At 68.8% G+C, this 44,778-nt stretch carries 43 protein-coding genes and 8 pseudogenes; 26 read left to right on the top strand and 25 right to left on the bottom strand.

Translation table 11 applies throughout. The features are described from left to right. Positions 1–318: 318 nt before the first annotated feature. From FCI23_RS39115 to FCI23_RS39090, 7 genes are all read left to right on the top strand, one after another. The gene (locus FCI23_RS39115) at positions 319–1,011 is read left to right on the top strand and encodes an alpha/beta fold hydrolase (protein ID WP_246144497.1); all 693 of its coding nucleotides are present in this window, start codon (positions 319–321) and stop codon (positions 1,009–1,011) included. Between the two features lie 1,262 nt (positions 1,012–2,273). Further along, the gene (locus FCI23_RS57095) at positions 2,274–3,491 is read left to right on the top strand and encodes a TraB/GumN family protein (protein ID WP_169317131.1); all 1,218 of its coding nucleotides are present in this window, start codon (positions 2,274–2,276) and stop codon (positions 3,489–3,491) included. A gap of 789 nt (positions 3,492–4,280) precedes the next feature. After that, positions 4,281–5,195, top strand: a complete 915-nt coding sequence (locus FCI23_RS60755; protein WP_246144496.1) for a hypothetical protein — start codon at positions 4,281–4,283, stop codon at positions 5,193–5,195. After that, a complete protein-coding gene (locus FCI23_RS60750) occupies positions 5,096–5,842 on the top strand; it encodes a hypothetical protein (RefSeq protein WP_246144500.1) in 747 nt (248 codons plus the stop codon). Before FCI23_RS60755 ends, FCI23_RS60750 begins: the two co-directional genes overlap by 100 nt. Positions 5,843–6,168: 326 nt before the next feature. Then, complete coding sequence (locus FCI23_RS39100) at positions 6,169–7,131, top strand: NADP-dependent oxidoreductase (RefSeq protein ID WP_136728908.1); 963 nt, start codon at positions 6,169–6,171, stop codon at positions 7,129–7,131. A gap of 27 nt (positions 7,132–7,158) precedes the next feature. Further along, complete coding sequence (locus FCI23_RS39095) at positions 7,159–7,479, top strand: NIPSNAP family protein (protein WP_136728907.1); 321 nt, start codon at positions 7,159–7,161, stop codon at positions 7,477–7,479. A 62-nt stretch (positions 7,480–7,541) separates the two neighbouring features. Next, entirely contained in the window at positions 7,542–7,988 is a 447-nt protein-coding gene (locus FCI23_RS39090; RefSeq protein ID WP_136728906.1) for a GlcG/HbpS family heme-binding protein, read from the top strand. A gap of 163 nt (positions 7,989–8,151) precedes the next feature. On the opposite strand, the pseudogene FCI23_RS39085 reads toward FCI23_RS39090, so the two are convergent. Together FCI23_RS39085 and FCI23_RS39080 are read right to left on the bottom strand one after the other, a co-directional pair. Next, a pseudogene (locus FCI23_RS39085) lies at positions 8,152–8,430 on the bottom strand (DSD1 family PLP-dependent enzyme); the annotation flags it as partial. A 200-nt stretch (positions 8,431–8,630) separates the two neighbouring features. Continuing rightward, complete coding sequence (locus tag FCI23_RS39080; protein ID WP_136728905.1) at positions 8,631–9,455, bottom strand: alpha/beta fold hydrolase; 825 nt, start codon at positions 9,453–9,455, stop codon at positions 8,631–8,633. 38 nt (positions 9,456–9,493) lie between these two features. Here FCI23_RS39080 and FCI23_RS39075 point away from each other — a divergent pair, with 38 nt between their 5' ends. Both FCI23_RS39075 and FCI23_RS39070 read left to right on the top strand, forming a co-directional pair. Further along, a complete protein-coding gene (locus FCI23_RS39075; protein WP_136728904.1) occupies positions 9,494–10,435 on the top strand; it encodes a helix-turn-helix domain-containing protein in 942 nt (313 codons plus the stop codon). Positions 10,436–10,737: 302 nt separating this feature from the next. Continuing rightward, positions 10,738–10,941 (top strand): zinc finger domain-containing protein, encoded by a 204-nt coding sequence (locus FCI23_RS39070; RefSeq protein WP_136728903.1) that lies wholly within the window; start codon positions 10,738–10,740, stop codon positions 10,939–10,941. Positions 10,942–11,240: 299 nt separating this feature from the next. Here FCI23_RS39070 and FCI23_RS39060 read toward each other — a convergent pair. The 3 genes and pseudogenes from FCI23_RS39060 to FCI23_RS39050 all read right to left on the bottom strand — a co-directional run. Then, a pseudogene (locus FCI23_RS39060) lies at positions 11,241–11,714 on the bottom strand (alanine racemase); the annotation flags it as partial. 17 nt (positions 11,715–11,731) lie between these two features. Continuing rightward, on the bottom strand, positions 11,732–12,187 hold the full coding sequence (locus FCI23_RS58610; RefSeq protein ID WP_136728902.1) for a hypothetical protein: 456 nt from the start codon (positions 12,185–12,187) through the stop codon (positions 11,732–11,734). A 173-nt stretch (positions 12,188–12,360) separates the two neighbouring features. Then, entirely contained in the window at positions 12,361–12,753 is a 393-nt protein-coding gene (locus tag FCI23_RS39050; protein ID WP_136728901.1) for an ester cyclase, read from the bottom strand. 126 nt (positions 12,754–12,879) lie between these two features. On the opposite strand from FCI23_RS39050, the gene FCI23_RS39045 reads away from it, so the two are divergent. Beyond that, positions 12,880–13,479, top strand: coding sequence for a TetR/AcrR family transcriptional regulator (locus FCI23_RS39045; protein WP_136728900.1), 600 nt, complete (start codon positions 12,880–12,882; stop codon positions 13,477–13,479). Between the two features lie 401 nt (positions 13,480–13,880). Here FCI23_RS39045 and FCI23_RS39040 read toward each other — a convergent pair whose 3' ends face one another. The 5 genes from FCI23_RS39040 to FCI23_RS39025 form a co-directional block, all read right to left on the bottom strand. After that, complete coding sequence (locus FCI23_RS39040; protein WP_136728913.1) at positions 13,881–14,198, bottom strand: DUF427 domain-containing protein; 318 nt, start codon at positions 14,196–14,198, stop codon at positions 13,881–13,883. Positions 14,199–14,452: 254 nt separating this feature from the next. Then, positions 14,453–14,581: a hypothetical protein gene (locus tag FCI23_RS62625; protein WP_265737802.1), complete on the bottom strand. Its 129-nt coding sequence runs from the start codon at positions 14,579–14,581 to the stop codon at positions 14,453–14,455. Positions 14,582–14,766: 185 nt separating this feature from the next. Beyond that, complete coding sequence (locus FCI23_RS39035) at positions 14,767–15,510, bottom strand: group II intron maturase-specific domain-containing protein (protein WP_211265655.1); 744 nt, start codon at positions 15,508–15,510, stop codon at positions 14,767–14,769. Continuing rightward, a complete protein-coding gene (locus FCI23_RS58605) occupies positions 15,443–16,039 on the bottom strand; it encodes a hypothetical protein (protein ID WP_211265654.1) in 597 nt (198 codons plus the stop codon). Before FCI23_RS58605 ends, FCI23_RS39035 begins: the two co-directional genes overlap by 68 nt. Before the next feature lie 300 nt (positions 16,040–16,339). Beyond that, positions 16,340–16,756, bottom strand: coding sequence for a MarR family winged helix-turn-helix transcriptional regulator (locus FCI23_RS39025; RefSeq protein WP_136728899.1), 417 nt, complete (start codon positions 16,754–16,756; stop codon positions 16,340–16,342). 111 nt (positions 16,757–16,867) lie between these two features. Between FCI23_RS39025 and FCI23_RS39020 the strand changes: the two genes are divergently transcribed. From FCI23_RS39020 to FCI23_RS39000, 4 genes and pseudogenes are all read left to right on the top strand, one after another. Next, on the top strand, positions 16,868–17,800 hold the full coding sequence (locus FCI23_RS39020) for an alpha/beta hydrolase (RefSeq protein WP_136728898.1): 933 nt from the start codon (positions 16,868–16,870) through the stop codon (positions 17,798–17,800). Between the two features lie 733 nt (positions 17,801–18,533). Beyond that, a pseudogene (locus tag FCI23_RS39010) lies at positions 18,534–18,851 on the top strand (site-specific integrase); the annotation flags it as partial. Beyond that, positions 18,851–19,324 carry a cupin domain-containing protein gene (locus FCI23_RS39005; protein WP_136728897.1) on the top strand — a complete coding sequence of 158 codons (474 nt, stop codon included), beginning with the start codon at positions 18,851–18,853 and terminating at the stop codon, positions 19,322–19,324. The pseudogene FCI23_RS39010 and the gene FCI23_RS39005, both read left to right, overlap by 1 nt. Before the next feature lie 542 nt (positions 19,325–19,866). Then, positions 19,867–20,280: an organic hydroperoxide resistance protein gene (locus FCI23_RS39000; protein WP_136728896.1), complete on the top strand. Its 414-nt coding sequence runs from the start codon at positions 19,867–19,869 to the stop codon at positions 20,278–20,280. A gap of 88 nt (positions 20,281–20,368) precedes the next feature. Here the strand turns inward: FCI23_RS39000 and FCI23_RS64670 are convergent. Further along, positions 20,369–20,586: pseudogene (locus FCI23_RS64670) on the bottom strand (IS701 family transposase); the annotation flags it as partial. Positions 20,587–20,994: 408 nt separating this feature from the next. Between FCI23_RS64670 and FCI23_RS38995 the strand changes: the two are divergent. From FCI23_RS38995 to egtC, 6 genes and pseudogenes are all read left to right on the top strand, one after another. Then, positions 20,995–21,847: pseudogene (locus FCI23_RS38995) on the top strand (IS110 family RNA-guided transposase); the annotation flags it as partial. A gap of 346 nt (positions 21,848–22,193) precedes the next feature. Continuing rightward, complete coding sequence (locus tag FCI23_RS38990) at positions 22,194–22,754, top strand: DUF308 domain-containing protein (protein ID WP_136728895.1); 561 nt, start codon at positions 22,194–22,196, stop codon at positions 22,752–22,754. Position 22,755: 1 nt separating this feature from the next. Further along, positions 22,756–24,243, top strand: coding sequence for a dihydrolipoyl dehydrogenase family protein (locus FCI23_RS38985; RefSeq protein WP_136728894.1), 1,488 nt, complete (start codon positions 22,756–22,758; stop codon positions 24,241–24,243). A 93-nt stretch (positions 24,244–24,336) separates the two neighbouring features. After that, positions 24,337–25,737 carry an ergothioneine biosynthesis glutamate--cysteine ligase EgtA gene (gene egtA / locus FCI23_RS38980; protein WP_136728893.1) on the top strand — a complete coding sequence of 467 codons (1,401 nt, stop codon included), beginning with the start codon at positions 24,337–24,339 and terminating at the stop codon, positions 25,735–25,737. After that, complete coding sequence (egtB, locus tag FCI23_RS38975) at positions 25,734–27,050, top strand: ergothioneine biosynthesis protein EgtB (RefSeq protein WP_136728892.1); 1,317 nt, start codon at positions 25,734–25,736, stop codon at positions 27,048–27,050. Before egtA ends, egtB begins: the two co-directional genes overlap by 4 nt. Beyond that, a complete protein-coding gene (egtC, locus tag FCI23_RS38970) occupies positions 27,050–27,829 on the top strand; it encodes an ergothioneine biosynthesis protein EgtC (RefSeq protein ID WP_136728891.1) in 780 nt (259 codons plus the stop codon). Before egtB ends, egtC begins: the two co-directional genes overlap by 1 nt. A 141-nt stretch (positions 27,830–27,970) precedes the next feature. Here the strand turns inward: egtC and FCI23_RS38960 are convergent. After that, a pseudogene (locus FCI23_RS38960) lies at positions 27,971–28,476 on the bottom strand (zinc-binding dehydrogenase). Between FCI23_RS38960 and FCI23_RS60740 the strand changes: the two are divergent. Continuing rightward, positions 28,445–28,582, top strand: a complete 138-nt coding sequence (locus FCI23_RS60740; protein WP_246144501.1) for a hypothetical protein — start codon at positions 28,445–28,447, stop codon at positions 28,580–28,582. The pseudogene FCI23_RS38960 and the gene FCI23_RS60740 overlap by 32 nt on opposite strands. A gap of 197 nt (positions 28,583–28,779) precedes the next feature. Continuing rightward, positions 28,780–29,772, top strand: coding sequence for a GlxA family transcriptional regulator (locus tag FCI23_RS38955; RefSeq protein ID WP_136728889.1), 993 nt, complete (start codon positions 28,780–28,782; stop codon positions 29,770–29,772). 776 nt (positions 29,773–30,548) lie between these two features. Here the strand turns inward: FCI23_RS38955 and FCI23_RS38940 are convergent. Together FCI23_RS38940 and FCI23_RS38935 are read right to left on the bottom strand one after the other, a co-directional pair. Then, positions 30,549–30,790, bottom strand: a pseudogene (locus FCI23_RS38940) (hypothetical protein); the annotation flags it as partial. A gap of 72 nt (positions 30,791–30,862) precedes the next feature. After that, the gene (locus FCI23_RS38935; RefSeq protein WP_136728888.1) at positions 30,863–31,765 is read right to left on the bottom strand and encodes an NADP-dependent oxidoreductase; all 903 of its coding nucleotides are present in this window, start codon (positions 31,763–31,765) and stop codon (positions 30,863–30,865) included. A 97-nt stretch (positions 31,766–31,862) separates the two neighbouring features. Between FCI23_RS38935 and FCI23_RS38930 the strand changes: the two genes are divergently transcribed. Further along, positions 31,863–32,354: a MarR family winged helix-turn-helix transcriptional regulator gene (locus FCI23_RS38930; protein WP_211265653.1), complete on the top strand. Its 492-nt coding sequence runs from the start codon at positions 31,863–31,865 to the stop codon at positions 32,352–32,354. 445 nt (positions 32,355–32,799) lie between these two features. On the opposite strand, the gene FCI23_RS38920 is transcribed toward FCI23_RS38930, so the two are convergent. The 9 genes from FCI23_RS38920 to FCI23_RS38880 all read right to left on the bottom strand — a co-directional run bounded on the left by FCI23_RS38920 (position 32,800) and on the right by FCI23_RS38880 (position 41,284). Next, positions 32,800–33,879: an integrase core domain-containing protein gene (locus FCI23_RS38920; protein WP_136728887.1), complete on the bottom strand. Its 1,080-nt coding sequence runs from the start codon at positions 33,877–33,879 to the stop codon at positions 32,800–32,802. Between the two features lie 168 nt (positions 33,880–34,047). Further along, positions 34,048–34,491, bottom strand: a complete 444-nt coding sequence (locus tag FCI23_RS38915; RefSeq protein ID WP_136728886.1) for a transposase — start codon at positions 34,489–34,491, stop codon at positions 34,048–34,050. Between the two features lie 102 nt (positions 34,492–34,593). Then, complete coding sequence (locus FCI23_RS38910) at positions 34,594–35,274, bottom strand: nitroreductase family protein (RefSeq protein WP_136728885.1); 681 nt, start codon at positions 35,272–35,274, stop codon at positions 34,594–34,596. A 45-nt stretch (positions 35,275–35,319) separates the two neighbouring features. Further along, positions 35,320–35,556: a TetR family transcriptional regulator C-terminal domain-containing protein gene (locus FCI23_RS38905; protein ID WP_136728884.1), complete on the bottom strand. Its 237-nt coding sequence runs from the start codon at positions 35,554–35,556 to the stop codon at positions 35,320–35,322. A 254-nt stretch (positions 35,557–35,810) separates the two neighbouring features. Then, positions 35,811–37,487 (bottom strand): acetolactate synthase large subunit, encoded by a 1,677-nt coding sequence (locus FCI23_RS38900; protein ID WP_246144495.1) that lies wholly within the window; start codon positions 37,485–37,487, stop codon positions 35,811–35,813. 319 nt (positions 37,488–37,806) lie between these two features. Further along, on the bottom strand, positions 37,807–38,928 hold the full coding sequence (locus tag FCI23_RS38895) for an acyl-CoA dehydrogenase family protein (protein WP_169317133.1): 1,122 nt from the start codon (positions 38,926–38,928) through the stop codon (positions 37,807–37,809). 248 nt (positions 38,929–39,176) lie between these two features. After that, the gene (locus FCI23_RS38890) at positions 39,177–39,899 is read right to left on the bottom strand and encodes an IS6 family transposase (RefSeq protein WP_246144499.1); all 723 of its coding nucleotides are present in this window, start codon (positions 39,897–39,899) and stop codon (positions 39,177–39,179) included. Positions 39,900–40,136: 237 nt separating this feature from the next. Beyond that, positions 40,137–40,994, bottom strand: coding sequence for an oxidoreductase (locus FCI23_RS38885; RefSeq protein WP_136728881.1), 858 nt, complete (start codon positions 40,992–40,994; stop codon positions 40,137–40,139). Beyond that, positions 40,991–41,284 (bottom strand): Atu4866 domain-containing protein, encoded by a 294-nt coding sequence (locus FCI23_RS38880; RefSeq protein WP_136728880.1) that lies wholly within the window; start codon positions 41,282–41,284, stop codon positions 40,991–40,993. Before FCI23_RS38880 ends, FCI23_RS38885 begins: the two co-directional genes overlap by 4 nt. 127 nt (positions 41,285–41,411) lie before the next feature. On the opposite strand from FCI23_RS38880, the gene FCI23_RS38875 reads away from it, so the two are divergent. After that, on the top strand, positions 41,412–42,254 hold the full coding sequence (locus FCI23_RS38875; protein ID WP_136728879.1) for a helix-turn-helix transcriptional regulator: 843 nt from the start codon (positions 41,412–41,414) through the stop codon (positions 42,252–42,254). A 77-nt stretch (positions 42,255–42,331) separates the two neighbouring features. Here FCI23_RS38875 and FCI23_RS62620 read toward each other — a convergent pair whose 3' ends face one another. After that, the gene (locus tag FCI23_RS62620) at positions 42,332–42,781 is read right to left on the bottom strand and encodes an MFS transporter (RefSeq protein ID WP_169317135.1); all 450 of its coding nucleotides are present in this window, start codon (positions 42,779–42,781) and stop codon (positions 42,332–42,334) included. A gap of 153 nt (positions 42,782–42,934) precedes the next feature. Beyond that, positions 42,935–43,354, bottom strand: a pseudogene (locus tag FCI23_RS60730) (alpha/beta hydrolase fold domain-containing protein); the annotation flags it as partial. 15 nt (positions 43,355–43,369) lie between these two features. Between FCI23_RS60730 and FCI23_RS38865 the strand changes: the two are divergent. Next, positions 43,370–43,849 (top strand): polymorphic toxin type 44 domain-containing protein, encoded by a 480-nt coding sequence (locus tag FCI23_RS38865; protein WP_169317132.1) that lies wholly within the window; start codon positions 43,370–43,372, stop codon positions 43,847–43,849. Between the two features lie 134 nt (positions 43,850–43,983). Further along, complete coding sequence (locus FCI23_RS38860; protein ID WP_136728876.1) at positions 43,984–44,430, top strand: hypothetical protein; 447 nt, start codon at positions 43,984–43,986, stop codon at positions 44,428–44,430. The last annotated feature ends 348 nt before the right edge of the window (positions 44,431–44,778 follow it).

Raw genomic sequence — 44,778 nt, 5'->3', positions numbered from 1 at the left:
TGGTTCAGGGTGGGCTGAGTGTCGCCGTCGTCGAGCGGGAGCTGGTCGGTGGCGAGTGCTCCTACTGGGCCTGCATGCCGACCAAGGCACTCCTGCGGAGCACGGCCGCGCTCCGGGCGGCCCGACACAGGTGCCGGGAGCGCGTGAGGCGGTGACCGGTGACCTGGACGTCACGGCCGTGCTCCGTCGGCGTGACTCTTTTGCCTCGCACTGGAAGGACGACGGGCAGGCGGCCCGGCTCGACTCTGCCGGGATCGCGCTATCCCGGCCGCCGCCGCCGGGCATAACGTCGCCGAGCCCAAGCCGACCGTTGTCTTCGTGCACGGAGCGTTCGCGGACTCCTCCGGGTGGTACGGCGCCATGGACCGCTTGCGCAAGGACGGCTATCCGGTCCGTGCCGCGAGTAACCCGCTGCGTGGCCTCCCCAGCGACTCCGCCTACGTTCGGGATTTCCTCAACAGCATCAAGGGGCCGATCATCCTCGCCGGTCATTCGTACGGCGGGGAAGTCATCACCAACGCGGCCGCGGGTGACCCGGACGTCAAGGCCCTGGTGTACGTGGCGGCCTCGGTGCCGGACGTCGGCGAGTCGCTGGCCGACCTGACCGCCCACCTGGTCGACCATCCCGCGACGCCCCTCCCGTTGCAGGAGGTGGAGTTCACGAAGCCGGACGGAACCCAAGCCAACGACGTGTACATCGACCGGGCCAAGTTCCGCGAAGTTTTCGCCGCGGACGTCAATCCGACCGTGGCAGCCGGCATGGCAGACGCGCAGGAGCCGATCGACCTAGCGGCCCTCAACCAAACCGCCACAGCGGCCGCATGGAAGACGATTCCCTCGTGGTACCTGGTCGCCAAGCAGGACCAGGCGATCAGCCCGGACCTCGAGCGCTGGATGGCCAAGCGCATCGGAGCGCACACCGTCGAGATCGACTCCTCGCACGCCGCCATGGTCAGCCACCCCGGGGCGATCGCCGACCTGGTTGAGCAGGCGGACCGCGGCACCAGCTGACACTCCATCACATCATGGAGTGATGTGCATCGAGAAGTTGCGGGTCACGGTTCCGGTGTGAATAGCGCATCTCAACCGATCATGGAACGTGTGGATCCAACAGGGTTCCTGGTCGGGTGATCTTCCAGAGGTACGCGCATGCGGGCAGGGCCCCTCGGTAGCTCGGTGATGCGAATCGACCCGAGCAGTACCGGGAGGCCCTGTTGTCATATGAGTACGCGACCGAGTGGGTGGAGTTCAACTCGCAGGTCATGTGGTGCGGTTGGCCGTCTCGCGCACGTGTACGGCAACGCTGCCAATCATCCCGGTCGGGAGCCGCGGTGTCCGTCGCACATGACGGACGCGGAGTGGGCGGCAGTACGGCTGACTGTGCCAGTTTTCCGGGAGTCGTTTGTCGATGGGAGCGGGAGTCATTCTGGCCGTGCTGCCTTTATCAATGTCACTGAGTTCTGGGTTCTGGCACAGACTTGGGGGAGGCGTCGCAGAGCGTTACCGCGGTGTTCGATTGCGAAGAGACAGGGCGCGTGAGACCGCGTACGCCTTGTAGCCTCCCAGCCGAGATCGACGCTCCCCGAGGTGCTTGTCGGTCGATGCCGTGGTCGGCTGTGGACGGTGATGCCGCTGGTCATGCAGACCGATACTCGTTCTGGGACTCGCTGGTGTCCGACGGGATCGCCGAGGTATGTGTCGATGCGGTTATGGCCGCGTTCGGCACGGTCGAGGTGGTGGCGAGAGGCCGCGCTGCCGGGGCTGCATATCCCGTGTCAGGCCGGCGCGTTGGCCCCGGCGGCGGCACGGCGGGTGCGCCCGGTGAGGCCCGGCGAGCCGGGGTGGTGGCGAGGAGAGCAGTCTCGGTGTGCGCCGGGAGCCTCGGCGGCGCCACGGGCACTTCAGTCCGAAGCGGAGGATTCCAGGGGCGTCAGCCCCGGACGCGAGCGTACACATCGCTCACCCCGGCCCCGGCCCATGGACCCGCACAGCGCGGCCCGTCCCACCCCCGCCACTCCCTGAAAGGGCAAGGTGGTTGCACCCGTACCTGTCCGTCCGGACGTGCCGCCGGGCAGGGGGGAGCGGTGACACTGAACGTTGCAAGTCTGTGTTTCAGAGAGGACGCACGTATGAGGTCGCGGCAAACTGGTGACGAGCAGTGGAAAGGATTGCAGCGCCCGGGAACCGCGACGGCCGTGCGACAGCCCCGGCCCGGCGGCGGAACGACCGCGGAGTCGATGCTGCAATTCCAGCGTTCTGCCGGGAACAAGGCGATGTCCAGCATTATCGAGAAACTGCGGCACGCGCACACCGCGGACGGCGGGCACACGCCCCCCGTCCAGCGCACGGTGGCGCCGTCGGGTCCCGCTCCCGTGGTCCAGCGCATGGAGCAGGACGAACTGCACCAGCACCCGCCGGGCCCCGCGTTGCGGGTACGGGGTCCCCGCAACTCCCGCGCGAGCGGCCGCACACGGAACATGCTGACGGACGACGAATGGCGGAGCCTGCCGGAGGCCACCCGGGATGCCAGCCACAAGCAGCGCGTGGACATCGGCGTGGACCCGCAGACACTCCAGGAGACCGACCCGCCTCTCCACTACGCTCTGGGCAGCAGCAGCAGCAGCATCCGCAGGCTGGCGCCGGGCGCTGCCGGGACGACGGCCGGGCCCAATGAGGTGCTGGAGCGCATCGGCCGCGCCGACCCGCGGACGCGCGATCACTACTGGAAGCGCCAGGACGCACGCGACACACAGCTCGGCCGCGACGCGCGAGCCGCGCGCGATGCGTACACGGAGACTTCCGAGGTCCGGCAGCAGCGCCACCAGGTCGTGGAGGACACCCTGGTCGGCGCCAGCTCCCAGGACGCGATGGGCGACCTGCGCGCACTGCTGGGGCGGTTCGAAGGCGTGGCCATCGGCGGCACCCACTCCGGGGCACCGATCTGGCAGTTCCTGTGCACGCACATGGAGCAGATCCGGGCCGCCGGTGTGCGCACCCTCTACCTGGAGAGCATCCGGGACGACGGTTACCAGTTGCACGTCGACGCGTACCTCGCCGGCGGGCCCATGGCCCCGGAGCTGCGGGCGTTCGTCAACAGGTACGACGACCACATGAACCTGCGCGCAACCGGGCTGGGAGCGGTGCTGGAGGCCGCCCGGAGGCACGGTATCCGGGTCAAGGGGCTGGACGGCCGCCCGGCCCGCCGTCCGACGATGCCGGCGACCATGCTCTACCAGCGCGTCGCCGCCATGAACACCTACGCCACCCAGGTCGTCAAAAAGGACCAGCGCCGTCCGTCGGCGGACGGCGGCTACCTCATGGAGCTGGGCAAGGCGCACACCGGCATGTACCCGGGCCCGGAGCAGCCCGCGTCGGTGCACGGGGCACAGTTCCAGGCGGGCGAGGCCTTCCCCGGAGTGGACGACCTGCTGGGCATCCCAGCGGTCGGCTACCGGGACGACCGCTTCCGCCGCCTGCCCGGCGAGTCCTGACGGCAGGGGGTCGCCGGGACAGGCTCGCGGAGGCGGCAAGGCATCGGAGGCGCATACGCATGCGTATGCGTGTCGTGTGTGTGGTTGCCGAGCCGAGGGTGCGGGCGGCGATGAAGCAGTTGTGGCAGAGGTCCCGCCGCTGCTTCCGGGATGCCGCGTGCAAACAGACGCATCGCGCGGCCGACCCCGAGGGGTCGGTGATCACCAGCCTGGCCTTCTTGCAGCAGGCAGCCGGAGAGGGAGCTGTCCGACACCTACTGAGGGCGTGGGATACATCGGACGATAAGACCTCAAGGGCGCGGACTCTGCCCGTTGGATCCTTCCTCAGGCGGACCCCGCGGCTTAGAAAGAGGGATCCATCACCCCAACAGGCAAGGAGGGCCGTCGATACACTACGCCGAGAGGAAGCACCGGACCACCGCCGATCGGACATCGGGCAGACCTCGCCAGACACTGTCACCGACGGCGTTGAACAGTGCCTGGGTACGGCATCTGCAGCGCGTCGCGTCAAGCGGACATACGACGTCGTCGTCCGTCGGCGCCGATCAGGCGGGCCAGGCGGCGACCGACCGGGCGCAGGTGCGGCGAGCCGCGGTGGAGGACAGCCTGCAGTCGTCGGACAACGGAGCCGGCACGCGCGTCTCGGATCCCGCCGATATCGGCGAACGCCGGGCCGACCGCGGCATGCAAGGCTTCTCGCCCGTCCAACGGCTTCATACGGATTCCGCGTACCCGGCCCACGCGGGGCACCGGGAGCACCCTGGGCATGATCACGCCCACACTGATCCGATGCCCGTCCAGCGTACCGGAGCGGCGACGGCCGGGCAGCCTGCCACCGACCGCACCGAAGGCGTCGGAAAAGCGGGGGCCGACGTCAAGGGCGCGGAGATCATCGCCCGGTTGAGCCAGTCGATCGAGCAGCACAAGATGAAGCGGAACGCCTTCGCGCCTGGCACCTGGTGGCCCGAGCAGTGGATGGTCGCGGGTTCCGCGCGGCTCAAGAGGACCCTGGACCGGCGGGTGATGCGCGGCGAGACATTCAACGACCAAGACCTCGCCGACATCGAGCGTCTCTCCAAGGTGAACCCGCGCTGGCTGGAGTCGGTGGGCATCGGCACCTACGAGCAGGCCCAGGCGTACCTGCAGGGCCAGTTCAACGACTGGCTGAAGCTCCCCGCAGGCAAGCGGGTACTCACCGCCACCCTGGCCGTTCGCGCGAAGCACCCGGCCGTGCGCCCGGAGGGCGAGGACGCTCCGACTTCCCCTGACTACACACTCGGCCGGTTCATGCTCACTCAGGCGTCCGGCACTTCGCCGGGTGAGAGGACGCTGCTGGAGGACGAGCGGAACCGGCAGATCCGGGAGACGGCCATCAACACCCTTCACCCGGCCGGGATCGCGCCCGAACACAGGCATCCGTCCGAGATCCCGACGGCAGTCGCCCCGACGGGCAAGGGCAAGGGCAAGGGCACCGTGCCCGATTACGTCGCCAAGGACGCGCGGGCCCGCGCCATGCTCACCAAAGTGCTACTCATCCTCCGGCACGGACTCAAGCTCTACGACCCGCAGCACTGCAGCACGTGGCCAACTTCGAGCACGACGTCATCCGCGCACTCGCGCACGGCGGCCGTGTCAACGTTCGGATCCCCGCCCTGCGCACCAAGGACAAACCGGCCTATGCGCTCCCGGAGTTCCTGGGCCTGACCACGGACGCCGCGAAGAGCGAGCTCGCGGAGGGCGTGACGGTCCGCAACTTCGCCACTCACCGGACGTCCTTCGGGCCCGGCGAAGGCGCCGAGCTGCGCGAGATGAAGGAGCAGGGCGGCATCTCGGCGTCCCTCACCAACAAGCTCGCGGTCGGTGCGTCCCGTCCGCGCCTGTGGGGAATGGACATCTCCGGCGGCGGGCTCGGCTCCAGGGACTGGAACGGGGACATGGTGCTCCCGAACGGTTCCTACGGCCATGTCCTGCTGGTCTTCCACCGGCCGACCACGGAGAAGGACGGATCCCTCCAGATCGGCATCGAGACCATCAGCCCGCACGCCGCGAGCCCGGTGGGCTACCGCCACGACTTCCGCTCCACCGAGGCCACGGCCAACCCGGGATCCGTCCTGCACGGCCACAAGGGCGACAAGGTCGGCTCCGGCGGGCTGAGCAAGAACGAACGCTTGGTGGACCTGCGAGAGATGGCCGAGGACGCCGCCCGTGCTGATCCGGGCAGCCCCGCGAAAAGCTGGCGCGACGTCCTGGACACCATCAAGAAGGAATGGGACGAACAACTGCGCTCGACCAAGGACGGCTCACCGGAGCGCCGGGCCCTGTACGAGAAACTGGTCGGCCCACGAGCATGACGACCCTGCCGGCGGCCGACCCGGGTCTTCTCAGGTGCTCGGATCGGCACGCGGGACCATCCAACTCGCGGCCAGGACAACGAGGTTGGAAATAGCTCACTGGCCTGGCTCTATGAGGGCTGGGGCTCCCCCGGGTGGCGTCCTGCCCACATCCAGAGGCAGGACTCCGTCGAGAGCGAGAGCAGCAACACGATGCGGCATGGCCGGAATGGTACGACAGGTGTCCATCAGGCCACTCACTCGCCGCCGTGGGCGCACGCCAGAGTGGATCTCGCCGGGCCGCGGTCCGGCGAGAGAACACACGTAACGGACATGAGCGAGGAAACATGAGTGAGCACACCATGCGTGCCGTCACCATCAGGGAGTTCGGCGGGCCGGAGGTGCTGACAGCCGAGCAGGTTGCCCGGCCAGAGCCGCTGCCGACCGAGGTTCTGGTGCGTGTGCACGCCGCCGGGATCAACCCGGTGGACTGGAAGACCCGTGCGGGCCAGGGGATGGCCGGGCTGCAGACGATGCCGCTGATCCTGGGCTGGGACGTCTCCGGCGTCGTTGAGGAGGTTGGCTTCGGCGTCACCACGCTCGCGCCCGGCGACGAGGTCTACGGCATGCCCTGGTTCCCGAGGGCTGCCGGTGCGTACGCCGAGTTCGTTACGGCGCCCTCCCGCCACTTCGCCCGTAAGCCGGCCTCGATCGGTCACGTCGAGGCCGCAGTCCTGCCTCTCGCCGCGCTCACCGCGTGGCAGGCATTGGTCGACACCGCCGGTGTGAAGGCCGGGCAGCGCGTGCTCGTGCACGCGGCGGCCGGCGGCGTCGGGCACCTAGCGGTGCAGTTCGCCAGGCACCTCGGCGCCGAGGTGGTGGCGACTGCCCGCGAACCCCGGCACGCCTGGCTCAAGGAACTGGGTGCGGACGAGGTAATCGACTACACCCAGCAGCGGTTCGAGGACGTTACTGGCGACGTCGACGTCGTCATCGACTTGATCGGCGCCCAGGACGACACCGATGCACGGTCTGTGTCGGTGACCCGTCCCGGCGGCCTGGTCGTCGCGATTCCCGCCGGTGTTTCGGAGCGGCTTGCCACCGTGGCCGCGCAGGCCGGGGTGCGCACCAGCCCGTTTCTGGTGGAGCCGGACTCCGCCGCCCTGACGACGATCGCCGGTCTGGTCGACTCCGGCAAGGTCAGCATCGAGGTGGAGCGCTCCTTCGCACTGGAACAGGCCGCAGAGGCCCACCGCCTGGGCGAGACCAACCGCACCCGCGGCAAGCTCGTTCTCACCGTCACCGACTGACTTTCGCACCTGTCCCGGAGCAGCATTATGTATTACGAAATCCGCCGCTATCAATCCCAGCCCGGACGCCGCGAGGAGTGGGTCCGGTACATGGAAGAGGTGATCATCCCGTTCCAGACCGCGCAGGGTATGAACGTGACCGGCTCGTTCATCGACGACCAGGACGAGGACGGCTACGTGTGGATGCGCCGGTTCGAGGACGAGTCGAACAGCGAGGCCCTGTACGCGGCCGTCTACCAGAGCGACCGGTGGAAGAACGAGATCGGTCCGATCGTCAACGGCCTGCTGATCCCCGAGAAGACGGTCGTCACTCGTGTGAGTCCCACCCCCGCCTCCCCATTGCGCTGAACCCGCGCCTACGAGGATTCGACCATCGCCTGGCCACTGCACAGCCACGAGGGAAGTTTCTGATGAGCACTGATATGCCAGAAAGAACGGTTCAAGCCTCTTCGGTCACCCAGGTGGCCGCCCGCGCACTCATCGATGAGGTGAACGCCGCTGCTGTCCGAATCGGCTTCACGGCAGCCGTCGCCGTCACCGACCAGGGCGGGCATTTGAAGGCATTCGACCGTGCCGACGACGCGCCCTTCCTCACCGCCGAGGTCGCCCTGGACAAGGCATGGACCGCGGCGTCGTTCCACCGCCCCACCCACGTGTGGAACGAATTCCTGGCCGACCAGCGAGTCTCGCCGCTGACCGGCCACCCGCGTGTGATGGCCGTGGGCGGCGGCTACCCGATCATCGACAACGGCCGGTGTGTCGGGGGTCTCGGCATCTCCGGTGGCAGCTACGAGCAGGATATGCAGGCTGCCGAGGAGGCCCTGGCCACTCTCGGGTTCGAGTTGCCCGCTCACTGACCGGACTCGACACCTGCAAGCCCTGCTCAAAGACGCAAGTCAGAACGCTGGCGTCCCCGGTCGCGGTCCGAGTCGATCTTGTCATCGGCCAGTTGGGGCGAACCTAACTGCGAAGTTCAGCTGTCTCGGGCAGGCTTTTCGACCAGGAGGACGTCAAAAGTGCTTACCAGCCGCTGACACGGTCCCAGACGGCCTGCACGGCGGGTGCGTCGAGGGCGGGCCGGCTGCTGTCGATGACGTGGTAGCCGTGGTGCTGGGCGGCGGTGGCGCAGGCGTGGTTGAGCAGGATGCGGAGGCGGGTGCCGATGGGCAGGTCGGGCAGGGCGGTGCCGTCACGGGCGGTGAGTGTGCCGTGCTCCTGGCTGGCGGCGCTCATAACCAGATGAGGGATGAGGGTACCGTCGAGGTCGGTGACGAGACCGTAGCCCTGATCTGTGGGTTGGTGGGTCTTCAAAGTTGAGCGGTGCGGAGGTGTCCGTGGGCTCGGCGGGTGGTGACGCAGCGTGTCCGTAGCTGAAGACCTCGCATTGGACGGTCACCCGGCGATCACCACCGCCCGCATGCCGAAGAAACACCCGCAACCCACCCGACACCCGTGATCAGAATTCACACGGTGGATCGAGGCTGACACTTGCCTGCGAATCACCAGGCCGTGGTGACAGCCTGCGCGAGCTCTTCCGGCCGGGACAGGAAGGGCGAGTGGGACGTGTCGAGCGCGATGACCCGGGTCGCCGCGGAGGATACGGCGTCGACGTCACGGACGAAGCGACGTTGCAGCGGCTCGGGGATCGCCCGGTCCTTGGCGCAGACGACATACGTATGGGGAACACCGCCGTAACGTCCCCGAGTCACCGCCACCTTCTCTGCGGGGAAGTGCACGGGAGATTCGGTGTCCAGCAGCGCGATGGCGGCGTCGGCTGTGGTGACATCGACATCACCGTACAAGGCTTCGCGCAGCCCCTTCCGGCGCTCGGGATCTCCGGGGTCGTGACGCAGCGCGCCAATCGCGGCCGGATCGGCGACGAACAAGCCGGAGACCAGCTCACCGGCGGCCTCGCTGCTGGTGAACAGTTCCGCCACCGATGCCGTAATCGGGACGTATGCGCTGACGTAGACCAGGTGGGCGAACAAGTCGGGGGCCAACTCGGCCGCCGCGGTGGCGATCACCCCACCCACGCTGTGTGCGACCACGACGCACGGCTCACCGCCGCCGACCAGCCGAATTTGATCGACGAGCGCGCCGGCGGCGGCGTCTGTGGTGATGCCAGCGACCGGTGACGGTGCAGCGGCGAACGCAGCCGGGTCGAACGGACGCGCCCACCGGGCGGCCGGTGCGCTGCCGTTCAGCCCGTGCCCGAGAAGGTCCACGGCGACCGACGGTACGCCACGGGCGGCCAGGTGCGCCGTCACCGGGGCCCAGCACCAACTCCCGTGCCAGGCACCGTGAACCAGCAGCATGGTACGCATGAGACGTCCTCTCGTCCTTCTGGTAGATCTTGAGATGCTTGAACTCAACCAAAGGTGAGCACGAACGGCTGTCGCGATCCGCTCCGGGCAGTGTCGTGATCCTGGAAAGGCAGGCCATGCGCGACAAGCCCGTACCCGGCCTCGCGGACGTCACATCGCCGCTGTTCGCCAGCGACGCGATGACGGGTTGGAAGTCGCTCGTCCTCAACGAGCAGGTCCACGATCCCGTCGTCGCCGACACCCTGGCGCCCGTGGCCGACGCATACTGCATCGTGGTGGTGACCGGTGGCGAGGCGTTCCTCGAGTCCTGGGACGGGCAGGGGTGGTCCGGCGCGGAGTACCGGCCCGGCACCGTGGCGCTCATCTCGCCGGGGCGGGCCACCCGGTATCGCTGGCGTGTGCTGGGCCCTGACCCGCTGACGACAGCCCACATGCTGCTCCCGCACGACGCGATGCGCACGGCTGCAAGAGAACTCGGCCTCGGCCACCGCGCGATGACGCTCCGCGACACCCCCTACCTATCCGACGCCCTCATCGTCGCCACCACCCACGCGCTGCTGGATGCGGGGCGCTCCAGTGCCGTCGAAGCCTACGTTCACTCGGCCGCCGCGTTCCTGGCCATGCACGTGCTCACTCGGTACGCCGCGACGTCCCTCGCCGTGGACGAACTGACCCCGCGCGTGCTCAGCGTGTTCCGCGACGCCGTCGGGAGGAACACGTCCCTGCGGGAACTCGCCGCTCTGACCGGTGTCGGCGAAGCCCGCCTGGCGCAGGTCGTCCGGGAGGCCACCGGGCAGTCACCGTGGAACCATCTCATCACCTTGCGCATCACCGAGGCCAAACGACTCCTGGCCACCACCGCCCTCCCGGTGACCGAGATCGGCTACCGGTGCGGGTTCGCTACCCCGTCCCACTTCGCGGCGTCGTTCCGCCGTGCGACCGGCACGAGCCCGACCCGCTGGCGCGCGACCACCGCCTGACAGCGAGGATTGACCATGGCACCGCTCGGGGGGCTGACTCATCACCCGACTGGCGCCTCGGTCGTCCTTCTGGGGAATCGTCTACCTGCCGGGTGGTGCCGTCTGGCGCGTGGCCGGTCGGGCCTCCGTGACTGCATAGGAGTCAGCTGTTCACCTGGGATGACGCTCGGTGATTCAGAAATGACCATCTGTGCGAGTTCTGCGAGGGCCCCGGACCGCGATCCTTTTCCGCAAGCTGGCCGTTCGCAGAAGTCTTCTCAAATCCAAGGCGTTCTGCGAGACACTTCTGACCCGCTGATCGTATGGATCTGACGCCCGATCAAGCCGCAAACGCGGTAGAACGCAACGGCTGCCCGAAGTGCGAGGCGCCCGCCGGGAGTGCCTGCCGCACGCGCGGCGGGAAGACCGCGACGAAGTACCACACACCGCGCTTCGTCCTCATCGCCGTGCTGCGCGAGGAACTCGAAGTCCTCGGCCCCGCCGACCGGGGCCCCCGACGCGTGTGAAAGCAGGGACCGGCGCCGGCCGCCATACCCGCACAGCGCGACTCGAAGCCCATCCTCATCGGGTACGCCCGCACCTCGACCGCCCGCCATGAGCCGGCGAGTCAGCTCGAAGCACTCCACGCGGCCTACCGCCACAAGGTCTTCTCTATTGATCAGAGACTCGTGGGGTTCTCGTCCAGGATGTAACGGACGTAGGACCGCCGAAGTAGCCGCGGACGATATGCGGCTGACGTTGGCGTCTGCGGAAGAACCGGCGGTTCTCGGCGGCCAGTTCATTCTGGTTTTGGGCCCGGTGCTGTTTGGGGTTGGTTGGCGGTGCCGCGGTCGCGGGACATGGCCATCCGGCCGCCATCGGTGATGATCCAGCCGTACTCGGGGCGGTGGCCGATGACGGTGACGACGATCGACAGGGCGAGGTCGTCCAGCTGGCACACGCCGAGACCGGCCATCACCAGATCGAAGAACACGTAGTTGCCGGCGCGCAGTTCGGTGACCCCGGTGAGGTCCTCGGCAGCGTGGGCTGTTGGTGTGGACCCGACGCTCACCGTGTCCACGGGGAGTCCGGCCGCGCGCAGGCTCTCGGCGGCGGTGTCGCGTTCGTTCTTCGCCGCCAGCCGTTGATCCTCGGTGGAGAAGGCGAAGCAAGACTCGCCTGCGTGGGCGAGCACGCCGTCCAGGCAGCGAGCGTCGTGCAGGACCCGGCCGATCGCGGTGAGCTCGGGAGCGTCGGGCTTGAGACCGCCGCGGTGGCCGTCGCAGTCGATCTCGATCTGCGTGATGGCGTCCCCGGTCACAGGCGGGTGGTGAAGCGGCCGTCGGGTAGTTTCCGCAGCCATCCGCGATCAACGAGTCTGACCAGCCTCCCACGCAGCGGTTCCAGCTTGGCCCGCTGGGTGACGTCGACTCCCAGCATCTCGCCAACCTGCCGGGCCATGACCGGTCCGGCGGCTTGCCGTACAGCGGCGAGGATGCGCTGGTAGTCCGGCGGGAGCACGGTCTCCTCCACATCCGGCGTGCCGTGCGGGATCAGCATCACCGGCCGTCCGCCCACCTGCCCGGGTGCTGGCGCGGCCGAGGCGCGCTCGTCGGCGAGCTGCTCGCTCACCCGCTCAAGGACACGTTCGGCGACGGCAAGTTCGTCCCGCTCGGCCCGCACCTGCGCCAGCTGTTTGGCCAGCTGTTCTTCGAGTCCGTCCAGTTCCGCACGGCGTGCGGTGATCTGTTCCAGGAGTTCGGGATCCAGCATGCGTCGGATCGTAGAAGGCCGTTCGACCGCCATGGGAAGGAACCAGCGAACCGACGGCGGCGTTACCCACGCGCTCACCGTACTGAGCATTCCAATGCGTCCCGGTGATCGGGACTACCGACCGCCCGGGGAGGCTCTGGCTAGTCGGCGGATCAGCCAGAGCCTCTCGGCGGTCAGGCGGTCAGCTGCCGGAGCATCTCGGCCGAGTCGTGCAGGTTCGTCATCTGGACGAATCGGCCGTCACGGACCTTGTAGATGGCGTACTCGACGATCTTGAACGAGGCGCCGGAGGCTGGGACACCGAGCCACTCCTTCGTAGGGGTGCCGGTGTTGATGGCGCGCACGGCGATGCCGTCCCGGTCGATCAGCAGTTCGTCGACCTCCCAGCGAATGTCCGGAACGGCGTCGGCGATGCCCTTCAGGACCGTGACGACGTCGTCGCGGGTGCCGAGCTGGCCGCCGAGCAGCACCTGGTCGTCGATGAACTCGTCCATGCGGTCGAACTCGTGGGCGTTGAGCGCCTCGGCGTAGCGCATGTACCAGTCACGCAGATCACTCTCGGTCACGGTGTTCCTCTTTTCCTCTGTGCCGTAAAGAGCGGCTCTGAACTGTTCAAACTTCCGCACCGATCGGTGCAGAATGCGACTGTATCAGTTCAGCACCGATCGGTGTCAAAGCTGTAGGATGTGGCGATGCGCACGTCACAGATCGGCCGCCCACGAGCGTTCGACGCCGAGGCGGCGCTCGAGAAGGCACTGATGGTCTTCTGGGCGCAGGGTTACGAAGGTGCCAGCCTCACCGACCTGACCGAGGCCATGGGTATCTCCCGCAAGAGCCTGTACGCGGCCTACGGCAACAAGGAGGACCTGTTCCGCAAGGCATTGCAGCGCTACGCGGAAGGGCCCGGTGCCTACGTCGCCGAGGCGCTGCAGGCACCCACCGCCCGCGAGGTCGCCATGGCCTTCCTCGTCGGCTCGGTCCGCGCCACCACACTGCCCGGACTCCCCGCCGGCTGCCTCGGTGTCCAGGGCGCACTGGCCACCGGCGAGACCGGACGAGTCGCCCGCGACACCCTGGCTGAGTGGCGTGCCCACGGCCAGGCGCTGCTCCGCGACCGGTTCCGGCAGGCCGTCCAGGTGGGCGACCTGCCCGCCGGCGCTGACCCGGAAAAGATCGCCCGCTACGTCATGACGATCGCGAACGGCGTGGCCGTACAGGCAGCCGGCGGCGCGACATGCGAGGACCTGCAACAGGTGGCCGACGCAGCTCTACAGAACTGGCCACCGGCCTGACGGTGCAGGCCCTTGAAAATGAGTCCTGCGCGCTCTGCTCGTCCTGACGAACCTCGAAGCTAACCGCTGACAGATGATCTTCTTCGTGGACTCCCGCCCACGACCAGCACGAGTACCCCGAGAACCAATCACATCAGCCCATTGACCTGGGACGTCAAGTTGGCGGCAACTCATAGGTCGCCACTCCCTCCACCGCCCCGGCGGTTGTGCACAGTGATGTCGAAATGGTCCGACAGTTCGGCCGCCAGGGCGCGAGCCCGGCGCCCGTGGACGTCGGGCCGCTCACCGACACGACCGTCAGTCCCTGAGCGCTGCGTTCGTAGGAGATGCGCGTGCAGTTGCGTGTGACAGTCTGCTCATCCGTACCGGTGCTGACTGCCCCACGGCACGCAATGCATCGCTCAGGACACCTCCACCTCGTAGAAGCAGAGGTGATCCTTGATCTCCGCCACCTCCGGTTTCGGGTCCGGGTATGCCCAGACCAGGTCCGGCGCGTCCGGCAGCGACCAGTACGACGCGTCCCCCTTGAAGGGGCAGTGCGTGTGCGTGTCAGACGGGGTCAGCAGATCGAGGTGTACGTCCTGGGGCGGGATGTAGTACGCGTCGGGACAGCCCGTCTCGCGGAGCACCAATGCCCCGTCGCTCTCCGCCAGCACCAGACCTCCCCGCACCGCGCGCACGTAGCGGTCGCTCGGCTCGACGGTGATGCGGTGTCCCATGCGCCTGGGGAGTCCCTCGGTCACAATCGTCCTCCTTGGTAGTCGGTCGTTCTGATCTGAGGGCAACACGACCGGAAGCCAGGTTCTTCCCGCCGGTGCGAAAATGTAGGGTTGCCCCGTGAACATCTGCGCTCTCCTCTCCGCTGCCGACCTGGACGAGCGCTAGACCGCCGAGTAGCCGGGGGCATCGCAGCCCCCGGCCCTCACAGAACCGTGCTTAACAGTCGCCCGTTACACGGCTCTTGTCGTTCTGGTCACCAGACCCGGGGGACGTAGGTGATCCAGGTCCAGTGGGCGAAGAACCGTGGCCGTCTTACGACCGCCTGGTTCCACGCGGCCTGGGCTTTCGTCCGTCCCCGCAGTCGTTTGAACTTCTTGCGCATCCACCGCATCAGGTAGGCGTTGATGCGTTCCAGGAGGGGATACAGGGCCGACTTGAAGAACGCCCCGGTTGAGTCGGGCCGGGGCGCGGTACCGGCCTTGCGGTCAGCCCGTTTCCCCGACCCGCTCGCCGCACCCGGCGTGCGGCTCTCACCGCACCGGGCGCTCCACGTGTCTTACCCGTTGGTCAGCTGCCGGTGACGACTGCTGCCGGTCTGGCAGTCCATGGGGTCGGAATGTTGCGACCGCGATAGCGGTAGCGGGTCACTTCGACGCTGGCCGCGCCGGTGAAAACGACCCCGTTGTAGGCGAATCTCCACCCCTGGTCGCAGAAGCGACGACGGAGTTCCTTCATGGACAGCCGGGTTTTGCCCGCGTACTTGGCGCGTGTCCAGCGCATGAGCCGACCCCATACAAAGGAATCGACCGCGCTGAAAGTCGCCTTGGACACCCCGTGCCGGAAGTAGTTTGCCCACCCCACCAGGGACCTGTTTACGTCGGCGATCAACTCGCCTAGGTCCTGATAGCGGGTCGACCTGTACGTCTTGGCCTTCACCTTGTCCTTGATCGACTGGACAGCCTTCTTGGACGGCTTGGTGTAGACGTAGTGCTTGCTGGTTCCTGGCTTGCGCATCCGGCGGATGTCGAACCCGAGGAACGTGAAGCCCTCATCCAACTGGACCACCTGGGTCTTCTCCGGTGCCAACCGCAGTCCCAGCGGGGCGAGCACGGCTGACACTTCCCCGCGCAGCGCCTCGGCGTGATGGCGTTCTCCGAACACCATCAGAACGAAATCATCGCAGTAACGGACGAGTCGCCAATTGCCGAGACCTTTATTCCTGCGCTGACGCCGTTGCTTATCATTAGCCATCTCCTGACGCCATAGCTGGTCGAAGTGTTCGTCCAGTGCCAGAGTGATATTGGCAAGCAACGGTGAGACCACGCCCCCAACGCAATGGGTAACCCGGGCATGAGTCACCCTCCGTAGCGTCTCGATCTTGATGCTGGTCGTCGGCGGCGCCCTCGCATACGGGGATACGGTGCCGGATGGTGATCTTCTCGGGGCCGACGAGAACGTCCTTGACGAGGAGCCGCAGGACGCGCTGGCGCTCGGGAACCTCGGCTGTCCCGGCGTTTTCGCGGAGCTGGGCGAGGAAGCCTTCGAGGTTGTCGGCGAGCTTGAGGTAGGCATCGCGGTCGGCGAGCTGGGCTTCCAGCGCGTGGAGTTGGCTGCGCAGGTTGCTCTCTCGCGCACGCAGGTCGGGCATCCGGGCCCGCAGTTCGTCGATGGTGACCAGCTGTTCCTGGAACGCTTCGATCATGCGGGTGATCGCTGCGGTGGCTTTGCCCTGTCCGCCCCGAGTAAGGCACACGATGCCGGACCTCTCCGGATAAAGCTGCATCCCGAGCCCGCCCAGCACCTCAGCCGCCAGCTCCGGCCGGTGCGGGAACGAGGTCACAGCCGACGGCTTGAGCCGGCCGCCTTCAGCGGCGGTGTGCTGTGGAGCGGTGGGCGGCCAACTCCTACTTGTGCCACCTCTTGTTGGTGTCGTCGACCCCCAACTCCACCTCCGTCAGGTCCACATGCAGGGAGATCCCGGGACGGCTGCCCACCTTGACGCCGGGGGCAGGCCGGCGCAGACGACCATGCCGGCGCGTACGACGAAGCCCTTGGCCCTCGTGCGGTCCTCCTCGGTGGACCCCCGCCATGGGGGAAGTTGGACAACGGTTTCCGAGGCCGACCGCTCGTCGCCATGGCCTCATTCCGGCGACTTGAGCATCTCCTGAAGGATGCGCCGCAGCTCGGTGCGGTCTTGGGGGGTGATCCTCGCCAGCCTGCGGTCGTACTCCGCCGCGAGCGCGGAGAGCGCGCGGTCCCGCGCCTCTTTGCCCTCGGCGGTCAGCGTGAGCCGATGGCGCCGCAGGTCCTCGTCGTCGATCTCGCGCCGCATGAATCCCTTGGCGACGAGGTTGCGGACGTACACCGTCACGCTCGCCTTGGGAATCATCAATGCCGCCGCGATCTCGGCAGGGTACGGCGACGCGGCCACCTCGGCCAAGACGAAGAACTCCTTCGTCTCCACCCCGAGCTCGGCCAGATCCCCGCTGCAGGCGTCCATCACGACACTCAGCAGTCTCTGGTTCAGCGTCCACAACTGCGCCCCGTCGACCGTCACGCGAGCACTCCGTCCATCCAGGTGGTACAGTTCCGAACTAGTACGAAACTATACTAGAGTTCATTTTGTACTGAATAGCTACGGAACAAACATCTCATGAAGGGTGGCCCCATGCTTCAGCGCATCACGATCCCGCGCGGCCCGATCGAACTCGCAGCCGACCTCTACCTGTCCGACAGCACCGCCGCCACCGACGCCACCGACGAGGCGACTTCGATGCGCACCGTGGTGCTCTCCACCCCCGGCAGCAGCGTGAAGGAGCAGATCGGCGCGAACTACGCGTCCCGCCTCGCCGCGCGCGGCATCGCGGCGCTCGTGTTCGACCCCGCCCATCAGGGTCAAAGCGGCGGCGAGCCCCGCGACCTCGAGGACCCCTACCGCCGCGGCGAGGACATCTCCTACGCGATCGACGCGCTCAGCACGATCCCCGGCATCGACCCGGAACGCATCGGCGTCCTCGGTATCTGCGCCGGCGGCGGCTACGCGGTGCACACCGCCCGCACGGACCACCGCATCAAGGCGGTCGGCACGGTTGTCCCCGGCAACATGGGCACGTCGTTCCGCGGCTTCCAGCCGGACGGCGCGGCGGCCGCGCTCGACCGCATGGCCGACGCGCGCGTCGAGGAGTCCCGCTCCGGTGAGCTCGCCCGCGTGAACTGGCTGCCCGACACCTTGGAGGAAGCCGCGGCAGCCGGGCTGACCGACATCGACACGACCCAGGCGATCACCTACTACCGCACCGAGCGGGGCAGGAACGAACACTCGACGAACCGCCGCCTCTCCCGCGGAGACTCGCTGCTGCTGGGCTACGACGCGTACCACCTGGTCGATCAGCTCATGACCCAGCCTCTGCAGGTCATCCTCGCCGGACGCGTCGGCAACACCGGCTCCTACGAGTCAGGCATGCAGTTGTGGAAGCTGGCCCCCAACCCGGTCGACCTGATGGTGATCGAGGGCGCCGGCCACTACGAGATGTACGACGAGCCCGAGTACGTCGACGCCGCCGTCGACCGGCTCGTCAACTTCTACTCGAACAACCTTTGAGGGGCTGAAACACGTTCGGCTCTGACTGGCAGTCGGTGGTGACGTCGAGTACTCGTCCGTGATCATGGTCTTGTGATGGACGTCAACTCACTTGTGATGGAGGCGTTTTCTGGATTGTCGGCGCTGGTCGTCGAGGATGTGACGGACGGCGGTGACGCAGTGGTGGTCACGGCTCGCACCCGGGCGGACGCGGTGCCTTGTCCGGTGTGCGGGACGCCGACGGAGAAGGCGCATGGATACCACAGCCGGTCGGTGACGGACGTGCCGGTCGACGCCCGCCCGTCTTGCCGGCCTGCTGGCCGTTTCCCGCAGTACCACGCTGCGCCAACTCCGGTGCCTGCCGCTACCCAAGCAGGCCCTCCCGCGGGTGAGCAGCGTGGACGACTTCGCCCTGCGCGTCGCCCGCCCTACCGGGCCCACCCTCGTGGACACCTACCGCGGCCACCTCCGCGAACGGCGCCAGGCCGCCCCCACCGTTCCCGTCGCCCAACTCTTTTGGAAAATCCGGGAGGTGGGCTACACCGGCAGCGCCAACTCACCATCTGCACGAGCACCTGCACCAACTCCCCGGCCACCAACTCCCCGCCCACCGCCGGCGGGCCGGTCCGGCGAGCAGGAGGCACCGCCGCCGGGACCGCCGCCACCGCGAGAAGCCAGGCAGCCATCCCGGAGCGGGCCAGCACCGCCCAGCCGCGCCGCGAGCCGGCGTCCGGCCCGCCGAGCACCGCGGTGGGCCGAGGAGATCCTCGGGGTGAACATCGAGGACCTCGACCTCGCGGGCCGCCGGGCGCCGGTGAAGGCCAAGGGCGCCGCCGCCCGGCGCCGGGGCGGCCGGGCGCGGGAGGACTTCGTGCTGGAGACGGTCTACTGGGACGCCGGCACCGCCCGACTCCTGCCCCGGCTGCTGCGCGGCCGTACCCGCGGACCGGTGTTCGTCACCCACCGCCGACCGGGGCCCGGCAAGGTGGTCGCGCCGCGCGATGTGTGCCCGGACACCGGGCTGGCGCGGCTGTCGTACGGGCAGGCCCGCGCGCTGCTCGACCAGCACACATGTCACTCCTCCTTCCTCCCCTCCATGTCCCCGCGGACCAGGGAAAACCCGTCTTCCTCGTCGGGGACACCTACACGACGCTGATCTCGTCGAACGAGACGAACGGAGAACTTTCTCTCGTCGAGGCGGTGGTACCCGCCGATGCCGGTCCGCCTCCGCACACCCACCACGGCGAATCGGAGACGTTCATCCTGATGGACGGTCACCTCACGATCGAGGCAGGTGACGACCAGTACGAGGTGGAGCCAGGAGGTGTGGTGTACGTCCCGAAGGGGGTCCGCCATTCTTTCAGGAACAGCAGTGGAACGAAGCCCGCCCGTATGTACTTCCTCTACACGCCGGGCGGCATGGACGGAATGTTCCAGGAAATCGGAACGCCGGGCCTACGCGGAATAGTGGGGCCCCCGCTGACCGAAGCGGACGTGACGGCAATGGCGGCGGTCGCCGGCAAGTACAACTACACCTTCGACTGACCAGCGTCAGACCGTTACAAGGGGAACGTTCGACGAACCCGACCAGAACCACCGTCGTCACAGGCACGAGCGACGGCATCGTTCCCGCCGCCGCTCGCCACCGGCCGAGGCGAACCTCACCTGCAGGACTCGTCGAGGAGCGCCGTCACCTGAGCAGGGTCACGCTTCACCGCCGCCCGCACCCTCGGCTCAGCAATCACGTACATGCGCCTCCGGCACCTTGCCGCCTCGTGGTGGTCCGCCTCGTGGACCTGCCCGACTCATGTCGGAGGAGAACGTTCGGTGTTGACGTCGGGGTTCTCTTCGCGCATGCTTCTTGAACAAGAACGAACGTTCTGTCCCTCATCCCCACGGGCCTGTCCCAGCGCCTCCCTGCCCCCAGGCCCGTGGTTTGTCCTGGTACGCCACGCACGATCACCCGGCAACAACCTTGCGCGTTGACGCCGGGTATGGCGGCCTCGGCACACTCCCTGGCGGTAGGCCCCGCACGTCATAGCAGCGGTGCCGGCCGTCAAAACCCGTCATAGAAGGATGTATTACTCATGAACACGCTCTATACCGCGGTCGCGACCGCAACCCATGGTCGTGATGGTCGTGCCGTTCTCGCGGACGGTTCCCTGGACCTTCAGCTCGCGATGCCGAAGGAACTGGGCGGTAGCGGCGAGGGGAACAATCCCGAGCAGCTCTTCGCCGCCGGCTATGCGGCGTGCTTCGCCAGCGCACTCGGCATCACGGGCCGGCAGGCCCGCGTGGACCTCTCCAACGCCACCGTGACCGGTGAGGTGTCGATCGGCAAGGAGGGTGAGGGCCTCGCACTCGCCGTCGTCCTGCGGATCACGCTGCCCGGCAGTGTCGACCGCGGGACTGGCGTGGAGCTCGTCGAACAGGCGCACCAGGTCTGCCCGTACTCCAACGCCATTCGCGGCAACGTCCCGGTCCAGCTCGTCGTCGAGTAACTTCACAGCTCTCTGTCCCGAGCTGGCCCGACTGATCAGGGCCCGGCGGCGCACGCGGGGAACACACCGACCTGGCTGCTTGTCGATGGTGGTTGACGACGTGGGCACGCAGGCCGTCACGGTCGGCATCGGTTACCAGCGGGCTTCCCGAAGGAGGCGCCGCATCGGTCCGGGGCGGGTATGACTGGCCTGCTCGGCCAACTGCCAGCAGCTCTTCCGCTCGACAGGCGACAGTGGCCCGAGCAGGTAAGCGCGGGCCGCGGCCCGGGGCTCAACGCGCCCGAGCCGGACCGCGATCCGCTCCATGACCTGGTCAAACATCGCCCGCCAAGGGCCGGGTCCGCGCTATGGCCTGCGTCCACGGCACGATCTTCAGGAGTCCACAAAACCCCGATGATCAGGCGGTGGCCGTTCCCGTTCCCAGCCGGTCCGTAACGCAAGATCACAAAACCAGACTGAAGTCCCAAGAGGGCGTTAAATCCTGTTCCGGATGATCTGGTGCCGCTCGTTCGTGGGTGGTGGGACGGTTCCCTCCTCGTGTCATGTCGTGCACATGATGGTGTCGCGGGCATGGAACGGATGCCGTACGCAACCGACTTGACCGACGAGCAGCGGGCGTTGATCGAACAGCTGATCACCGGGTGGAAGCAGGCGCGGGTGGCGCGGTCGGCGACCGGGGACCCGGGCTCCTGTGATCTGCGGGAGGTCGTGAACATCCTCGACCTGCGCGAACACCTTCTCGGCGCGGGCGTCTCCCTGGTGGTGATCGAGGCGACGGGCGACTACTGGAAGCCCTTCCACTACCTGCTGGCCGAGGAGCTGAACGTCGTTCTGGTCAACTCCCGCCAAGTGAAGAACCTGCCCGGCCGGAAGACCGACGTCTCCGACGCGGCCTGGCTGGCCCAACTCGGCTCCCACGGCCTGGTGAGGGCCTCTTTCGTCCCGCCGCAGCCGGTCCGTGAGCTACGGGACCTCACCCGGGCCCGCACCCAGCTCACCCGTGAGCGCGCCCAGGTCGTGCAGCGGCTGGAGAAACTGCTGGAGGATGCGGGCATCACGCTGTCCGCCGTCGTCTCGACCTCATGGGGGTCTCCAGCCGCGCCATGCTCCAGGCCCTGATCGACGGCCAGCGCGATCCGCAGGTTCCGGCCGAACTCGCCAAGCGCCGCATGCGCAGCAAGATCCCCGAGCTGGGTCAGGCACTGACCGGTCACTTCCGCAAGCACCACGCGTCGAGGAGACGATGGCCCCTTTCCGGCCGGTGCTGGACCTGCTGGACACGATCCCGGGGGTGAACCGGGCGGTGGCCGAGGTGATCTTGGCCGAGACCGGGGGTGACATGACCCGGTTCGCCTCGGTCAAGAACCTGGCCTCCTGGGCCGGACCGTGCCCCGGACACCACGAATCGGCCGGCAGGGTCAGGAGCACCCGGGTCCGTCCCGGAAACGCCTACCTGAAGGGCGCGTTGGGAATGGCCGCGTTCGGCGAGGCACGCACCAAGGACTCCTACCTCCAGGCACGTTACAAGCGACCGGCCCTCCCCTTGAGCCGGAGGGGTGCAGGTCGCCCACCAGGGCTGACGAACTCTAAACGCACAGTCTGACACAGATGTTCTTCAGGCCCCGACCCGCTCCGCAGCAGGACCCCGGTCGACCGCGCGGAGCAGCCGGGACCGCGTGTCGGACGGCCGTCTTTCGGTGTTGTTGTGTCGTGTGTGGCGCTTTAATGGGGGTAGAACGTTCGGTCTTGACAAGTGGCGGTAGTCTTGCCAGTCTGGGGTGCAGAACGTTCGGTCTCGCGGGGTTGGTTGCCGATGGCCCACAGGGCGTCATGCGAGCGCTGGACCTGCCGGACTGTCTTCTCCTGCGCGTGTTTCTCCTCCGTGTATCCACGGAAAACCGAAAGGGATCATTGTGAGCGCTGTTGCTGCTCCATCAGGTATCACCGGGACGGCGTCCGCGTTGCGCCGGCTGTATTTCGTGCGGTTCGCGTTCGCCATCGTGTGGGCGCTTGTGATGTTCACGATGGCGGAGGAGATCAGTCCGGTCGCGGCTGTGCTGCTGGTGCTGTATCCGCTGTTCGACGTGGGTGCGGCCGTCGTCGACGCGAGGTCGTCGCGCACCACGGGATCGCCGGTGCTGCTGTATGTGAACATGGCGGTCAGTCTGGTCGCGGCCGTGGGCGTGGGTGTCGCCTGTGCGTCGGGTATTCCGGCGGTGCTGCGGGTGTGGGGGGCCTGGGCGATCGTGTCCGGGCTGGTCCAGCTGATCGTGGCGGTGCCCCGCCGCAAGCTGGGCGGCCAGTGGCCGATGATCATCAGCGGCGCCATTTCGGTGCTGGCCGGGGCGTCGTTCGTCGCCTCGGCCGGCGCCGACGATCCCGCGCTCACCAGCGCGGTCGGCTACGCCGTCCCGGGCGGCATCTTCTTCCTCCTCTCCGCCCTGCGCCTGGGCCGCACCACCAAGGAGAACTGACATGACCGCCCACACGACTGGCACGGCTGCCCGCACGGCTGACGCCGACACGGCCGCGCACACGTATGACGTGGTCGTGATCGGTGCGGGTCCGGTCGGGGAGAACGTCGCCGACCGGGTGGTGCACGGCGGGCTGAGTGTCGCCGTCGTCGAGCGGGAACTGGTCGGGGGCGAGTGCTCCTACTGGGCCTGCATGCCGACCAAGGCACTGCTGCGCAGCGCGGCCGCGCTGCGGGCGGCCCGTCGGGTGCCGGGAGCACGCGAGGCGGTGACCGGTGACCTGGACGTCACGGCCGTGCTGCGCCGGCGTGACTCGGTCGCCTCGCACTGGAAGGACGACGGGCAGGCGGCCTGGCTCGATTCGGTGGGGATCGCGCTGTACCGGGGTCAGGGGCGCATCACCGCCGAGCGGCGTGTCGAGGTCACCGATGAGGCGGGCAGTGTGACCTCGCTGGCCGCGCGGCACGCGGTCGTGATCGCGACCGGCACCAGCGCGCTGCTGCCGGACATCCCCGGCCTGCGCGAGACAGTGCCGTGGACCAGCCGGGAAGCGGCCGCCGCGACAGCGGTCCCCGGCCGGCTCGCCGTCATCGGCGGCGGCGTCGTGGCCTCCGAGATGGCCACCGCCTACACCGCCCTGGGATCTTCCGTCACCGTGCTGGCCCGCGACGGCGTCCTGCCCCACGCCGAACCCTTCGCCGGCGAGCGGGTCACCGCCGCACTGCGCGAAGCCGGCGCCTCGGTACGCCCCGGCGCGCAGACCGAGGCTGTGAAACGCGACGGCGACGGCACGGTCCACATCACCCTCACCACCGGCGAGCACATCGAAGCCGACGAAATCCTCGTCGCCACCGGCCGTACCCCCAACACCCGCGACATCGGCCTGGACACCCTCGGCCTGACACCCGGCTCCTGGCTCACCGTCGACGACACCCTGCGCGTCCTCACCGACAACGGGACGCCGCCGGCCGGCGGATGGCTGTATGCCGCCGGAGACGTCAACCACCGCGCGCTCCTCACCCACCAGGGCAAGTACCAGGCCCGCGCCGTGGGCGACGTCATCGTGGCACGCGCCACCGGCGAACCGGTCGACGACAGCCCCTGGGGCCGCCACACGGCCACCGCCGACGAGCGCGCGGTGCCCCAAGTAGTCTTCACCGAACCGGAGATCGCATCCGTGGGACTGACCGCCGCCGCGGCCCAGGCCGCCGGACTCCACACCCGCGTCATCGACTACGACCTCGGCACCATCGCCGGATCCGCCCTCCACACCGACGGATACCAAGGCCACGCCCGCATGATCATCGACGAGGACCGACACACCATCATCGGCTTCACCCTCGCCGGACCCGACACCGCGGAACTCCTCCACGCCGCCACCATCGCCATCGTCGGCGAAATCCCCCTCAACCGCCTCTGGCACGCAGTACCCGCCTTCCCCACCATCAGCGAAATCTGGCTACGCCTCCTCGAAACCTACGGCCACTGACCCACCCCACCACCACGACGGGACAAGAGAGCGGCAGCGACTACCCGGCCGTTCGCGGCCGGCCGACGCACTTTCCTGAAGGAGGATCCCGATATGCCCGATCCGGTTGACGGCTGTACCCGGCCCCCTGCCGGGGTCGGTGAGGCTGAGGCAGAGGAGCTGGTGCGGGGCATCTGCTTCAAGACCGGTCCGCCGCGGCGTCTCGGTGTCGAGGTGGAATGGCTCGTCCATGAGCTGCGGGCGCCACGGCGGGCGGTGTCACCCCAGCGGCTGCGGGCGGTGTACACCGCGCTGCGGGCCGTGCCCCTGAGGTCGGCGCTGACCGTCGAACCCGGCGGCCAGCTGGAGCTGAGTTCGCTCCCCGCCACCTCGCTGACGGAATGCGTCCGGACCGTCTCCGCCGACCTCGACGCCGTCCGCGCCGTGCTGCGCGAGGACGGTCTCGGCCTGGTGGGCCTGGGCCACGAGCCCTGGCAGGAACCGCGCCGCTTTCTGCGGCAGCCGCGCTACGACGCCATGGAGGCCTGCCTCGACCGCACCGGCCCCGCCGGGCGCTTCATGATGTGCGCCTCCGCGTCCGTGCAGGTGTGCGTGGACGCCGGGCACGAGGAGCCCGGACCCCTCGGTCATGTACGTCGCTGGTGGCTGGCGCACCATCTGGGCGCGGTCCTGGTGGCCGCGTTCGCCAACTCGCCGCTGGCCGGCGGCCGGCCCACCGGCTGGCGGTCCACCCGGCAACTGCGGTGGGCACAGATCGGCCCCGGCCGGGCGGGCGGCCCCCCGCTGGACTCCGACCCGCGCGCCACCTGGGCCCGGCATGTCCTGGACGCCCCGGTGATGTGCGTACGCCGGGACGGCGGGCCCTGGGACGTACCGGAGGACCTGACCATGCGGGAGTGGACCCGCGAGCCGACGCCGAGGCCCCCGACCCGGGAGGACCTCGACTACCACCTCACGACGCTGTTCCCGCCCGTGAGGCCGCGCGGGCACCTGGAGCTGCGCATGATCGACGCGCAGCCCGGGGACGACGGCTGGATCGTCCCGCTGGCCGTGACGGCGGCGCTGTTCGACGACCCGGAGGCCGCCGAGACGGCCTACCGGGCGGTGAAGCCGCTGGCCGAACGGACCCGTGGCGTGCCCGCGCCGCACAACCCGCTGTGGCGGGACGCGGCCTGCGACGGCTTGGCCGACCCGGAGCTGAGGGAGGTGGCCGCCGCCTGCTTCGCGGCGGCGCTGCGGGCCCTGCCGCGGCTCGGCGCCACGACCGAGGTCGTGGACGCGGTGGCGACGTACCAGAACCGCTATGTCGCACGCGGACGCTGTCCGGCCGACGACCTGCTCGACGCCGTGAGTGCCGGAGCCGACGGCGCACCCGGCACGCACTACCCCAGCACGCACAGCGCTCGCAGCATGCACAGCGCTCGCAGCACGCACCGTGCTCCCGGCTCGTACGCGAACGGAGCGCATCCGCACGGAAAGGACACCTCCTCATGACCGACCCAGCCCTCGACGCCGAAGCCCTGCGCGAGCGCGCGGCCGCCTCGCTGGTCACCGCGCGCGAGCGGACCACCCTGCTGACCGAATGTGTCGAGGAGCCCGATCTCACCGCGCAGCACTCACCGCTGATGTCGCCGCTGGTGTGGGACCTCGCCCACATAGGCAACCAGGAGGAACAGTGGCTGCTGCGTGCCGTCGGCGGGCAGGAAGCGATACGGCCCGAGATCGACAGCATCTACGACGCCTTCGAGCATCCGCGTGCCGAGCGGCCGAAGCTGCCGCTGCTGCCTCCCGAGGAAGCCCGCCGCTACGCCCGGGACGTGCGCGGCCGGGCGCTGGACGTGCTGGAGAGCACCGCGTTCCACGGCGAGCGCCTGACCGAGGCGGGATTCGCCTTCGGGATGGTCGCCCAGCACGAGCAGCAGCACGACGAGACGATGCTGATCACCCACCAGCTGCGCAGCGGGCCGCCGGCTCTGACGGCCCTGGACCCTCAGCCCGTACCGTTGTTCACCGGTCCGTCCGAAGTGCTCGTCCCCGGCGGCCCGTTCACCATGGGAACCTCCCACGAGCCGTGGGCGCTGGACAACGAACGTCCGGCGCATCGGCGCGAGGTGGAGCCGTTCCACATCGACACGACGCCGGTGACGAACGCGGCTTACCAGGCGTTCATCGAGGACGGCGGTTACAACGAGCCGCGCTGGTGGAGCGCGGAGGGCTGGGCCCACATCCGCCAGAACTCCATCACCGCGCCGCTGTTCTGGCGCCGGGACGGCGGGCAGTGGCTGCGGCGCCGCTTCGGCGCGACCGAGGCCGTGCCGCCCGACGAGCCGGTGCTGCACGTGTGCTGGTACGAGGCGGACGCATACGCCCGTTGGGCCGGGCGACGGCTGCCCACCGAGGCCGAATGGGAGAAGGCCGCCCGGCACGATCCGGCCGGTGACCGCTCGACGCGCTACCCCTGGGGCGACGCCGACCCCGGACCGGAACACGCCAACCTCGGTCAGCGTCACCTGCGGCCCGCGCCCGCCGGCAGCTATCCGGCCGGTGAGTCGCCGCTCGGCGTGCGTCAGCTGATCGGCGACGTGTGGGAGTGGACGTCCAGCGACTTCCTGCCCTACCCGGGGTTCAGGGCGTTCCCGTACAAGGAGTACTCGGAGGTGTTCTTCGGCACCGGATACAAGGTGCTGCGCGGCGGTTCGTTCGCGGTGGACGCGGTGGCCTGCCGGGGCACGTTCCGCAACTGGGACCATCCTATCCGGCGGCAGATCTTCTCCGGGTTCCGCACGGCCCGCTCGGTGATCCTCTGATGTGCCGTCATATCGCGTACGTGGGTCCCGAGGAGTCGCTCGGCCGGCTCCTCGTGGACCCGCCGCACGGGCTGTACGGCCAGTCGTGGGCGCCCCGGTGCCAGCGGTACGGGACGGTCAACGCGGATGGTTTCGGGGTGGGCTGGTACGCGCCGGGGGACCCGGTGCCGGCCCGGTACCGCAGGGCGGGGCCGATCTGGGGCGATCCGTCGTTCGCCGATCTCGCCCGCGCCGTCCGCACCACGGCGCTGCTCGCGGCCGTGCGGGACGCGACCCTGCCGGGGGCGGACGGCGAGGCCGCGGCGGCGCCGTTCGCCGCGGGGGAGTGGCTGTTCAGCCACAACGGGGCCGTGCGGGGCTGGCCGGGCACGCTGGCGCCGATCGTCATGACCCTGCCGCCCGAGGACGTGCTGTCGCTCGAGGCCCGCAGTGACTCCGCGTTCGTGTGGGCCCTGGTGCTCGCACGGCTGCGGGCCGGGAACGACGAGGGGCAGGCCCTGGCCGGCACCGTGCTGGAGGTCGCCGCGGCGGCCCCCAGATCCCGGCTCAACCTGATGCTCGCCCAGGGCGACACGATCGCCGCGACCGCGTGGGGCGACTCGCTCTGGTACCTCGCCCGGCCGGGCGGCGGCAACGTCGTGGCCTCCGAGCCGTACGACGACGATCCGCACTGGCGCGAGGTCCCCGACCGCACCCTGCTGACCGCGAGCCGCACGGACGTGCTGCTCACCCCGCTCAAGCCAGGGCTCGGGCCCGGGCCGAGGCCGGGATCCGGGTGAGCATCCGCACGGTGGTACCGCCCGGCCATGCGGCCAGGGCGTGCACCACACGGGTGCCCCTGGCTCCGGTGCCGCCCGACACGAGGGCGGTCGTCGTCGTACTTGCGGGCGTCGTTGGCACGCGCGCGGTCGTCGTCGAGGTCACCGTGCCACCTCCAGTACGAGCTTGCCGCGGGTGCCACTGGCTTCGCCCAGTTGGTGTGCCTCGGCGGCCTGTTCCAGGGGGAAGGTCCGCTCGACCTCGACCTCGACGCGGACCGTGCCGGAGTCGACGAGGCCAGCGATCGTCGCCAGAGCGGTCGCGTCCGGCTCGACCAGCAGCCCGCTGGTGCGCACATCCGTCCGCGCGCCCGGGGCGGCCAGGGCGCCGGAGGCCCCGCTCGGGAGACGACCAGGCCGCCGGGCCCGGGCACGGACACCGACCGCACGTCGGTGGCGTCCAGGCCGCCGACGAGATCGAGGACGATGTCGACCTTGCCCGTGACGTCCTCGAACCGCTGCCGGGTGTATTCGATGGTCTCGTCCGCGCCCAGCGTGGTGACGCCGAAGCCGGCCTCCTCCGCGGCACCGGAGACGTCCCGGCCCAGGATCAGCGGCATCCTCTGAAGGGCGGCCATGCCCTGGCCCTCCCGGGTCTTCCAGTCCACCGGGTTGACCCCGGCCGCGTGCACACGCACCAGCACCTCGGTCGGCGGCGGCTCCGGGCGTGCGACCCGCCGCGTGGTCAGCACCTCGGCCCCGCCGAACTCCTGAATCGTGACCGCGCGCGTCGTCCGCTCGCTCATGTCGCCCAGGTCCCTCATGCCGCTCGTGTTCTCCTCGCTCCCGCCCGCCTCGCGGGTCGCTCGGTCACCTCGGCCGGGATCGTCAACTCAGCCGCGATCAAGACTCGTTGCGGAGCGAAGAGGCCGGAGAGCGGCCGGGTAGTCAACTGTCGTACCATTCCAGCCATGACGCATCGCGTGGCGGTACTAGCCCTGGACCAGGTCATGCCGATGGACCTCGGCATGACGGCCCGGGTCCTCAACGAGGCCCTCGACCCGGCCGGGGAACGGCTGTACACGGTGACGACCTGCTCCCTCGGCGGCCGGCCCGTGCGCACCAACGAGGGTTTCCGGATCGTCGTCGACGATGACGAGTCGCTCCTGGAGCAGGCCGACACCGTGGTGATCGCCACTCAGGAGCCCGACGCCCACCTCGTGGCCACCGGTGAACTGCCCGCCCAACTGGCCGCGGCCTTCGCCCGGATCAGGCCCGGCACCCGCGTGGTCAGCCTGTGCACCTCGGCGTTCCTGCTCGCCGCCGCCGGCCTGCTCGACGGACGGCGCGCCACCACCCACTGGGCCCTGTGCGACGCCTTCGCCCGGCTGTTCCCCGAGGTCGAGGTCGATCCCGACGTGCTGTTCGTCGACAACGGACGCGTCCTGACCGGTGCCGGCGGCGCGGCCGGCATCGACCTGCTCCTCCACCTGGTCCGCCGCGACCACGGCGCGCACGTGGCCAACGCGGCGGCACGACGCTGCGTGGCCGCTCCCTGGCGCGAAGGCGGCCAGGCGCAGTTCATCGAGCATGCGGTGCCCGAGGACCCCGACTACTCCACCTCACCCACCCGGAAGTGGGCACTGGACCGGCTTGGCGAACCCCTCACCCTCCAGGACCTGGCCCGCCACGCGCACATGAGCGAACGCACCTTCACCCGGCGCTTCCGCGCCGAAGTCGGCACCAGCCCCCTGCAATGGCTCCTCCAAAGCCGCCTGGACCACGCCCGCCGCCTCCTGGAATCCAGCGACCTGACCGTCACACGCATCGCCACGGCCACCGGGTTCACTGATCCCACCGTGCTGCGCAAGCACTTCTACGCCCGCCTCGGCCTGTCCCCGCTGGCCTACCGCCGCACCCACCGCCCACCGGAGCCCACCCGGACCGAACCCGTCCCGGTGTGAGCGACGGGGGCGAAGCGGAATGCCGCATGGGCGATGCATGTACGCTGCTCCGCGGTGCCTGAGGTGCACGGCCCGCTGAGTCGTACACGGCCGATGCGCCGGGGCAGTTGCTGGGGTGCTGGGAGACCGACCACGGCGAGAGCTTCGGACGGCTGCCCGTGCTGCGCGGCTTCGCGGACGACGCCGAACTGGCGGGAGCTGGGCGGTCTGGTCCCCACGATGAACGGCTGGCGGGCCGCAGCCCGAACGTACCCGGATGTACCGCCTGAGCGCAGCCATATAGGGCCTGGGTGACATCCCCAGGATCCAGGCAAGCCCGGCCGGCGAACCCGGCGGCGGCCGAGCAGACGGCGAGCCTGGCCTTGCGCAGCTCGATCGCGGCAGCCTCGGGTCCTTGAGCGTGCACAGCCTCCGCGTGGCATCTGCACCACCTACGCGACGTCTTCGAGGGTGAGTTTGCCGGTGGCCAGGACTGGTTGAGTTCCGCGCCGGTCACCACGGGCACGGATGCCACCTTGCGCGGCGGCCAGTCGCACTCGTGGGTCCGGCCCACGAGGTGGGCGGACAGACCCAGTTCGGCCACGATGTCGGTCGCGGCGCCAAGCAGGGAGACGATACGCATACGGCGACTGTAGAAGCCGCTCGGAAGGTTCCCAGGACCGCCCGCACCGGCCGCCACCGTCGCGCCGGGTTCACCCGCCGAGGACGTCGGCACCCGCGCGGGCGACGCCGGGCCCCGCCCGAGGAGCGGGACGGGACCCGGCGCGGCACCCGGGTCAGGCGCCCCAGCGCACGGCGATCGTGGATCCGACGCTCACGGACTGGCCGCGCGAGGCGGCGGCGAAGGACGAGCCGTCGACGCTCACCTTCCAGGTGTTCGAGCCGCTGTTGGCATTGCCGTTGAGCGAGGTGATCGTGCCCGTGCCGGAGGGCGGCGTCACAGCGGCGACGCAACCGGAGGGGGTGGCGGCGCTCGCCGCCGCACCGCGCCCAGCGTGGTCGTCGACCCGGTCGGGGTGAGCGGGAAGTGCGCGCGGCAGGCCGCCTCGGTGTTGCGGATGGTCGGGCGCCGTACGGTTCGCCGCGGCGCTCAGGGCAGGGTGATGACGACCTTGCCGCTGTGGTTCTGGGCGAGCGTGTGAGCTTCGGCGATGGAGGCCAGCGGCAGGACGTGCTCGACGCGGGGGGTGTACAGCCCCCGACGGCCGAGGTCGGCGGCCTGCTGCAGGAGGGTGGAGTCGTTGCGGGCATCGATCTTGCGCAGCCCCAGCCGTGCCGCGCCCTCGGTGTCGATGACCGTGACGACGCGGGTGAGGTCGCCGACGATGTCCACGAGGTCCGGCAGCGAGGCTGACGGTGCGGCGTGAACGGCCGCGTCGATGCCGGCCGGGGCCAGAGCTGCGACCCGTTCGTCCAGCCCCGGGCCGTATGTGGTCGCCTGGACCCCCAGGTCGGTGAGGTGGGCGTGGTTGGCCTGGCGGGCGGTACCGATCACCGTCGCCCCTGCGGCCAGTGCGAAGGCGGCGACGGCGCTGCCCACCGCGCCGGAGGCTCCCTCGATCAGCAGGGTCCGCCCGTCGAGGTCACCGAGGGCGGCGATGACGGCTGCCGCGGTGGCCGAGGCGAGTCCGGCCGCGGCGGCCTGCTCGGTCGACCATTCGGAGGGGACGGCGCTCCACGCGCTCAGCACTGCGAACTGCGCGGTGGTGTCGCTGACTCCGCCCAGGCCGAAGACGAGGTCGCCCACGCGCGTGCCCTCGACACCCGGCCCCACTTCGTCCACGACTCCGACCCCGTCACGACCAGGCACCGCGGGCAACTCGAGGGGGAGGATGTCCTGCACGTGGCCGGCGCGCAGCAGGAAGTCGACGGGGTTCACGCTCGTGGCCTGGACCTTGATGCGTACCGAGCCCGCCCCGGCGTGGGGTTCCGGGGCGTCCTCAACGACCAGGACGTCGGGGTCGCCGTACCGGTGATAGCGCGCAGCCTGCATGGGAGTCTCCCGGAGTCGACAATCGCGGCATTTCTTGCCGCGGAAAGTAACTGTACGCGCAGATGATTTCCGTGGCAAGCAACGGTAGGATGGCGCCGTGACAGACGCCCAGCACCTCTCGCCCCAGCAGGACCGCACCTGGTCCCTGCTGGTCGGGGTGATGATGTGGCTACCGGCCGAGCTGGACGCCTACCTTGAACGCGCAGCCGGGGTCAGTCACGCGGAGTACCAAGTCCTGCGCTGGCTGTCGGTGAGTGAGGACCGCGAGGTCCATATGAGCCGGCTGGCCGCCACGGCCAGCGTCACCCCCTCACACCTGTCGCGCATCGTGGCCAGGCTGGAGAAGCGGCAGTGGATCACCCGCAGCAGCGACCCTGATGACGCCCGCCGGACGTTGGCGCGTCTGACCGAGATGGGCGCACAGGTGGTGAGCCGCACCGAGCCGGGATACGCCGAGGAAGTACGCCGGCATGTCTTCGGGCACCTGGATCCCCAGCAGGCCGAACAGCTCGAAGACCTCACCGAAGCAATGCTGACTCCACTGCGCCAGGACTGCGTGCAGTTGCTGCCTGCCCGCACCTCCCGCTGACACGTCTCACGTCTCGCGCCGCCGACACGGTCACACCTGGTTTCCGTCTTGTGTGCAGGGCTGGTTCAAAGTCCTGCTGATCATGTGAGTGTGCAGGCCGGGCTGCTGTGACCGTGGCTTGTGGGCCGTGTCGAACGCATCGAAGCTCCGGTTGTTCGGGGTGACTTTCCCAAGTCGCCCTGTAAATCCGGAGCTTCGATGTGGCGCCAGTCTGTTACGATCTGTCTGGTCAAGTCGCTCACCGCCGGGCAGCGCGCCCTGCTCTCGGTCGCGAGTCGGCTGGCGGTGCTGGCTGACCCGCGAGATCGGTGAGGCCGACGGCATTCGCTGGTGCCGGTGCTGCTCACGGCCTGCTGCGCGGTCCTGTCCGGTGCCCGCTCGTACGCGGCTGTGGGGCAGTGGGCCGCGAACGCGCCTGTGGGGCTCGGAAAGTCGTCGCTGCAGGTCAAGCCGCATAGCGGTACTCGTTAATGGCGCCGCCGAGGATGCGGGTGCGCAGGAGTCTGCGGACTTCGAGGTCGTGCACGGTGATGGGCTGCTGGTCGGCGCCCGGAGGTAGTTGGTTGCGTGCTCGGTGGGGGCGGTGCTCGTTGTAGTGCCGCTCGTAGGCGGCCAGGACGTGCCGGGCGTGGGCCTCGTTCATGATGAGGACATGGTCGAGGGCCTCGCGCCGGATGCTGCCGATCACCCGCTCACAGTGGGCGTTCATCCGAGGAGCTCGCGGTGCACTCTTGAGGATCTCCATCTCCTCGGCCTCGAAGACGGCGTCGAAGGACTGGCCGTACTTGCCGTCGCGGTCACGTAGGAGGAAGCGCAGGGGTTCCATGCGCGTGCAGAGGTCGGCGGTCAGGTTCCGCGCCTGTTGCACTGCCCACTCGCGGGTGGGGTGGGCGGTGATGCCGTGTAGGCGCCGGGTGCCGTGTTCGAGGAACGCCAGCGCGTATAGGCGTCTGCCGAGGACAGTGTCGATATGCAAGAAGTCGACGGCGATGATGCCCTGGGCCTGGTTCGTGAGGAACTCCCGCCAGGTCGGGCCGGCGCGGCGTGGGGCCGGGTCGATGCCCGCCGCGTGGAGGATCTTCCATACCGTGGATGCGGCGATGGGGTGTCCGAGTCGGGCCAGCTCGCCTTGGATCCGCCGGTGCCCCCACTGTGCGTTCTCTCGAGCGAGCTGCAGGATCAGCTTCTTGAGCGCTGCCTTGGTCGGCGGCCGTCCGGTGCGGGCGCGCCGGGCGCTGTAGTCCCACTTCGCCGCGATGAACCTGCGATGCCAGGCCAACAGGGTCCCGGGAGTAACCGCGAAGACCTCGTGCCAGCGGCGATGGGGTATCAGGCTGGAGAGTGCAGCCAACCAGAACCGGTCCGCTGGCTCGTAACGGACCGGGCGGGCGAGCTGTCGGCGCAGCACCGCATTCTCATGGCGGAGGACGAGCAACTCGGCTTCCTTATCGGTGTCGCGGCGCAGCAGCACCCCGGGGACGGACAGCAGCCTGCGGGCCACCTTGTACAGCATCGAGATGATCACGCCGACATGGTCCCAGCCGAGAACGCTCTACCGTCCCGACCTGCGGCGATGACTTTACGAGCCCCGCAGCCAAGGCAGTGCGAAGAGTCTGAGCGCGTGCTCATGGCAACACTCCAAGGTTCCCGTGGACGGCCCTCAATACCATGCTGTCGTGCGAGCTCGGAGGCATCACAGAGTCATCGGTCTCGTCCGGAACGAACGGTTCCACTGTCCGGGCGCAGCCGTCTCTCCGGTAGGGCGGACAAGCGACCTGAAGACGTACGACGGCGCTGCTGTCGGGGATCTTGGCTTCGCTGCGGTCAACTGCTGGTGGATCGCCAGGACTTCGGCCGGTGGATCTCTTGCTGATCGAGGTAGTTCTGGAAGGCGGTCGGCTGGCGGGGTGGGGGGCGCTTCCCTGGTCGGCGGCAGTCCGCTGAGGCGCTCGATGTTGACGGCGATGGCGGTCAGGACGTGCTGGACGTGAGCCTTGTCCTGGCCTCGATAGCGGCAGCGGCGCATGCCGTGGCCGTGGGCGAACTCGTTGACGGTTCCCTCCACCCCGGAGCGCACCGCGTAGCGGGTCTTCCACTCGGGTGTCTGCTGCTCGGTTCGGACGCGGAGTTCGAGCATGTCAAGGAAAGGCCGAGGTTATCGAGGACGGCACACCATCTCTGGCCTTGGCGGTTTCCGCTGCCCTACGGGGATTTCCGCCGGCCGGGGCGTCGAGGACGGCTACCAGTGGTTCCAGTGGCTGAAATTCCTGTCGTCGGCCCGCGGGGCGGGCTTGAAGTCGGTGCCGATCGTGTAGGCGATGGGGGTCAGCGCGACTTGGACGGTGTTGTTGAACGGGATGCCGAGCAGGTCGGCCATCTCGCGCTCGTAGGTGAGGTGAGCGACGGTCCACGCGGTTCCCAGGCCGCGTTCCCGGGCGGCGAGCATGAAACTCCAGGTCGCGGGAATGACCGAGCCCCAGTTGTGTGCCTGCCCACGGGTGGAGTTGAACTCCGCGCGGCGCGCGACCCGCACCACCGGAATCATCAGGACCGGCACCTCGTGCAGATGCTGGACCAAGTGGCCGAGGCTGCCCCGAATCCGTCCCCACTCCGACGAGGCGAAGCTCATCCGGGTCGGCATCGGAGCGGAGCTGTGCTCGTCGGGAGCGCCGGCCATGAGCCCGGCGCGCCAGATGTCGGCCGCCTTCGCCTTCGTCTCCGGATCGTCGATGAAGATGAAGTCCCACTGCTGCTGGTTGCGGCCGGTCGGTGCCTGGGTGGCGACCTTCACGGCTTCCTGGATCAGCTCCCGCGGAACGGGCCGGGTCAGATCGAGGCGCTTGCGCACCGCGCGCGTGGTGGTGAGGACCTCATCGGCACTGAGCCCGAGGGTCTGATGGGCCGGGCTGCTGCTGTTCACTGGGTGACTCCTGGTCGTTATCAAGGGACGAGAGTTTCGCGGTGGCTAAGGGGCCTTCGGCGTGACGGGCGGCAGCGCCGCGTCGAGCAGGGCGGCCGCCACGTCACGCGCGGCGCGCACCACCGTGGGGTCGTGGTCCATCTGAAGCGACTGCGCGGCCCCGTCCCACAAGGCGTGCAGTCGCATCGCCAACGTCGACGGGTCGGCGGCGCCCGCCTCCGACGCGAGACCGGCGAAGGTCTCACGCAGCCACCTGCGATAGTCCGAGGCCGCGGTGTCCACGCCCGCCGCGTGCGACTCGGCAGTGGCGCGGGCGAAGGCGCAACCGCGATAGGTGCTGTCGGCGGCGGGGCCTTACCGTCCGCTTCGAACCCATCGAGGCCACCTCAACCCACCTACCGGGCTGATGCTCAGACGTTATTTTCGGACCAGAGTCAAGTTCAGTGTCTGTTTGGGATCCGTGATGGGCTGGGGCGGTGGAGGTTCGGCGGCCCTCATATCGTTTGGAGGCTTCTGGCTTGGTGCTTCGGCCGGTGTCAGGTGGGCTGGAGTATCGCTTCAATGAGATGCGGGCCGGGTGTGGCCAGTGCGGTGGAGAACAGCTCGGCGAGCTCGGCTGTGCTTCTGGCGCGGGTGGCGGGAACGCCCAGGCCGGTAGCCACTGTGGTGAAATCGATGTCGGGTTGGCCCAGGTCAAGCAAAGCTGTGGCGGCCGGCCCGATCTGGCCCGCGCCAACGCGGTCCAACTCGGCACGCAGAATGGCGTAGGAGCGGTTGTTGAGTATGACGGTCGTCACGTTCAGTGCTTCGCGGGCCTGGGTCCACAACGCGGAGATGGTGTAGAGGGCGCTGCCGTCGGCCTGCAAGCAGACGACGGGCCTTTCAGGGCAGGCGATGGCTGCGCCGACCGCGACAGGAAGACCTTGGCCGATCGCCAGACCGACCAGACCGAGTACGTCGTGTGCGGGCGAGTTGGCCGTGGCTGGGGCCAGCGTTTCCATGCCTTCGGTGATGGACTCATCGACCACGATGGCTTCCTGAGGGAGCAGTGCGCCGATCACTTGTGCCCAGTTCTTGGTGCGCAAGGCTTCGTTCACTATTCGGGGCGGGGCATCTGGTACAGGCAACGGTGCGAAAAGGTCTGGGGTGACGGCGTCGGCCAGTCTGTTCAGGGCGTCGGCGACGTCGAAGCCGGAATCCGGGGCTAGGCGGTGCACGGTTGTTTCTGGTGGAGTGAGGATTCCTGAGCGCCCTGGGTAGGCAAACGAGGCCACTGGTTCTCGTGCCCCGACCAGGATGAGGTGCTTGATACCTGACAGCTGGCGGCCGACGGCTTCGGCTCGGTAGCCCAGTGGCTGGATATGGGGCACGCCCGCGCCCCGACGCAGCCGGGCGGGCCATGTCGGGCAGAAGGAGAGTGTTCCGGTGGCCTTCTGGATGCGGGCTGCGGCCTTCAGACCGCTCTCGGAGAGGCCGGTGCCGTCGATAAGTAGTGCTGCGGGTTCGGGCCCGGTGACCAGCGCTGCGGTGATGTCTATGTCGTGGTGAGAGACAGTTTGCAGGGCTCGTTGCGTGCGACGTAGCGCGGGCGCGGTGCCCGGTGACCAGGACAGGTCTGCGGGCACAATGAGTGTGGATACCGCGCCAGAGGTGCCGGTGCGTGAAGGATCTGGATCGCCGGGAACGTCGGCGCACAAGGCTGCGGCTACCGCAGCGGCGGTGTCAGGGCCGACGTCAGCGGGGGTGGCGGGTCGGCGGACCCAGCTCGAGACGATCCGGGCGGCAGCGTCGATGTCGGACTCCAGAGGCGAGTCCAGCTCTTTGTGTGTGTGAGCGTGGTCACCGACGATGTTGACTACTGGAGTACGTGCTCGGCGGGCGTTGTGCAGATTCGCCAGGCCGTTGGCCAGGCCCGGTCCCAGATGCAGGAGTGTCGTGGCTGGTTTGCCGGTCATCCGGGCATAGCCGTCAGCAGCCCCAGTAGCCACCCCTTCGAACAGGCACAGCACACCACGCATGGCCGGATGACGGTCCAGTGCCGCCACGAACTGCATTTCTGACGTGCCAGGGTTGGCAAAGCATACGTCCACGTCGTTGTTGAGCAGGGTCTGCAAAAGTGTCTCGGCACCGTTCATGAATGCTGGCCGTCTCCCGCTGTCTCGTCGAATTGTGAACCCCCGGTTTGGAGGCAGATTCCCGTACAGCCGCGCCAATTAGCGCTGATGCGCAGAGGATTGCAAGGCGCGGCGTCTCTTCAGCATCGCATAGACAATCTGGGTGACCACGCCGGGCTGTGAAGTGAAGACGAAGGGCGGCCTGAGCTGAGGGTGTAGTCGGCCTTGACCAGATCCCGGGCCAGGCTGTGGGGATACCTACTCGTCCACCGGTTCCACTGTTGGGGATCCGGAATGCTCTCAGCCATGGTCGCCTTCTCTCTCGGCACCGGGCACGAAGTGCCGCTCAGCCGACCGGTTCAAGCTCTCGGCAAGAAGACGCCGGGCCAGGGCACACATCCCGGCCGAGCGATCAAGCTCAGAGGGTGGGGTCGCCGCTGGGGATGCCGATGACGGTGCGCCCGGCCAGCTCGTAGTTGGCCGTTGACAGGATGGCGTGCTGGGCTGCGGCGTGTCCGTCGCGGAACAGCCTGCCCAATCGGCTCGACTCGTACAGGGCGGTCGAGCTGCCGAGCTCGTACATTGAGGTGAGCACGGCGCGCGCGGTCTCGCCCGCGTGGGAGTACGCGCCCCGTACGGCGCCGCGCTCCGCCTCCGTCGCGGGGCGGCCCGCGGCCGCGGCGGCATCCAGCCCGCCGAGCGTGGACAGCAGCAACGCCGATGCGGCGTCGGCCCTCGCGCTGGCCTGGCCGAAGGCAGCCTGGATTCGGGGCTGCTGCGCGAGCGGCATGCCGTCCGGCCCCATCTTGGTGCGCGACAGCTCCGCCATCTCCTCGATCGCCGCCCGGGCTATGCCCAGCACCACAGCCGCGCCCCCGGAGGTGATCTGGTTGATCAGCGGCACGCGGTAGAGCTGGCGGTCGATGCGAGCCCTCGCGTCGGGCGCCACCGTCATGTCGGCGGTCACTGGTACGTCCTGGGCGATCACCGTGTTGCTGTTCGTGCCCCGCATGCCGGTCGTATGCCAGGTGTCTCGCACCGTCACCGACGAGCGGGGGACCAGGCAGAAGCGCCAGTCCGGGCCGGCCTCGGTCATGCGTGGCTGCCCGCCGTCCAGGACGAGTGCCAGAAGCCCGAGCCACTGGGCCGCATCGGCCCCACTGACGAGCTTCCACTCACCGGAGAGCCGGAACCCGTTTTCGCTCGGCACCAGGTGACCTGGCTGGGCCCCGTGCGCGACCATCGGGTCCGGGCCGTCGGCCCATACCCGTTCCACGCTCGCCTCACTGAGAAGCGCGGCGGTGAAGCCCACGTTGAGGTTCCACACGATCCAGGCCGTCGGGCCGTCGATCCGCGCGAGCCGCTCGATCAGGGCCGTGGTCGTGGCCAGCGGCAGTTCGAACCCACCCAGCTCGCGTGGTGTGTTGAGACGAAACGCCCCGTTGGCACGCAAGTGGTCGAGGAGGCCGTCCGGAAGCCTGCGGAGATCCTCGGCTTCGTCGCGGTATTTCTCGATCGCTGGACGGAGCAGCTCGGGCAAGTGCTCGGGGGCCAGGGAAGGTTGTGGGTAGGAAGGCACATCGGACCCTAACGTGTGAAACGAACGTTCTGTCCAGGGTATCTTTGCATTGTCGCTCGACACTGTCAAGACAGAACGTTCTACATCTCATGGCGCGGTGACCTCGTGTGGGCCGTGGCGGGAGTTCTCCAATGGGCGCTGTCACGTTGTCGGGTGTCTGGGTGTCTGATGGTGCGTCGGGGCATGTGGCCCGCGGTCCGGGCCTGTGTTCAGGCCGTGGTGGGCTGGCCGGCGGCGCCGGTGGTCTGGTCCCAGATGGTGAAGCGGATGGTCATCTCCAGGCAGTGTTCGGGGGCGGTCATGAGGTGGCGGTGGGGCCGGAAGTGGGGTGAGATGCCGCTGAACGCGGACAGGAACCTCTGGGCTGCGCCGGGCGAGCGGAAGCCCTTCATGGCACGTTTGCGCTGCCGGGTGGGCTGGTGGGAGTTCTCGGCCCGGTTGTTCAGTCCCTTGTGCGCGCGGTGCTCGACCGAGCGCATCAGATCCCGGTGGGCGGCGCCGTAGCTCTTCAGCTTGTCGGTGACCAGCACTCGCGGGACCCGGCACTGCTTTTTCATGAGCTTGGCCATGAACCGCTTGGCGGCCTTCGCGTCACGCCGGGACTGGACCAGGACGTCGAGCACATTGCCGTCCTGGTCCACAGCCCGCCACAGGTAGTGCCGCTCGCCGTTGACCTTGATGAACACCTCGTCCAGATGCCACTTGTCACCGGGCCGCGGCCGGCGACGGCGCAGCCCGTCGGCGTAGACCTGCCCGAACTTCAGACACCACCGCCGGACCGTCTCGTAGGAGACGGTCACACCGCGCTGGAGCATCAGCTCCTCGACCTCGCGGTGGGACAGAGGGAAGCGGAAGTACAGCCACACGCAGTGGGAGATCACCTCGACCGGGTACCGGTGACCCCTGTACGACGGCGGCACAGACGACACCAGCTACCCCCTTCCCAGCATGATCAACACGAAGATCATCCCACCTGGTCAGCCAACGTGACAGCGCCGTCCGGCCGCCCCACGGCGGACTTGTGCAGGTGACAGCCCCGACGCCGCCCGGCGTCGGGGCTGTTGCCGTTGGAGTGGCGGTTCGGTCGGCCATGGTCGGGCCCGGGTGTTCTGCGGCCCGAGGTCCGGCTCCTGCCTGTTCCCCGTTTCCGTTCCGGGCGGGGCCGTCCACTAGCTCGGGTCGTTGTCCTGGGGAAAGTCGGTGGAGCGGGCGAGGCCTTCCCAGGTGTCCAGATCACTGTCGACGGCGTCGCGTCCGGCGCGGATCAGACGTAGCGCGTCGGAGCCTAGGACGAGATGGGCGGGAGGGTTCGGTGTGTCGAGGATATGCAGGACGGCGGCGGCTGCCCTGGCCGGATCGCCGAGCTGCCGTCCGCTGGCCTGTTGGCGGGCAGCGCGGAGGGGTTCGAAGAGGTCGTCGTAGTCGGAGATGGTGCGCGGTGCGCGGATCATCGAGCGCCCCGCCCAGTCGGTGCGGAAGGAGCCGGGTTCGATGGCGGTGACGTGGATGTTGAAGGCGGCGATTTCCTTGCCGACGGCTTCGAGGATGCCTTCGAGGGCGTACTTGCTGCCGCAGTAGGCGGAGACGCCGGGGAAGCTGGCCAGGCCGCCCATGGAGGTGACGGCCAGGATGTGTCCGCGGCGGCGCCTCCGCATGAAGGGCAGGACGGCTTGGACGGTGGCTGCGGCGCCGAAGACGTTGACGTCGAACTGGGCGCGTAGGTCGGCCAGGGGCGTCTCCTCGAAGGTCCCCTCCAGGCCGTAGCCCGCGTTCGCGATCAGCACGTCGATAGGACCGACAGTTTTCTCCACCTCGCCCACCACGGCGAGGACGGCTTCGTCGTCGGTGACATCGAGGATGCGTGCGTGAGCGCGTTGCGGGTGCAGGACGGTGAAAGCGGTCGCGTCAACGTCGTTGCGGACGGTGCCGACGACGGTGTGGCCGGCTTCCAGGGCGCCGGTGGCGAAGGCGCGGCCGAGGCCGCTGCTGACGCCGGTGATCAAGAAGGTCTTGTGTGTCGGTGTCATGCCTGGTCTTCCTTGTACAGGACGAGGTGTTCGTGGAAGAGCACACCGTCGCGGATGTCTCCAGTGGCGGTGAAGCCGGTGTCGTCGACGTAGTCGAGGTGGTTACCGGTCACGGTGTAGCGGCCGGTGTAGGCGCTGCGGCGCTTTCCGCGGGCCTCGTCGTAGCGGCCGTCCGCGCGCAGTTCCTGGCGGATGTGCCCGTCCGCGGTCACCCACATCCCGACCACATCCGCATCATCGGTTCTTCGCCTGAGGGCTGCCTGCGGCGGGCTCGACTGGTTGCTCACCATGCGCTCCTTCTCGTGTCCGGGTGGTGACCACCAGCCTGGGCGCGCCCGGAAAGGGGAGCCAGGACGAGTCGTGCCTGGGTACGGCGCACCCAGGCACGCGGGGCAGGGTGCGGCTTAGCCTGAAGGGGTGACCAGCAACGATCTCGGAGATTTCCTGCGCGCCCACCGCGCCCGTCTGCGCCCTGACGACGTTGGGCTCGCCTCCTACGGCGCCCGCCGGGTGGCGGGGCTGCGACGGGAGGAGGTCGCCGTCCTCGCCGGCATGAACAGCGACTACTACGCACGCCTGGAACAGGGCCGCGAGCGCAGCCCTTCCGCGCAGATCCTCGAATCCATCAGCAGCGCGCTGCTGATGGACGACGCAGCCCGGGAGCACATGTTCCGGCTGGCGGGCACCGCACCGGAAGGTGAGCGCCCCCAGCCGAAAGAAGCGGTGAGTATTGCGCTGCGGCAGCTGCTGGACGGATACCCGAACGCCGCGGCGTTCGTCCTGAACCCGGCCAACGACTTCCTGGCCTCGAACGCGCTGGCCGACGCCCTGTTCTCACCGTTCGAGAACATGGACAACATGGCCCGCATGACCTTCCTCGACCCTGCCGCGCGGAGCTTCTTCAGCCAGTGGGAACGGGCAGCGAAGGCAGTCGTCGCCGGATTGCGCCACGCCACGGGCCTGGACCCGCACTATTCGCGCCTGCACGACCTCGTCGGCACCCTGACCGAGGAGAGCGAGGAGTTCGCCGCCCTGTGGTCCTCGCACACCGTGCACGGGAAGTCCCGTGACGGCAAGGAGCTCCTCCACCCCGACATCGGACACCTCAATCTCACCTATCAGACCTTCGACGTCCGCGGCGCGCCGGGCCAGCAGCTGGTGATCTACCACGCCGAACCGGGAAGCCCGAGCGCCCAGGCGCTCTCCCTGCTCGGCAGCCTCCATGCCACCCACCACCAGGAGACCGCCCCGGAGCAGTAACCCCCCGGGGCAGAGCCTTATGCACGTGAGCCCATCGCACCCCACGGTGCGATGGGCTCACGCGTACGGAGCAGCGGTTACTCGGGGTGCTGGTGGCGCAGGGCCGGCAGTGCAAGGACGGCGCCCAGGACAAGCCCGCGGCGGCGCGCAGGATGGTGCCGAAGCCCTGGTCGGTGAGGTGCCGGCCAGTTGTGGTCCCAGGCTGGCGCCGATGAACATGCCGCCACCAGTCCGGCGGCCATTACCGCGCGTGGCCCGTACCGGTCGGTGAGGGGGCCGGCGATGAGGAATCCGGCGGCGTAGGCGAAGCCGAACGCGGTGGCGGTCCAGGTGACCTGCTCCGGTGTGGTCTTCAAAGAGAGGGCCATGTGGTGGAGCAGGGCCAGGACGGTGTACATCTGCCCGACGATCAGGACACCGAGCGAGGACAGCAACGCGATCGTCGCGGTGGTGGGGGCCCAGTCAGAGGGCGTGCCCGGTACGGCGGCCTTGGCCGGGTGCCGGGAGGTGACAGGGGGATGGGGCACGAGAACTCCGGGGAGGGCATGGGGCGGCCGATCGCACGGAAGGTGTGCGATCGGCCGGGCGAAGACGTGAGGTGGCTTGGTCAGCGGCGGGTGAAGCGGTAGCCGGCGTGGTGCAGATGGCCGTCCCGGAACTCGCCGAAGGCCCAGAAGCCCAGAGGAGCCGACGTCGATATAGGTGCGAGGCAGCCCGGCGAGGTCCTCCGCCCGAGCCGGCGCGGCATAGGCGGAGACATCGGGCCCGCCGCGCCGGTCACCGAGCAGGGCGGTCCAGCCGAAGAGGATGTTGTGCCGGTCCCAGATGCCTTCGCCGTTGTCGAGCATGCGGCTGCTGTGCGTCTCGAAGCGATCGTCGAACATCGGACAGACCAGGATCTGGTGACTGAGCCGGGGGAAATCACGGTCGCGGGCAAGCAGTGCGCATCCCGCCGCCAGCCCGCCGCCCGCGCTGCCCCCCACGACCATCAGCCGCTCGGGGGCGATGGCCAGGTCGGCCGCGTTCTTCGCGACCCACACCAGCCCGGCGTAACAGTCCTCAATCGGCGCCGGGTCGGGGTGTTCCGGGGCGATCCGGTATGGGTGCGGCTCGGTTTGAGGGACAGTGATCATGCTGCGAGTGCGAGGCGTCGCGGTAGCGGACGGCATGAACCCTCCTGCAGGGCATGCCGAGCAAGCAGGGCGAGATCCCCGGCTACACGAGGTTCAACGAGAACCCGAACGTGCAGCTACTACAACATCTGGGCGAACATCTCCTACGGCTACGTCGGCCAGGCTGCCGGGTTCAGCGCGGGCGACCTCCAGCACGGTGCGGAACTCAACGCCTGGGCCGCCCAGACGAACACCCCGGGGAACTGGATCGGCCGGCAAATAGGCATCGACCTGTACGCCCACTACAAGCCGGACCGGCTGACTCCGCAGGCGATCGACGACGAGATCAACGCACACCTGTCGCAGCTCGCCGCGTACTCCGAGTACCAGTCCTACCCGTCGAGCCTGACGGCTCCCCCGTCCGGGTCGGACTGGCAGGGAGGTGACCTGCCCAACAGCCCGATCGGCCTGTCCAGCGGCTGATCTGATGCTGACCGCCGGGTGACGGCCCACCGAGTGATCCGGTGGGCCGTCACCCGGCCCTTCGCTGTGAACCGCTGCCGTACGATCACTGCGGATCCGGACGTCCGTCACAACCTGCCTGAGAGGCGTGCACCATGAACCGGGCCACCATGAACCCGGCCAGCTTCGATTCACCGAGGAGCGGCAGCAGGGTGGGATGCCTGCTGGTGTTCGGCGGCCTGCTAGCGGGCGTCGTCTGCTCGCTCCTCCTCAGCGGTGCGCTGGTGAACACCTGGACGTACTGCAGCAACGAGGCACCGGGCGCCTACTACGCGCCCAACGACGGACAGGCGGTGTGGTTGCCGCTGCTCCTGCTGCGGGTCCTGGTCTACGGCGCCGCCTTCGTCGCGGGGCACCTCCTCGCCGGGCGCGCCTGCTCCCTCCAGGGGCGCTGGAGCCGCACGGCGGTCGGTCTGCTGGGCGCCCTTGCGCTCTGCGCTCTGCTGTTCGCCATCGATTTCTCCGTCAACAACGGCATGGACCCGGGCAACTACCTGCCGAGCAGGTGCCCGGGCGGTCACCTGCCGTGGTGGCCGTTCTGACGGCCGCCGTAGGGCTTGCCTCGGTGCAGGGCTTGTCAAATTAAGAAGGGTACGGCTCGGTTTGAGGGACGGTGATCAGCAGGGGTTTCGCGTTCCGGAAGGCCGGTAACGACGTCGTGCGCGGTAGCTGAGACCCCGGTCTGAGCATGCAAACGGCCGTGCGAGACGATCATGATTGTGACGTCAAGAGGGGCCCGCACGGCCTTGAGCCATCGTATCTACACCGGGATCCCGCGCCGTCGCCTCGGCAAGCTGATCGCGGAGTTGGCCGAGCCGTGGGTGGCCGGGCAGGAGTCCCAGCTGCGTGAACGCCGGGGCCATGACCGGCTGCGCGCCGCCGGAGCAGGT

It is taken from the genome of Actinacidiphila oryziradicis, from assembly GCF_005047355.1.
In the GTDB taxonomy this organism is placed as follows: Bacteria; Actinomycetota; Actinomycetes; order Streptomycetales; family Streptomycetaceae; genus Actinacidiphila; species Actinacidiphila oryziradicis.
Note: the sequence above shows the minus strand (reverse complement) of the source record. Positions and strands in the feature narration are given on the sequence as shown.

Coding starts and splice junctions, on each gene's coding strand:
- FCI23_RS57095 (WP_169317131.1), top strand. CDS start 2,274: ATGTCCAGCATTATCGAGAAACTGCGGCACGCGCACACCGCGGACGGC.
- FCI23_RS60755 (WP_246144496.1), top strand. CDS start 4,281: ATGCCCGTCCAGCGTACCGGAGCGGCGACGGCCGGGCAGCCTGCCACC.
- FCI23_RS39100 (WP_136728908.1), top strand. CDS start 6,169: ATGAGTGAGCACACCATGCGTGCCGTCACCATCAGGGAGTTCGGCGGG.
- FCI23_RS39095 (WP_136728907.1), top strand. CDS start 7,159: ATGTATTACGAAATCCGCCGCTATCAATCCCAGCCCGGACGCCGCGAG.
- FCI23_RS39090 (WP_136728906.1), top strand. CDS start 7,542: ATGAGCACTGATATGCCAGAAAGAACGGTTCAAGCCTCTTCGGTCACC.
- FCI23_RS39080 (WP_136728905.1), bottom strand. CDS start 9,455: ATGCGTACCATGCTGCTGGTTCACGGTGCCTGGCACGGGAGTTGGTGC.
- FCI23_RS39070 (WP_136728903.1), top strand. CDS start 10,738: ATGGATCTGACGCCCGATCAAGCCGCAAACGCGGTAGAACGCAACGGC.
- FCI23_RS58610 (WP_136728902.1), bottom strand. CDS start 12,187: ATGCTGGATCCCGAACTCCTGGAACAGATCACCGCACGCCGTGCGGAA.
- FCI23_RS39045 (WP_136728900.1), top strand. CDS start 12,880: ATGCGCACGTCACAGATCGGCCGCCCACGAGCGTTCGACGCCGAGGCG.
- FCI23_RS39040 (WP_136728913.1), bottom strand. CDS start 14,198: ATGGGACACCGCATCACCGTCGAGCCGAGCGACCGCTACGTGCGCGCG.
- FCI23_RS62625 (WP_265737802.1), bottom strand. CDS start 14,581: ATGCGCAAGAAGTTCAAACGACTGCGGGGACGGACGAAAGCCCAGGCC.
- FCI23_RS39020 (WP_136728898.1), top strand. CDS start 16,868: ATGCTTCAGCGCATCACGATCCCGCGCGGCCCGATCGAACTCGCAGCC.
- FCI23_RS39005 (WP_136728897.1), top strand. CDS start 18,851: ATGTCACTCCTCCTTCCTCCCCTCCATGTCCCCGCGGACCAGGGAAAA.
- FCI23_RS39000 (WP_136728896.1), top strand. CDS start 19,867: ATGAACACGCTCTATACCGCGGTCGCGACCGCAACCCATGGTCGTGAT.
- FCI23_RS38985 (WP_136728894.1), top strand. CDS start 22,756: ATGACCGCCCACACGACTGGCACGGCTGCCCGCACGGCTGACGCCGAC.
- egtA (WP_136728893.1), top strand. CDS start 24,337: ATGCCCGATCCGGTTGACGGCTGTACCCGGCCCCCTGCCGGGGTCGGT.
- egtB (WP_136728892.1), top strand. CDS start 25,734: ATGACCGACCCAGCCCTCGACGCCGAAGCCCTGCGCGAGCGCGCGGCC.
- egtC (WP_136728891.1), top strand. CDS start 27,050: ATGTGCCGTCATATCGCGTACGTGGGTCCCGAGGAGTCGCTCGGCCGG.
- FCI23_RS60740 (WP_246144501.1), top strand. CDS start 28,445: ATGCCCTGGCCCTCCCGGGTCTTCCAGTCCACCGGGTTGACCCCGGCC.
- FCI23_RS38955 (WP_136728889.1), top strand. CDS start 28,780: ATGACGCATCGCGTGGCGGTACTAGCCCTGGACCAGGTCATGCCGATG.
- FCI23_RS38935 (WP_136728888.1), bottom strand. CDS start 31,765: ATGCAGGCTGCGCGCTATCACCGGTACGGCGACCCCGACGTCCTGGTC.
- FCI23_RS38915 (WP_136728886.1), bottom strand. CDS start 34,491: ATGCTCGAACTCCGCGTCCGAACCGAGCAGCAGACACCCGAGTGGAAG.
- FCI23_RS38885 (WP_136728881.1), bottom strand. CDS start 40,994: ATGACACCGACACACAAGACCTTCTTGATCACCGGCGTCAGCAGCGGC.
- FCI23_RS38880 (WP_136728880.1), bottom strand. CDS start 41,284: ATGGTGAGCAACCAGTCGAGCCCGCCGCAGGCAGCCCTCAGGCGAAGA.
- FCI23_RS38860 (WP_136728876.1), top strand. CDS start 43,984: ATGAACCGGGCCACCATGAACCCGGCCAGCTTCGATTCACCGAGGAGC.